Source organism: Pseudomonas sp. zfem005, assembly GCF_032621735.1.
GTDB classification, from domain to species: domain Bacteria; phylum Pseudomonadota; class Gammaproteobacteria; order Pseudomonadales; family Pseudomonadaceae; genus Metapseudomonas; species Metapseudomonas solani.
Window position 1 is genome coordinate 452,154 of the sequence record NZ_JAVYJE010000003.1, and the last position, 55,667, is coordinate 507,820.

At 66.3% G+C, this 55,667-nt stretch carries 54 protein-coding genes and 1 pseudogene (1 of these 55 only partly in view); 22 read left to right on the forward strand and 33 right to left on the reverse strand.

Annotation, left to right across the window (positions count from 1 at the left end):
• Positions 1–11: 11 nt before the first annotated feature.
• The 3 genes from RTW82_RS08840 to RTW82_RS08850 all read right to left on the reverse strand — a co-directional run bounded on the left by RTW82_RS08840 (position 12) and on the right by RTW82_RS08850 (position 2,033).
• Positions 12–641: an OB-fold-containig protein gene (locus RTW82_RS08840; RefSeq protein ID WP_043240232.1), complete on the reverse strand. Its 630-nt coding sequence runs from the start codon at positions 639–641 to the stop codon at positions 12–14.
• 61 nt (positions 642–702) lie between these two features.
• Entirely contained in the window at positions 703–1,398 is a 696-nt protein-coding gene (locus RTW82_RS08845; RefSeq protein ID WP_043240230.1) for a PspA/IM30 family protein, read from the reverse strand.
• A 14-nt stretch (positions 1,399–1,412) separates the two neighbouring features.
• Positions 1,413–2,033 (reverse strand): YjfI family protein, encoded by a 621-nt coding sequence (locus RTW82_RS08850; protein ID WP_184487557.1) that lies wholly within the window; start codon positions 2,031–2,033, stop codon positions 1,413–1,415.
• A 332-nt stretch (positions 2,034–2,365) separates the two neighbouring features.
• On the opposite strand from RTW82_RS08850, the gene RTW82_RS08855 reads away from it, so the two are divergent.
• The 8 genes from RTW82_RS08855 (at position 2,366) to RTW82_RS08890 (ending at position 9,564) form a co-directional block, all read left to right on the forward strand.
• Complete coding sequence (locus tag RTW82_RS08855; protein WP_265169632.1) at positions 2,366–3,565, forward strand: CaiB/BaiF CoA transferase family protein; 1,200 nt, start codon at positions 2,366–2,368, stop codon at positions 3,563–3,565.
• 20 nt (positions 3,566–3,585) lie between these two features.
• Positions 3,586–4,470, forward strand: coding sequence for a TIGR02285 family protein (locus tag RTW82_RS08860; RefSeq protein ID WP_316924860.1), 885 nt, complete (start codon positions 3,586–3,588; stop codon positions 4,468–4,470).
• A 541-nt stretch (positions 4,471–5,011) separates the two neighbouring features.
• Complete coding sequence (gene nirK / locus RTW82_RS08865) at positions 5,012–6,160, forward strand: copper-containing nitrite reductase (protein WP_410478775.1); 1,149 nt, start codon at positions 5,012–5,014, stop codon at positions 6,158–6,160.
• A gap of 58 nt (positions 6,161–6,218) precedes the next feature.
• Positions 6,219–7,031: an SUMF1/EgtB/PvdO family nonheme iron enzyme gene (locus RTW82_RS08870; protein ID WP_316924861.1), complete on the forward strand. Its 813-nt coding sequence runs from the start codon at positions 6,219–6,221 to the stop codon at positions 7,029–7,031.
• A 65-nt stretch (positions 7,032–7,096) separates the two neighbouring features.
• On the forward strand, positions 7,097–7,825 hold the full coding sequence (locus tag RTW82_RS08875) for a Crp/Fnr family transcriptional regulator (protein ID WP_021217071.1): 729 nt from the start codon (positions 7,097–7,099) through the stop codon (positions 7,823–7,825).
• A gap of 93 nt (positions 7,826–7,918) precedes the next feature.
• Positions 7,919–8,590 carry an iron-sulfur cluster repair protein YtfE gene (ytfE, locus tag RTW82_RS08880; protein WP_316924862.1) on the forward strand — a complete coding sequence of 224 codons (672 nt, stop codon included), beginning with the start codon at positions 7,919–7,921 and terminating at the stop codon, positions 8,588–8,590.
• Between the two features lie 101 nt (positions 8,591–8,691).
• Positions 8,692–9,375: a Crp/Fnr family transcriptional regulator gene (locus tag RTW82_RS08885; protein ID WP_184487550.1), complete on the forward strand. Its 684-nt coding sequence runs from the start codon at positions 8,692–8,694 to the stop codon at positions 9,373–9,375.
• Between the two features lie 3 nt (positions 9,376–9,378).
• A complete protein-coding gene (locus RTW82_RS08890) occupies positions 9,379–9,564 on the forward strand; it encodes a protein DnrP (RefSeq protein ID WP_316924863.1) in 186 nt (61 codons plus the stop codon).
• A 276-nt stretch (positions 9,565–9,840) separates the two neighbouring features.
• Here RTW82_RS08890 and RTW82_RS08895 read toward each other — a convergent pair whose 3' ends face one another.
• The 6 genes from RTW82_RS08895 to RTW82_RS08920 form a co-directional block, all read right to left on the reverse strand.
• Positions 9,841–11,688, reverse strand: coding sequence for a nitric oxide reductase activation protein NorD (locus tag RTW82_RS08895; RefSeq protein WP_316924864.1), 1,848 nt, complete (start codon positions 11,686–11,688; stop codon positions 9,841–9,843).
• A gap of 128 nt (positions 11,689–11,816) precedes the next feature.
• The gene (locus tag RTW82_RS08900; protein ID WP_410478776.1) at positions 11,817–13,235 is read right to left on the reverse strand and encodes a cbb3-type cytochrome c oxidase subunit I; all 1,419 of its coding nucleotides are present in this window, start codon (positions 13,233–13,235) and stop codon (positions 11,817–11,819) included.
• Between the two features lie 2 nt (positions 13,236–13,237).
• The gene (locus RTW82_RS08905; RefSeq protein ID WP_263400079.1) at positions 13,238–13,678 is read right to left on the reverse strand and encodes a c-type cytochrome; all 441 of its coding nucleotides are present in this window, start codon (positions 13,676–13,678) and stop codon (positions 13,238–13,240) included.
• Between the two features lie 114 nt (positions 13,679–13,792).
• The gene (locus tag RTW82_RS08910) at positions 13,793–14,041 is read right to left on the reverse strand and encodes a cytochrome C oxidase subunit IV family protein (RefSeq protein ID WP_316924865.1); all 249 of its coding nucleotides are present in this window, start codon (positions 14,039–14,041) and stop codon (positions 13,793–13,795) included.
• The gene (locus RTW82_RS08915) at positions 14,038–14,631 is read right to left on the reverse strand and encodes a cytochrome c oxidase subunit 3 (protein WP_316924866.1); all 594 of its coding nucleotides are present in this window, start codon (positions 14,629–14,631) and stop codon (positions 14,038–14,040) included. Before RTW82_RS08915 ends, RTW82_RS08910 begins: the two co-directional genes overlap by 4 nt.
• On the reverse strand, positions 14,615–15,427 hold the full coding sequence (locus RTW82_RS08920; RefSeq protein ID WP_316924867.1) for a CbbQ/NirQ/NorQ/GpvN family protein: 813 nt from the start codon (positions 15,425–15,427) through the stop codon (positions 14,615–14,617). Before RTW82_RS08920 ends, RTW82_RS08915 begins: the two co-directional genes overlap by 17 nt.
• Positions 15,428–15,621: 194 nt before the next feature.
• Between RTW82_RS08920 and RTW82_RS08925 the strand changes: the two genes are divergently transcribed.
• Together RTW82_RS08925 and RTW82_RS08930 are read left to right on the forward strand one after the other, a co-directional pair.
• Positions 15,622–15,927, forward strand: a complete 306-nt coding sequence (locus tag RTW82_RS08925) for a c-type cytochrome (RefSeq protein ID WP_184487544.1) — start codon at positions 15,622–15,624, stop codon at positions 15,925–15,927.
• 463 nt (positions 15,928–16,390) lie between these two features.
• Positions 16,391–16,972: an RNA polymerase sigma factor gene (locus RTW82_RS08930; RefSeq protein ID WP_021217082.1), complete on the forward strand. Its 582-nt coding sequence runs from the start codon at positions 16,391–16,393 to the stop codon at positions 16,970–16,972.
• Positions 16,973–17,015: 43 nt separating this feature from the next.
• Here RTW82_RS08930 and RTW82_RS08935 read toward each other — a convergent pair whose 3' ends face one another.
• A complete protein-coding gene (locus RTW82_RS08935) occupies positions 17,016–17,675 on the reverse strand; it encodes an EndoU domain-containing protein (protein WP_316924868.1) in 660 nt (219 codons plus the stop codon).
• A gap of 179 nt (positions 17,676–17,854) precedes the next feature.
• On the opposite strand from RTW82_RS08935, the gene RTW82_RS08940 reads away from it, so the two are divergent.
• The 3 genes from RTW82_RS08940 (at position 17,855) to RTW82_RS08950 (ending at position 19,734) form a co-directional block, all read left to right on the forward strand.
• On the forward strand, positions 17,855–18,478 hold the full coding sequence (locus RTW82_RS08940; protein WP_184487542.1) for a hypothetical protein: 624 nt from the start codon (positions 17,855–17,857) through the stop codon (positions 18,476–18,478).
• A gap of 191 nt (positions 18,479–18,669) precedes the next feature.
• A complete protein-coding gene (locus RTW82_RS08945) occupies positions 18,670–19,296 on the forward strand; it encodes a hypothetical protein (RefSeq protein ID WP_271658870.1) in 627 nt (208 codons plus the stop codon).
• Between the two features lie 144 nt (positions 19,297–19,440).
• Positions 19,441–19,734, forward strand: a complete 294-nt coding sequence (locus tag RTW82_RS08950) for a hypothetical protein (protein WP_316924869.1) — start codon at positions 19,441–19,443, stop codon at positions 19,732–19,734.
• A 66-nt stretch (positions 19,735–19,800) separates the two neighbouring features.
• Here RTW82_RS08950 and thrC read toward each other — a convergent pair whose 3' ends face one another.
• The 4 genes from thrC to xerD form a co-directional block, all read right to left on the reverse strand.
• The gene (gene thrC, locus RTW82_RS08955; protein ID WP_184487539.1) at positions 19,801–21,210 is read right to left on the reverse strand and encodes a threonine synthase; all 1,410 of its coding nucleotides are present in this window, start codon (positions 21,208–21,210) and stop codon (positions 19,801–19,803) included.
• Between the two features lie 93 nt (positions 21,211–21,303).
• Entirely contained in the window at positions 21,304–22,608 is a 1,305-nt protein-coding gene (locus RTW82_RS08960; RefSeq protein ID WP_184487538.1) for a homoserine dehydrogenase, read from the reverse strand.
• Positions 22,609–22,728: 120 nt separating this feature from the next.
• The gene (locus RTW82_RS08965) at positions 22,729–23,457 is read right to left on the reverse strand and encodes a disulfide isomerase DsbC N-terminal domain-containing protein (protein WP_021217090.1); all 729 of its coding nucleotides are present in this window, start codon (positions 23,455–23,457) and stop codon (positions 22,729–22,731) included.
• Positions 23,458–23,599: 142 nt separating this feature from the next.
• Positions 23,600–24,496 carry a site-specific tyrosine recombinase XerD gene (xerD, locus tag RTW82_RS08970; RefSeq protein WP_316924870.1) on the reverse strand — a complete coding sequence of 299 codons (897 nt, stop codon included), beginning with the start codon at positions 24,494–24,496 and terminating at the stop codon, positions 23,600–23,602.
• Between the two features lie 76 nt (positions 24,497–24,572).
• Here xerD and RTW82_RS08975 point away from each other — a divergent pair, with 76 nt between their 5' ends.
• Positions 24,573–26,408: a sodium:proton antiporter gene (locus tag RTW82_RS08975; RefSeq protein ID WP_316924871.1), complete on the forward strand. Its 1,836-nt coding sequence runs from the start codon at positions 24,573–24,575 to the stop codon at positions 26,406–26,408.
• A gap of 124 nt (positions 26,409–26,532) precedes the next feature.
• A complete protein-coding gene (locus tag RTW82_RS08980) occupies positions 26,533–27,207 on the forward strand; it encodes a hypothetical protein (protein WP_316924872.1) in 675 nt (224 codons plus the stop codon).
• Positions 27,208–27,226: 19 nt separating this feature from the next.
• Here the strand turns inward: RTW82_RS08980 and RTW82_RS08985 are convergent, their stop codons facing one another.
• Positions 27,227–27,652, reverse strand: a complete 426-nt coding sequence (locus RTW82_RS08985; RefSeq protein ID WP_021217094.1) for an acyl-CoA thioesterase — start codon at positions 27,650–27,652, stop codon at positions 27,227–27,229.
• Positions 27,653–28,094: 442 nt separating this feature from the next.
• Between RTW82_RS08985 and RTW82_RS08990 the strand changes: the two genes are divergently transcribed.
• Positions 28,095–31,724 carry a transporter substrate-binding domain-containing protein gene (locus RTW82_RS08990; protein ID WP_316924873.1) on the forward strand — a complete coding sequence of 1,210 codons (3,630 nt, stop codon included), beginning with the start codon at positions 28,095–28,097 and terminating at the stop codon, positions 31,722–31,724.
• An 88-nt stretch (positions 31,725–31,812) separates the two neighbouring features.
• On the opposite strand, the gene rplS is transcribed toward RTW82_RS08990, so the two are convergent.
• The 5 genes from rplS to ffh form a co-directional block, all read right to left on the reverse strand.
• Positions 31,813–32,163: a 50S ribosomal protein L19 gene (gene rplS / locus RTW82_RS08995; protein WP_043240180.1), complete on the reverse strand. Its 351-nt coding sequence runs from the start codon at positions 32,161–32,163 to the stop codon at positions 31,813–31,815.
• Positions 32,164–32,205: 42 nt separating this feature from the next.
• Positions 32,206–32,958 carry a tRNA (guanosine(37)-N1)-methyltransferase TrmD gene (gene trmD / locus RTW82_RS09000; protein ID WP_043240177.1) on the reverse strand — a complete coding sequence of 251 codons (753 nt, stop codon included), beginning with the start codon at positions 32,956–32,958 and terminating at the stop codon, positions 32,206–32,208.
• A gap of 10 nt (positions 32,959–32,968) precedes the next feature.
• Entirely contained in the window at positions 32,969–33,505 is a 537-nt protein-coding gene (gene rimM, locus RTW82_RS09005) for a ribosome maturation factor RimM (RefSeq protein ID WP_021220790.1), read from the reverse strand.
• A gap of 8 nt (positions 33,506–33,513) precedes the next feature.
• Positions 33,514–33,765, reverse strand: coding sequence for a 30S ribosomal protein S16 (rpsP, locus tag RTW82_RS09010; RefSeq protein ID WP_021220791.1), 252 nt, complete (start codon positions 33,763–33,765; stop codon positions 33,514–33,516).
• 194 nt (positions 33,766–33,959) lie between these two features.
• Complete coding sequence (gene ffh / locus RTW82_RS09015) at positions 33,960–35,336, reverse strand: signal recognition particle protein (protein ID WP_021220792.1); 1,377 nt, start codon at positions 35,334–35,336, stop codon at positions 33,960–33,962.
• A 157-nt stretch (positions 35,337–35,493) separates the two neighbouring features.
• On the opposite strand from ffh, the gene RTW82_RS09020 reads away from it, so the two are divergent.
• From RTW82_RS09020 to RTW82_RS09030, 3 genes and pseudogenes are all read left to right on the forward strand, one after another.
• The gene (locus tag RTW82_RS09020) at positions 35,494–36,294 is read left to right on the forward strand and encodes an inner membrane protein YpjD (protein ID WP_021220793.1); all 801 of its coding nucleotides are present in this window, start codon (positions 35,494–35,496) and stop codon (positions 36,292–36,294) included.
• Between the two features lie 184 nt (positions 36,295–36,478).
• Positions 36,479–37,117 (forward strand): annotated as a pseudogene (locus RTW82_RS09025) (transporter associated domain-containing protein); the annotation flags it as partial.
• Between the two features lie 289 nt (positions 37,118–37,406).
• Positions 37,407–38,720: an MFS transporter gene (locus RTW82_RS09030; protein WP_184487531.1), complete on the forward strand. Its 1,314-nt coding sequence runs from the start codon at positions 37,407–37,409 to the stop codon at positions 38,718–38,720.
• A 17-nt stretch (positions 38,721–38,737) separates the two neighbouring features.
• Here the strand turns inward: RTW82_RS09030 and RTW82_RS09035 are convergent, their stop codons facing one another.
• From RTW82_RS09035 to RTW82_RS09055, 5 genes are all read right to left on the reverse strand, one after another.
• Complete coding sequence (locus tag RTW82_RS09035) at positions 38,738–39,514, reverse strand: SGNH/GDSL hydrolase family protein (protein ID WP_316924874.1); 777 nt, start codon at positions 39,512–39,514, stop codon at positions 38,738–38,740.
• Positions 39,511–40,692, reverse strand: coding sequence for a formate-dependent phosphoribosylglycinamide formyltransferase (gene purT, locus RTW82_RS09040; RefSeq protein ID WP_263400095.1), 1,182 nt, complete (start codon positions 40,690–40,692; stop codon positions 39,511–39,513). The genes RTW82_RS09035 and purT overlap by 4 nt, the downstream gene beginning before the upstream one ends.
• 58 nt (positions 40,693–40,750) lie before the next feature.
• Complete coding sequence (locus tag RTW82_RS09045) at positions 40,751–40,951, reverse strand: DUF1289 domain-containing protein (RefSeq protein WP_271103878.1); 201 nt, start codon at positions 40,949–40,951, stop codon at positions 40,751–40,753.
• Entirely contained in the window at positions 40,951–41,475 is a 525-nt protein-coding gene (locus RTW82_RS09050; RefSeq protein WP_043240160.1) for a gamma carbonic anhydrase family protein, read from the reverse strand. Before RTW82_RS09050 ends, RTW82_RS09045 begins: the two co-directional genes overlap by 1 nt.
• Positions 41,476–41,656: 181 nt before the next feature.
• A complete protein-coding gene (locus tag RTW82_RS09055; RefSeq protein ID WP_043240158.1) occupies positions 41,657–42,259 on the reverse strand; it encodes a CoA pyrophosphatase in 603 nt (200 codons plus the stop codon).
• A gap of 156 nt (positions 42,260–42,415) precedes the next feature.
• On the opposite strand from RTW82_RS09055, the gene RTW82_RS09060 reads away from it, so the two are divergent.
• Positions 42,416–42,970 carry an NUDIX hydrolase gene (locus tag RTW82_RS09060; protein WP_316924875.1) on the forward strand — a complete coding sequence of 185 codons (555 nt, stop codon included), beginning with the start codon at positions 42,416–42,418 and terminating at the stop codon, positions 42,968–42,970.
• Between the two features lie 40 nt (positions 42,971–43,010).
• Entirely contained in the window at positions 43,011–43,514 is a 504-nt protein-coding gene (locus tag RTW82_RS09065; protein WP_021220802.1) for a murein L,D-transpeptidase family protein, read from the forward strand.
• A gap of 152 nt (positions 43,515–43,666) precedes the next feature.
• On the opposite strand, the gene RTW82_RS09070 is transcribed toward RTW82_RS09065, so the two are convergent.
• The 3 genes from RTW82_RS09070 to purL form a co-directional block, all read right to left on the reverse strand.
• On the reverse strand, positions 43,667–43,984 hold the full coding sequence (locus tag RTW82_RS09070) for a YqfO family protein (RefSeq protein WP_316924876.1): 318 nt from the start codon (positions 43,982–43,984) through the stop codon (positions 43,667–43,669).
• 214 nt (positions 43,985–44,198) lie between these two features.
• Complete coding sequence (locus tag RTW82_RS09075; RefSeq protein WP_316924877.1) at positions 44,199–44,513, reverse strand: CDGSH iron-sulfur domain-containing protein; 315 nt, start codon at positions 44,511–44,513, stop codon at positions 44,199–44,201.
• Positions 44,491–48,387, reverse strand: coding sequence for a phosphoribosylformylglycinamidine synthase (purL, locus tag RTW82_RS09080; RefSeq protein WP_316924878.1), 3,897 nt, complete (start codon positions 48,385–48,387; stop codon positions 44,491–44,493). Before purL ends, RTW82_RS09075 begins: the two co-directional genes overlap by 23 nt.
• A 223-nt stretch (positions 48,388–48,610) precedes the next feature.
• Here purL and mltF point away from each other — a divergent pair, with 223 nt between their 5' ends.
• Positions 48,611–50,068, forward strand: coding sequence for a membrane-bound lytic murein transglycosylase MltF (gene mltF, locus RTW82_RS09085; protein WP_316924879.1), 1,458 nt, complete (start codon positions 48,611–48,613; stop codon positions 50,066–50,068).
• A gap of 40 nt (positions 50,069–50,108) precedes the next feature.
• On the opposite strand, the gene tadA is transcribed toward mltF, so the two are convergent.
• The 5 genes from tadA to guaA form a co-directional block, all read right to left on the reverse strand.
• Positions 50,109–50,594: a tRNA adenosine(34) deaminase TadA gene (tadA, locus tag RTW82_RS09090; RefSeq protein ID WP_263400101.1), complete on the reverse strand. Its 486-nt coding sequence runs from the start codon at positions 50,592–50,594 to the stop codon at positions 50,109–50,111.
• Between the two features lie 2 nt (positions 50,595–50,596).
• The gene (locus tag RTW82_RS09095; protein WP_316924880.1) at positions 50,597–51,961 is read right to left on the reverse strand and encodes a multicopper oxidase family protein; all 1,365 of its coding nucleotides are present in this window, start codon (positions 51,959–51,961) and stop codon (positions 50,597–50,599) included.
• Between the two features lie 169 nt (positions 51,962–52,130).
• Positions 52,131–53,711: an iron ABC transporter permease gene (locus RTW82_RS09100; protein ID WP_316924881.1), complete on the reverse strand. Its 1,581-nt coding sequence runs from the start codon at positions 53,709–53,711 to the stop codon at positions 52,131–52,133.
• A complete protein-coding gene (locus tag RTW82_RS09105) occupies positions 53,711–54,730 on the reverse strand; it encodes an extracellular solute-binding protein (RefSeq protein WP_043240143.1) in 1,020 nt (339 codons plus the stop codon). Before RTW82_RS09105 ends, RTW82_RS09100 begins: the two co-directional genes overlap by 1 nt.
• A 179-nt stretch (positions 54,731–54,909) precedes the next feature.
• Positions 54,910–55,667, reverse strand: the final stretch of a protein-coding gene (gene guaA / locus RTW82_RS09110) for a glutamine-hydrolyzing GMP synthase (RefSeq protein WP_316924882.1). The gene runs 823 nt beyond the window's last position; 758 of the gene's 1,581 nt are visible here — the last part of the coding sequence; its start codon lies off the right edge, out of view; its stop codon occupies positions 54,910–54,912.

Consider the following 55,667-nt stretch of genomic DNA (forward strand, 5'->3'; position numbering starts at 1 on the left):
GGCGCACCGGGTCAGATGCCCCGGAATTCGTCCTCGGTGATGACCCGATAGGCGTGCTGCGCCTCCAGGTATTCCAGTAATACGACGCGGTCGCCACGCTTGAAGCCCTTGGCCTCCTCGGCGCGGACCTTGAGGATCAGCCCGGCGCCACCGTCTTCGAGCACCGCCTCGCCATGCTCCAGGGTGACGCGGCCGCTGCGGATCACCGCGGTCTGGCCGAGCACGCTCTTGCTGGTGACGGCCTCCGCCTTGTGGAACAGCGGCCGCAGCGGGCTGCAGATGAGCGCCGCCACGGGCAGCGACAGGCCCAGCGCAACGACGGCCACCACCAGGCCCAGCGGGTAGCGCAGGAGGCCCAGGGGCAGGTGGCTGAGGACCAGGAGTTCGGCGAAATAACTGAGGAACCAGGAGCCGGCGAACAGCAGGCTGAGCACCAGGGTGACCGGTACGCCGTTGAGCTTGAGCTTCGACAGCAGGGCAGCGACGCCATCGCCGGCGAGCAGCGAGTCGGCCTCGACGTCCAGCAGATCGACCTCCACCAGCCCGAGCGCGACGATCGCCCAGTAGATGATGGCCAGGCACAGCAGGAAGCTGAATAGCACGGTGGGGAACGACAGTGCGGTCTGCAGGAAGATGTCCATCGCTTTCCTATCCCTGAAAAGGCTGGACGGAGCCGAGCGGCGCCGCCCGTTCAACGGTGAATCAGGACTTGCCCTTGTCCTTCAGGCGGGCCAGCACGCTGTCGGCGCTGGTGCCGTCGGCGACGATGCCGGCTGCACGCAGCTTGGCATCGAGGTCATCGTCCGGGCTGCTGGTGGCGGCCAGTTCGGCTGCCGCCTCCAGTTTCGCCGCGCGCTCGGCCTGCTGGCGCTTGATGCGCTCCAGCGATTCGACGGCAGTGTGCAACTTGGTCTGCGAGCCGCTGTAGCGCTGGGCCACGGCCATCTGCGCCTTCTGCACGCTCTCGGTGGCCTTGACGGTATCCACCTGTTGTTTCAGATGCTTGATGTTGCCTTCGGCCTGGGTCACCGCCTTGCGCAACTGAGCAACGTTGGCGGCGAAACCGGCGACCTGCTCGCGCTCCACAAGCAGTTCGTTCTCCAGGTTGGCGATCTTCTCCGCCACTTCCTTGGCCAGGGCTTCGTTGCCCGCTTCCAGGGCCTTCAGCGCGTAGGCTTCGTACTCGCCTACCTTGGCGGCGCATTTGCCGGCACGGTCCTCGGCCAGTTTCTGCCGCGCCATGATCTCGGCCAGGGCTTCCTTGGACTTGCGCAGCTCCAGGTCGGCATCGCGAATCTCCTGGTCGAGGATACGCAGGGCCTGGCTGTCGACAATGGCCTCACCGGCTTCGTTGACACCACCACGCAGGGCGGCCAGCAGCTTGCTCCAAACGTTCATGTGCATCCTCCAGGTCAGGCCTGAGCCTTCAGATAGGCTTCGTAGGCTTCGGTGGCCCGAATCACGTTGCTGGCGAGGGTTTCGATCTCGTAGACCACGTTGGACAGGATCGAGGTGGCGCTCAGGGCACCGAACATGGTGTAGCAACGCTCACCGCCGGGCAGCGTCTCCAGGCCGATGCTGGAAAGCGGGAACAGCTGGCGGCTGAGCAGCACTTCTTCGTTGAAGGCCACCAGGTCGGTGACTTCGCTCTGCGGCCAGAGCAGCGCCTCGACGATGATCTGCTCACCGTGCAGGGCGACGAACAGCGGCAGGTCGCCGTATTCATGCATGGTGACGTGCAAGCTCGGTTCGGCGCCTTCGATCAGCTCGATGCCGGCATCGCCACAGGTGAAGAGCTCGGTCGCGGCCAAGGCCTCGCAGAGCGCACGCGCATTCCAGATCTGAGGCATTTCCATGACCCCCTCCTTTTCCAGATTGACCGGCCCTGGCTGGGGCTGGCGCAGCTTGCGTTCAACCGCCAGAAGCGCCTGGGCGTTCTCCGGCAGTATCCAGACTTCCTTTTTCACCAGCCCCTGATCACGCAGGCGCTGGCGGAACAAACGTTGGTAATGGGCGGATGACTTGTTTTGCATGGGCGCAGAATAATTCATCACATGTAAGCTTTCAATAAATCACATGTGATATTTGCGAGCCCCGGTAAAAGGCGCGCAGCACTAAGCCCCGAAGCGGGCCGGGAGGGTTCTGGAAGGTTGTGGGGATGAGCGCCGAGCATGAGGACCTGTCCCTGGTTTCCGATGTGCGCGATGGGTATCGCCAGGGATTAGAACCTCGTGACGGGCCCTTGGAAAGCGGACAGGGACCGAAGACCGACGTGTTTCACGAAAAAGCAGCCGGCGGACGGCTGCACTGCAACGGGGCAATGGTCTAGGCTACGCGGGATTTTTCCCTGCCCCACGGATGTGCCATGGATACCCTCGCCAAGCCCCTCGCCGGATTGAAAGTCATCGAACTCGGCACCCTGATCGCCGGCCCCTTCGCCTCGCGCCTGTGTGCCGAGTTCGGTGCCGAGGTGATCAAGGTCGAATCCCCCGATGGCGGCGACCCGTTGCGCAAGTGGCGCAAGCTGTACGAGGGCACCTCGCTCTGGTGGTTCGTGCAGGCGCGCAACAAGAAGTCGCTGACGCTCAACCTCAAGCACCCCGACGGCATCGCCATCCTCAAGCAGCTGCTGAGCGAGGCGGACATCCTTATCGAGAACTTCCGCCCCGGCGTGCTGGAGAAGCTCGGCCTCGGCTGGGAGGTGATCCACGCACTGAACCCGAAGCTGGTGATGGTGCGTCTCTCCGGCTTCGGCCAGAGCGGGCCGATGAAGGACCAGCCGGGCTTCGGTGCGGTGGGCGAATCCATGGGCGGGCTGCGCTACATCACCGGCTTCGAGGACCGCCCGCCGGTGCGCACCGGCATCTCCATAGGCGACTCCATCGCCGCGCTCTGGGGCGTGATCGGCGCGCTCATGGCGCTGCGCCACCGCGAGGTCAACGGCGGCCAGGGCCAGGTGGTGGACGTGGCGCTGTACGAGGCGGTGTTCGCCATGATGGAAAGCATGGTCCCGGAGTTCGACGTGTTCGGCTTCATCCGCGAGCGCAGCGGCAACATCATGCCCGGCATCACCCCCTCCTCCATCCACACCAGCGCCGACGGCCGCCACGTACAGATCGGCGCCAACGGCGATGCGATCTTCCGCCGCTTCATGCTGGCCATCGACCGCGAGGACCTGGCCACCGACCCGAGCCTGGCCAGCAACGATGGCCGCGATGCGCGCCGCGACGAACTCTACGGGGTAATCGACCGTTGGGTGGGCTCGCTGCCCCTGGACCAGGTGCTGGCGACCCTGACCCGCGCCGAGGTGCCGGCCAGCCGCATCTACTCCGCCGAAGACATGTTCAACGACCCGCAATTCATCGCCCGGGAGATGTTCCTCCAGGCGCGCCTGCCGGACGGCAAGCCCTTCCGCATGCCCGGCATCGTGCCCAAGCTCTCGGCGACGCCGGGCTCGGCCGAATGGGTCGGCCCGGAACTGGGCGAGCACACCGCCGAGCTGCTCGCCGGCCTCGGCTACGACGCGGGACGCATCGACACCCTGCGCAAGGAAGGCGCCATCTGAACCGCAGCACGCCCCCCACCTTGCGGCACGCCCCATCGCTGCGCGCCCGCCTGCGCCGCGCCCTGCTCGGTTGCGCGCTGCTGGGCGCAGCCGGCGCCTGCCTGGCCGAGCCCGCCCCGCTGATCACCTGGACGGTGCGCGACATGGCGCCGTTCAACATCATGGAGGGCCCGCTCAAGGGCCAAGGCATCGCCGACCGCATGCTCGGCCTGTTGCAGCAGCGGCTACCGCAGTACCGCCACCTCAACAGCCGGGTCAACCGCGCCCGGGCCAACCAGATGTTCGCCCGCGACACCCTCACCTGCGACGCAGGGGTGCTGAGGACCCAGGAGCGCGAACAGCTGATGTACTTCTCCATCCCCACGCTGGGCGTGGTCACCAACGGCGTGGTGGTGCGCCAGGAGCGGGAGGCGCAGATGCGGCCCTTCCTGCACGACGGCAAGATCGACCTGGCGGCCTTTCTCGCCGACCCGCACCAGCGCCTCGGCGTGCTGGTGGAGCGCAGCTACGGGCCGGCGATCGATGCCACGCTGCATGCCGCCCCGCCCGAACGCCTGCTGGTGCACCACGGCAACAACGCCCTGGGCAGCCTGTTGCAGATGCAGGAGCACGGTCGCATCAGCGCCCTGCTCGGCTACTGGCCCGAGGTGCGCTACCTGGCCGAGACCGAGGGCATGGAGGTTTCCAACCTGCGCTTCTACCCGGTGCAGGGCATGCCCAGCTACCTGCTGGCCCATGTCGGCTGCTCGAAGACGCCCGAAGGCAAGAAGGCCATCGAGGCGATCAACCAAGTGATCCGCGAGCTGCGCGGCGAGGAGCTGATCCAGCTCTACGCCCGCTGGCTGGACGGTCCCACCCGCGAGGCCTACCTGAAGGACGCCAAGGGCTTCTTCGAGAAGGATTGAGTCCGCCCCACCCAACGAAAGCCATCGCCACGTAGGGTGTGCCGCGCGCACCTGGAGGTGATGCGCACTTCAATGTGAGGCGTTGAGCATCGACGTTGGAGCAGCCGCAATATGCCCCCTTTCAGGAGGCCGAACGCAGTCGTTGCGCAGGGGGACGAGTGGCATGGATGCCACGAGAGGCGCGACTGGCCATGGATGGCCCTTCGCGCCGGCCCCTGGAGCGGCGATGGAGTGAGGGAAGTCTGGCGACAGCCAGACCCGTATGTCGGGGGCGAGTTTTTTGGTTCCTTTTCAACGATTGGAAAAGGGACTCGCCCGGGTGGGCGAAACCAAAAGTCCCAACAGAACTCGGTAATCAGCTGAGCTCAAATCCGCCAATAACACTCAACACAGACCTAACCATCCACAAACGCGACCTGACGCACATCTCCCCCTGCGACAGGTTGTCCAGCTGCAGGCTTGTTTGTCTCAGCTCAAAGAATGTTTCTACCCACGCGGTATCTCTGTAGCCACGACGAATCGTCCTTTACGGAGATGCACCATGCACGATCAGGAAGAGCTGTCCCTTTCCCGCCGTACCCTGCTGGCAGGCGCGGTGGTGCTCGGCGTCACCGGCTCGGTACTTGGCAGCGCCAAAGCGATGGCCGGCGAGCCTGCACCGAAGAACATGGGCAAGGCGCCCGACCTGTCCAAGCTGGAGCGGGTCAAGGTCGAGCTGGTGGCGCCGCCCTTCGTCCATGCCCACGAGGCCCGCGCCAGCGGCAAGCCGAAGGTGGTGGCGTTCACCCTGACCATCGAAGAGAAGACCCTGGTGCTCGACGACGAGGGCACCGAGATCCACGCCATGACCTTCAACGGTTCGGTGCCCGGCCCGCTGATGGTGGTGCACCAGGACGACTACGTGGAACTCACCCTGGTCAACCCGGCCAGCAACAGCATGGCCCACAACATCGACTTCCATGCCGCCACCGGAGCCCTGGGCGGCGGCGCGCTGACCATCGTCAGCCCCGGCGAGCAGGTGAAGCTGCGCTTCAAGGCGACCCGCGCCGGGGTCTTCGTGTACCACTGCGCGCCGGGCGGGGCGATGATCCCCTGGCACGTGGTCTCGGGCATGAACGGCGCGATCATGGTGCTGCCGCGTGACGGCCTGAAGGACCGCGCCGGCAAGGGGCTGAAGTACGACAAGGTGTTCTACGTCGGCGAGCAGGACTTCTACGTCCCCCGTGACAAGGACGGCAAGTTCAAGCGCTACGCCAGCCCGATGGAAAGCTTCGTCGACATGCAGGCGGTGATGAAGGGGCTGATCCCCAGCCATATCGTGTTCAACGGCAAGGTCGGCGCGCTGACCGGCAAGAACGCGCTCAAGGCCAACGTCGGCGAGACGGTGCTGATCGTCCACTCCCAGGCCAACCGTGACACCCGCCCGCACCTGATCGGTGGCCACGGCGACCACGTCTGGGCCAGCGGCAAGTTCAACAACCCGCCGGAGGAAGACCTGGAAACCTGGTTCATCCCGGGCGGCGCGGCCGGAGCGGCGCTCTACACCTTCCGCCAGCCGGGCCTGTACGCCTACCTCAACCACAACCTGATCGAGGGTGTGCTGCTGGGTGCCACCGCGCACTTCCAGGTGGAGGGTGAGTGGAACGCCGACCTGATGAGCCAGATCGAGCCGCCGTCGCCGATCAAGTAAGCCCGCCGGCCGGCCCGGGAGGGCCGGCCATCCACCTTGGCCAACGGACGACACCGCCATGCACAAGGCCACCCTGATCAGCCTGCCCGTCGCCTTCGCGCTCGGTGCAGCCGTGCTGCTCCTCAACCCCCGCCACGAGCCCGAACTGGCACCGGAAACGGTGACAGTGACGGCCCGTGCCTTCACCTTCCGCCCCGCTGGCGACTACTGGCAGGATGCGCGGGCCATCGACGCGCCTGCCCGACGCGAGCAGGTGCAGCCCAGCTTCGAGGTGATGAAGTACCAGGTCAGCCAGGGCGAATACGCCCGCTGCGTGGCCGATGGCGACTGCCTGCCGCTGAGCGAAGGCGACACGCCCCGCGACGACCTGCCCCTCACCGGCGTGAGCCTGCTGGACGCGCAGTTCTATGCCGACTGGCTGACCCGCCGCACCGGGCAGCGCTGGCGCCTGCCCAGCGACGTCGAATGGGCCTTCTTCGCCGGTTCGCGCTGGGCCGACGACGCCCTGCTCATCGACGACGATGGCAGCAACCCGGCTCGGCGCTGGCTGGCGCGTTATAGCTTCGAGGCCGAGACGCGCACTGCCGAGTCGGCCCAGGCACAGGTGCGCGGCAGCCACGGGCTCAACGAATTCGGCATTGCCGACCTCGCCGGCAACGTCTGGGAATGGACCGACAGCTGCCACCACCGGGTCAAGCTGGATGGCCAGGGCGTGCAGCTCAGCCGCATCGAGGCCTGCTCGATCCGCATCGCCGAAGGCCGCCACCGCGCCGCCATCAACGACTTCGTGCGGGACGCCCGCGGCGGTGGCTGCGCCGCCGGCCAGCCACCGGACAACCTGGGTTTCCGCCTGGTCAGGGACATCCCTTGATCCCCCTCAAGTTCTGCCGCCTGCCCTAGGGGTTATGCTGCGGCGGAACCTTGGGAATCATTGCCGTGACTGCCGATCTCGCCCTCAACCGCGCCTGGCTCGCCAGCCTGCCGCCCTTCGCCAACAGCAGCCGCGAAGAGCAGGACGACATCCTCAGCCAGGCCGCCATCCTGCGCCTGCACAACGGCGACACCGTGTTCGAACAGGGAGCGCCGGCGGAGGCGTTCTACCTGCTGGTGCACGGCCGCCTCAAGGCCAGCCAGATCACCGGCGACGGCCAGCGCGTGCTGGTGCGGGTGGTCAACCCGGGCGACCTGTTCGGCTTCGTCCGCGCCCTGGGCCGTGGCGACTACCCGGCCACCGCCTGCGCCACCCAGGACAGCCTCGCCCTGGCCTGGCCGACCCGCCAGTGGGAACCGCTGCTGGCCCGGCACCCCGGCTTCGCCCTGAACACCGTGCAGGCCATCGGCGTGCGCCTGCAGGAAGCCCATGTGCGCTTTTGCGAGCTGGCCACCGAGGAGGTGGAACGCCGCGTCGCCCATACCGTGCTGCGCCTGGTGCAGCAATCCGGGCGCCCGGAGGCGGACGGCATCCGCATCGATTTCCCGGTCAGCCGCCAGGACATCGCCGAGATGACCGGCACCACCCTGCACACCGTCTCGCGCATCCTCAGCGCCTGGGAGGATCGCGGCCTGGTGCGGGGCGGCCGGCAGAAGCTGCTGGTGTGCAACCCGCAGCGGCTGATGCAGATCGCCGGTGGCGACGAGCGGGAGCCCGCCCACGAGGACGCTTGACTGCAATCAAGGCGCCCGGCGCGGGCCGTTCCTAGACTGCCGCCATCACCACGACGCCTGCCCCGCCGTGCCCCACGCCATCGGAGGCCCGCCATGCACGACAACCTCACCGAACGCACCCTGAGCGAGCTGAGCTTCAGCCTGCCCGGCAGCACTGCGCTGTTCCACGACTACAAGCTCGACTTCTGCTGCGCCGGCCAGCGCAGCCTGGGCGATGCGGCCCGCGAACAGGGCCTCGATGCCCAGCGCATCGCCGAGCAGCTGCAGGGCCTGCCGCCCGGCAGCCCCCAGGTCGACTGGCGGCTGACCAGCAACGCCGAGCTGATCGACCACATTCTCGAGCGCTACCACGCCGTCCACCGCGAACAGTTCCCGGCACTGATCCCCCTGGCCGATCGCGTCGAGAAGACCCACGCCGACCACCCGCAATACCCGGCCGGGCTCACCGCGCACCTGAGAAAGATGCAGGAGGAGCTGGAATGGCACATGTGCAAGGAGGAAAGCGTGCTGTTTCCCTGGTTGCGCCAGGGCATTCCGCTGGCCCACGTGCAGGGGCCGATCGGGGTGATGCGCCATGAGCATGACGAGCATGCGCAGTCCCTGGCGGTGCTCGCCGAGCTGACCGACGACCTCACCCCGCCGGCCGATGCCTGCAACAGCTGGCGCCGCCTCTACAGCGGGCTGGAGACGCTACGCCGCGACCTGATGCAACACATCAACCTGGAAAACAACCTGCTGTTCCTCGGCGCCAACCACCCGGCCTGAAGAACGCATCGGAGGTGCGACCCGTGACAGCCTGCCTCATCACCCCCTCGGGAGGCGGCGTGCATACTGGCTGGATTTCCCCTGCCCAGGAACGCCCCGCCATGCACGCGCATCGCGTCCACCACCAGATTCTGTGTGGCCACCACCTGTTCAACGTGCTCAACGAGGAACAGCTGGAGCACCTGCTGGCCAGCAGCGCACTGCTCAACCTGGAGAAGGGCGACAAGCTGTTCCTCCAGGGTGAGCCGGCGCACGCGTTCTACTTCGTGATCTCCGGTGCGGTGAAGATTTTCCGCCTGACCCCGGAAGGCCAGGAGAAGGTGCTGGAAGTGGTCGGCAGCCGCCAGACCTTCGCCGAAGCCATGATGCTGATGGACACCCCCGACTACGTGGCCTCGGCCCAGGCGCTGGAGCCCACCCAGGTCTACCGCTTCGCCAACCGCACCTACATGGAGCTGCTGCACAGCAACCCGCAGCTGCCCTTCTCCCTGCTCGCCACCCTGTGCGTGCGCCTGCATCGGCGGATCAACGAAATCGAGACGCTGTCGCTGAAGAACTCCACCCACCGCGTGGTGCGCTACCTGCTGACCCAGCTGAACCACCTGGGCGACGAGGCCCACCGCTTCGAGCTGCCCATGGCCAAGCAGTTGGTGGCCGGGCATCTGTCGATCCAGCCGGAAACCTTCTCCCGCGTGCTGCGCCGGTTGATCGACGAGCACATCATCGACCTGGACGGGCGCACCGTGCAGGTGCTCGATATCCCCCGCCTGGAACAGTTCGAGTAAGCCATGCGCCAGTGCCTGTACTGCCAGCATGAAAGCGGCGACGACCACGACGACGACTGCCCCCAGTGCGGCATGTCGCTGCCGATCGGCCAGGAACTGGCGCGCCAGCGCCGGCTGCAGCGCTTCCGCTGGTACTGCGTGATGCTCGCGGTGTTCTGCCTGGCGATGATGCTCTGGCTGCCACGCTAAAGCCCCCCCATCGAGCCAATCCCGTAACCCGTAGGATGGGTAGAGCACAGCGAAACCCATCAAGGCCGTGCACCGAAGCAGCATGGGTTTCGTACCTCTACCCATCCTACGGCTGCCATGCTCCCAACCATCAGGCTGCCCTCGCCTTGTAGGATGGGTAGAGCACAGCGAAACCCATCAAGTCCGAGCGCCAAAGCAGCATGGGTTTCGTACCTCGCGGAACGCCGCCCGCCCCATCCCACGAATACCTCTTCGACGCCCCCAACCTTGCGGTGCTCACCCCTGCCGACGGGTGAGCTGGCGGTAGAGCTGGGGCAGGCGCACGGGGAGTTGCGCCGGGTCGTTGATCAGCAGGTGGCCCTGGCTGCCGAACAGGTAGGGCAGGTAGTCCGCCGCTTCGCGGTCGATGGTGATGCAGAACGGCAGCAGCCCGGCGCGGCGTGCTTCAAGCACGGCCTGGCGGGTGTCTTCGACGCCGTAGCGGCCTTCGTAGCGGTCCAGGTCGTTGGGCTTGCCGTCGGTGAGGATCAGCAGCAGGCGCTGGCGTTCCTTGCGCTCCAGCAGCAATTGCGTGGCGCGGCGGATGGCGGCGCCCATGCGCGTGTAGTAGCCGGGGCGCAGCGCGCGGATGCGGCCGCGCACGCGGTCGTCGTGGCGTTCATCGAAGCTTTTCAGCTGGGTCATGCGCACCTGGTGGCGGCGCAACGAGGAGAAGCCGTAGAACGCGAAGCGGTCGCCCACCGCCTGCAGCGCTTCACCGAACAGCAGCAGGCTGTCGCTGATCAGGTCGATGACCCGGTGCTGGTTGTCGATGTGCGCATCGGTGGACATGGACAGGTCCGCCAGCAGCAGGCAGGCAAGGTCACGCCGGGCCTGCCGGCGTTCGCGGAACAGCCCCGGCTCGCTGCAGGCGCCCAGGCGCCGCTCGACGCTGAAGTCCAGCCAGGCGTCGAGGTCGAGCTCCGTGCCCTGGGGTTGGCGATGCAACCACTGCGGCTGCTGGCGCAGGCTTTCGAACTGCCGGCGCAGGCGCCGGGCGATGGGCGCCAGAGCATCCGGCAACGGTGCCGGCTGGGCATCACGCGGCAGCATCGGCTGCAGGCAGACATGGTCGGCGAGTAGTTGCTGGCGGCGATGATCCCACTCCGGCAGGCGGATGCCTTCGCCCAGGGGAATGTCGTCGAACTCGGCGGCGGGCAGGTCGAGGTCGAGCTTCAGCCCGCCGCCCTTCTTCTGCCGCTGCCGCGACAGGCTGAGGTGGTCCAGATCGTCCGCGACCTTGGCCGCATCCAGGTCTTCGCTGTCGTCACCGGCGCGGTCCAGCTCGACGTGCTCGGACCAGCTGAACAGGTTCTCCAGACGGAACAGCAGCAGGCCGCCGCGACCGGGGTCCTGCCCGGTGCGTTCGGCCCGTTTGCGTGCCTGGCCCTTGGCCTCGCTGTGGGCGGAGCGGCCCTGCTCGTCACCGTCCACCAGTTCGGCATGCTGTGGCGCGGCCAGGCGTTGCGGCGGGTAGAGCCACAGTGGCAGCGGCCAGGGGGCCTTCTCGCTGCGCGGCAGGCGCTCGAGGCTGCCCGGCTTGTGCAGGGCCTGTTGCAGCGCGCGCTCCAGGGCCGCTTCGGCTGGGGGCAAGGCGGCGGGGTCGGGACGCAGGCTCAGCAGCGCCTCCACCAGGCGCTGGTAGCGCGGGCGCAGCAGCGGGTAGCGTTCGAGCACGGCGAGGGTCCAGGCCTGGTTGTCCCGCGCCCAGTGGCGCATCGGCTGGCTGTGGGCGGCCAGCAGCGCCAGCCAGCGGTACAGCTCGCGGTTCAGTTCGGCATCGGGGTAGACGGCCAGCTGCGCGGGCAGGCGCAGGGAGTCGGCATCGAACCAGGCCACCGGCAATTGCTGGCAGGTACCGGCCACCTGTTGCAGCAGGCTGCGGCGCACCAGCAGCTCGCGGGCGCTGGCCGCTTCCACACCGACACCGGCCTCGCCGCCGGTGCCGCGGAACAGCAGGAGCAGGCTGCGGCGCATGGCGTCCAGGGGCACGGCCGCCTCGTCGAATTCAGGGCTGGCACGGCGGGTGATGAAGCGGTGCCAGGCGCGGCCGAAGCCTTCTTCGACTTCGAGGTGAAGGGTCATGGGCACCTGCCTCCTGGGAGAGGGTTGAGGGCAAGGAGTGATTCGAGCCACCGGCAGATGCGGCCTGCCGGTGGCTGCGATAACGCGAAAGGCCCGTCGCAGAAGGACGGGCCTGGATCGGTATGCCCTCAGTTCATCTGCACCTCCCCCACGGCAACGCGGCCGCGCTGACGGAAGCTGAACAGGTAGCAGATGAGCCCGATGAGGAAACCCACGCCGGCGTACAGGCGCAGCCAGAAGAAGACCTTCAGCTGGTCGACCGTGGCCATGAACGGCAGCGCGGCGCCATCGGCCGGCATGCGCTGCAGCCAGATCTGCACGATGCCGGCAGCGGTGAGCAGCAGGGTGATCAGCAGCATGGAGATGGTCATCAGCCAGAAGCCCCAGATCTCCAGGCTCTGGGCCCGGGCGTCGGGTGCTTCACCGATGCCCCGCAGGCGCGGCATGGCGTAGCTGATCATGGTCATGACGATCATCGCGTAGGCACCGTAAAAGGCCAGGTGGCCGTGGGCGGCGGTGAGTTGCGAGCCGTGGGTGTAGTAGTTGACCGGCGCGAGGGTGTGCAGGAAGCCCCAGACGCCGGCGCCGAGGAAGGCGGTGACGGTGGTGCCCAGGGCCCAGAGCGAGGCGGCCTTGTTGGGGTGCTCGCGGCGACGACGCCTGACCATGTTGAAGGCGAACAGCACCATGGCGAAGAACGGCAGCGGTTCCAGTGCGGAGAAGATCGAGCCGAGCCACAGCCAGACGGTCGGAGCGCCGATCCAGAAGTAGTGGTGGCCGGTGCCGATGATGCCGGTGATCAGGGCCATGGCGATGATCACGTAGAGCCACTTCTCGACGACTTCGCGGTCGACGCCGGTGATCTTGATCAGCACGAAGGCCAGCATCGAGCCCATGATCAGTTCCCACACGCCTTCCACCCACAGGTGCACGACCCACCACCAGTAGTACTTGTCGCGGGCCAGGTTCTCCGGGTTGTAGAAGGAGAACAGGAAGAACACGGCGAGGCCCACCAGGCCGGTCATCATCACCACGCTGACGGCGGTCTTGCGGCCCTTGAGCAGGGTCATGCCGATGTTGAAGAGGAAGCCCAGCGCGACGACCACGATGCCCATCTTGGTGATGGTGGGCTGTTCGAGGAACTCCCGGCCCATGGTCGGCAGCAGCTCGTTGCCGGTCATCTTCGCCAGGCCCGCATAGGGCACCAGCAGGTAGCCGAGGGTGGTCAGCACGCCGGCGGCGGCGAACACCCAGAACAGCACGATGGCCAGTTTCGGGCTGTACAGCTCGCGGTCGGCCTCTTCGGGAATCAGGTAGTAGGCCGCCCCCATGAAGGCGAACAGCAGCCAGACGATCAGCAGGTTGGTGTGCACCATGCGGGCGACGTTGAAGGGGATGAGCGGGAACAGGAAGTCACCGACGACGTACTGCAGGCCCATGATCAGGCCGAAGAGGATCTGCCCGACGAAGAGCATCAGGGCGAACACGAAGTACGGTTTGGCGACCGCCTGCGAGGCGAATTTCAGGTAGGGATTGCCCGGGGTCATGATCAACCCTCCTTGTTCGGCGGCCAGTTGTTGGTATCGATCTTCGAGGTCCAGCGCAGGAACGCGGCGAGGTCGGACACCTCCTGGTCGCTGAGGTTGAACTGCGGCATCTGCCGGCGGCCGGGCACGCCCAGCGGCTGCATCTTCATCCAGGCCGCGAGGAAGGTGTCGAAGGCTTCGTCACCGCCACGGCGGATCACCACGTTGCCCAGTTCCGGCGCGAAGTAGGCGCCCTCGCCAAGGATGGAATGGCAGCCGACGCAGTTGTTCTGCTCCCACACCAGCTTGCCGCGCACCACCGACTCGGTGAGCGCGCCCTGGTTGGTGCGTTTGGGGAAGGTGGTCTCTGTGTGATAGGTCAGGGCGAGGAATACCAGGAAGAAGAAAACGCCTCCTCCCAGGTAGATGTTCCTCGCCATACCTTTAGTGAATGTCTCTGACATGGGCCCTCCTGGGTCACGGTTGCGTGGCCATTGTAGGAACCGCCCCCAGGCACCTCGCTTGATGGCAATCAAGAAAGACCGATTGTTCCAGTCAGGTATTTTTCCTGAGAAAAATCAGGGTATTGCGTGCAGGGCGAAGATCACCCCGGTGAGCAGCAGCGGCCAGCCGAGCAGCAGCGAACGCCACAGCCGAGGGCCGTGCCCCAGCTCCATGAAGTGCAGGGCGATGAGCCAGGCCTTGCCCAGGCCGAGCAGGAGGATCACTGCCACCGGCAGCAGCGCCGCGGGCTCGCGATGCCCCAGCCAGACCCCGGCGACGGACATGGGCAGCATCGCCAGCCAGGCCAGCAGCAGCGCCTTCATGACCCGGGCGCCAGCACGTAGACCAGCGGGAACAGCACCACCCAGACCAGGTCGACCATGTGCCAATACAGAGCGCCGGATTCCAGCCCGCCGAGTTCGCCGTCACGGTAGGCGCCGCGCAGGCAACGCAGGAGCATCCAGCCGAGGATCACCAGCCCCAGCCACACATGCAGGAAGTGGAAGCCGGTGATCAGCCAGAACAGGGTGAAGAAGGTGCTGTATTCCAGGCCCAGCCCGAGCGTGGCGAGGTGGTGGTACTCGGAGGCTTTCAATGCCACATGGACCAGCCCCAGCAGCACGGCGACACCCAGCAGGATGGCCGCCTGGCCCTGCCGCTGGCGACGCACCCGCAGCACCGCCAGGGCCGCGCAGAAACCGGCGCTGAGCAGCGTCAGGGTCAGCGCCAGGGCGATGGACAGGTCCAACTGCGTACGGCCGGCGCGGAAGCCTTCCACGTCCAGGCGCTGGGCCACGGCGAAGGCGACGATGAGGATGGCGAAGACGGTCAGCTCGGCGAGGATGAAGAACCACATCGCCAGGTCGCCCGGCAGGCGCCGGGCGCTGGCAGCGGCATCAGGCGAAGTGGACATCGACCAGGTCCATCAACGCGGCGACCGTGGCTTTGTCATCCGACAATGGTTCGGCCAGAGCGGCCCGGCAGGCGTCACGGGGAGCCACGCCAGCGTTGAGCAGGCGTGCGGCGAGCACCAGCAGGCGCGTGGAGCAGACCTCCTCCAGCTCCTGGCGGCCGAGCCGGCGCAGGGCAGTACCCAGTTGCACCAGGCGCTGCGCCAGCTCCGGCGCGACACCGGCTTCGCGGACGATGATGCCGGCTTCCGCGTCGGGCGTCGGGTAGTCGAAGCGCAGGGCGACGAAGCGCTGGCGGGTGCTGGGCTTCATGCCCTTGAGCAGGTTCTGGTAGCCGGGGTTGTACGACACCACCAGCATGAAGCCGGGCGGTGCCACCAGGGATTCGCCGGTGCGCTCGATGAACAGTTCGCGGCGATCGTCCGCCAGGGGGTGCAGCACCACCACGGTGTCCTGGCGCGCTTCTACCACTTCGTCGAGGTAGCAGATGCCGCCCTCGCGCACCGCGCGGGTCAGCGGGCCGTCCTGCCACCAGGTGCCGTCGCTGCCGATCAGGTGGCGGCCGACCAGGTCCGCCGCCGACAGGTCGTCGTGGCAGGCCACGGTGTACAGCGGTCGGTTCAGGCGCTGGGCCATGTGCTGGACGAAGCGGGTCTTGCCGCAACCGGTGGGGCCCTTGATCAGCACCGGCATGCCCTGGGCGGCGGCCTCGGTGAAGAGCGCCACCTCGTTGCCGGTCGGCTGGTAGAAGAGCGGCGGGATGTTCTGGGCAGGGGCGTTCTGGACAGGGGCGTTCATGGCGGGGCGACTCTCCGTTCGGGTTACGGCTGGGCACGCTAGCCAGCCCGGCCGAGGGGCTCAAGCGCGATGCGCGAAGTTCTTGATCGCCATCAAGCGGTGCCCCAGCGGAGCGCTCCTAGAATCGCCGCAGACGCCGGGAAAAACCGGCGCAACCGACCGGCGCACAGGCGCCCAGCCCTGAGGAGACGTTCATGAACAAAGCACTGGTTGCCCTGCTGCTCGGCGGGCTGCTGGCCCAGGCCAACGCCATGGCCAGCCCCGGTGAAGAGCTGTTCAAGGCCAAGTCGTGCGTGGCCTGCCATGCCATCGACAAGCAGGTGCTGGGCCCACCCTTCCAGAAGGTGGCGGCCAAGTACGGCGCCGACGGCGCAGCGCATATCAGCCACAGCATCCTCACCGGCAGCAAGGGCGTGTGGGGCCCCATCCCGATGCCGGCCAACGCCGTCAGCGAGGCAGAGGCCAAGGCCCTCGCCGAGTGGATCGTCACCCTCCAGTAACCCCGCTGCATGCGGTCGACGCATCCGCCGTCGGCCGCTTCCCCTCAATGGCCGGCTGAGCCTCCTGGTTCAGTGGTGGGCGCTGCTCGCCCACCATGGCCACCCTCGCCTTCTCCCGTTCTCATCGTTCGATAGCATCACCCCGGGCATTGCTGGAGTTCTGCCTGCCGCTCCCCGCCCCATGGGTTTCGCTTCGCTCGCGGAACGCCGCCCGACGCATCCTACGAAAGCCGCTACGCCCTGGGCTGTGCTGCGCGCACCTGGCCGGCAAACGCCCTGACCGCCCTGCCCCGGCCCCTGCGCCTGAAATCACCTCACGCCATCCCCGCAGCGCTCGCCTCGCCTGTTAGAAACCCCTTCACAAACCCGGGCACGCCTTCGTCCTGCTTGCTCCGGCCGGTCTGGCAAGGACTGCCAGTGCAGCACCGTCGCCACCGGCATTTAGAAGGATCAAGGAATGGTTATGGCGAGCAACCTGGACGCGAGCCTGGAGCAGGGCACGCAGCGGAGACTGCTATGGAAATTTCTCATCGACCACGAACCCCTGATGCGCAAGCGCTGCCAGCAACTGACGCGCAACCCCCACGATGCGGAGGACGCCCTCAGCGAGCTGCGCCTGCGCCTGTTCACCCTGCTGCTGCGCGAACCCGGGCGGCTGGAGGCTGTGGATAACGTGCCGGCCTGGCTGCGTCGGGTGGCCAGCAACCACTGCATCGACCGGCTGCGCAGCACACCCTCGACCTGCAACCTCGACTGGCTCGACCAGCAGTTGCACGACAACGCCGCCTGGCAGCCGCAGCAGCTCGGCCCCGAGCGCCAGGCCTGCCTGCAGGAGGCGGTGGAGGTGCTGGACAAGGCGCTGCACCGGCTGCCGCCCAAGCTCGGCCAGGCCCTGGAGCAGCACTGCATCTGCGGTGTGGAGTACGTGGACCTGGCCGGCCTGCTGCACGTCAGCGAGCCCAACCTGCGCAAGCGCGTGCAGCTGGCGCGCCGGCAGTTGCGGGACTGGCTGGGCACCCTGTGCGAGGCGGGTAACGAGGGCTGAGAGGTGAAGCGGAAAGCCCGCCCCATAGGGGCGGGCCGACCGATCAGAAGTTGCCGATGGGGTAGGCGGTGTTGATGGTCCAGAGCCCCCCGATGTTGTTGAGGTAGCCGCCGATGGTGAAGGGGTTGCCGTCCTCGCCGACGCAGTAGTTCACCGCCCCCACCGAAGGCGCTGAAGGCCCGGTGAAGAAGTTGGCGCCGCCAACGGGGCCCACAGCCTGGATGGGGTGGGTGTAGGCGTAGCGGATCGATTCGACGACCTGCACCTGGGTGCAACTGTCAGGGTAGAAGGTCGAGACCCCGGGTGCGGCCTTGGCCACCCAGACCCCAGCATTGGCTACCTGGATGCCACGACCGAGGTAACGATATGGCGCGGGGTGGTTGATGCCCGGCTGCACGAAGAAATCTCGCCCCGCAGTAATGCGTGCAGCGAAAGGTGCTGCGGGACCTCCCAGGACCGGATCATGGTTACCGGGGCGGGAGTGAAAGCCCACCGCTGCGCCTGCCCCGTTGATCTCACCGCAGAAGATGTGGCGCTGGTTGATCTGCGGGTTTATCCGGCTATTGGGCAGTCCACCGCCTATCTGCACCGGCAGCGGGTTGACCCCGGGCGCATTGGCTGTGCAGTTGATCTGGGCAAGGGCCGGCAGGCTGCAGCAGGCAGCCAGCAGCCCCAGGGGCAGGGTTTTCTTGAAGCATTCCATGGCGGATCTCCTTTACTTGGCTGGGCGGTAGGTGCCCAGCAGCAATGACGGGAGGCCGCCGCATCCGTGACGCCGCCCCGGCATGCCGTGAAAGGACTTCACAGGTCGGCGGGGCGACCGTCATGGAAGCAGGCCCGGACAGGTGTCGGGGCCGTAACGGAACCAAGGAGAAGGGAACCATGACTACTTTCAACGTGAACTTCGCTGTCGACGACATGGAGGGCAAGACCGTGCTGGTCTTCCTCAAGCCGCAGAACCCGCAGCGCGACTACCGCATCCACGCCTGGCAGGTGCTCACCGGCTCGGCCGGGGCGACCGAGTCGTTCGACTACGAGGCGGTGATCGAGACCGACGTCTCCAGCAATGGCGAGAAGGCCGGCAACCTGATCGTCTCCGGGCGCAAGGCCACCCTGCCCGGCGGCCTGTTGCAGGCCGTCAGCCCCGGCGGCCTGTCGCCGCAGCTGGAACCGGCGGCCACCTCGCTGGCCCAGGAAAAACTCACCCCGCAGCAGTGCGGCGTGATCAACAAGACCAACCCCTACATCCAGTTCGACAGCAACTGGTACGTCAACGGCCGCCCGGTGGTGACCATGCCCAAGGTGGACTCGCGCATGACCGTGAGCTTCGAGTACGAGCCCAATTTCTACTTCATGGTGGCCACGCCGCCCATGATCGGGCAGACCTACATCGTGCAGAACTTCTCGGACATGACCCAGTACGTGGCGCCCATCACCGCCACCGAAGTGGACGTGACCCTGAGCCGCCCGAATGGCCTGTGGACCTTCGACTTCCTGTCGCGTTGAAGCCCGCTCGACCCTGCATGAAAAAGCCCCCGGCGAGCGATCGCCGGGGGCTTTTCCTTCAGCGGGCTACCGGGCCGAAGCCCGGGCTACGACGCTCACAATTAATCGGCAAAGTGACCGCTCCTGATCCATCATCAACGCCTGCCCAGGCAGGTGCCGGGGCTATGACGGAACCAAGGAGACAGGGACCCATGATGGTTTTCAACGTGCATTTCGATGTGGAGGACATGGAGGGGAAAACCGTTCTGGTCTTCCTCAAGCCGCAGAATCCGCAGCGCGACTACGACATCCATGCCTGGCGGGTACTGACGGGTTCGGCGGGGGCTACGGAGCGGTTCAGCTACGAGGACCGGATCGAGACCGATCTCTCCAGCACGGGCAATGCCCCGGATGAACAGATCATCTCCGCACGCGTGGCCGTCCAGCCCGGCCAGCTGCTGCAGGCGGTCAGCCCGGCGGGGCTGTCTCCGCGCCTGCAACCGGCCCCCACATCGCTGGCACAGGAAAAGCTCACCCCGCAGCAGTGCGGCGTGATCAACCAGACCAACCCCTTCATCCAGTTCACGTGCAACTGGTATGTCGGCGGCCACCCGGTGGTGAGCATGCCCAAGGTGGACCTGAACATGACGGTGAGCTTCGAGATGATGCCGGGGCACTTCTACTTCATGGTGGCCTCCCCACCGCTGGCGGGGCAGACCTACATCGTGCAGAACTTCTCGGACATGACCCAGTACGTGGCGCCCATCACCGCCACCGAGGTGGACGTGAACCTGAGCCGCCCGGGCGGTTTGTGGAGCTTCGACTTCAGCGCCAGCTGAAGCCGTCTGGCGAGGAGCCCGGCGAGCGATCGCGGGGCTTCCCGCCTTCCGGTTGCATCTATGAACGGCCATCAACCGGCAACACGGCCGCTCCTGGCACATGATCAGCGTTCACCCGGTTCGCGGGCCCGATGGAGAAGGGATATGAACGACAAAGTCACGATCACTATCGATGACCAGGACCTCAAGGCGTTGAAGAGCACGGAATACACACTCGTCACATTCAAAAAAATCACCGGTGCCCCCCTCCTGAACCCGGTCTGGTGCTCACCGCCCTTCTCGGAGCCGCCCACATTCATCGACTTCAACGCCAACAGTCCCTACCTCGACTACGAGCCCGGCAAAGACTCCACGCCTTTCAAGCTGGACGGTTGGGCGCGAAGTTTTCCGCTCTACGAGGCAACGCCGCTGACGAAGCGGGACAAGTCGGAGGACTGACCCGGGCGGGAGAAACGAAAAAGCCCCTGGCGATCACTCGCCAGGGGCTTTTCATTGCCGTTCAGCTTAGAGCGGCTTGCCGCGGTTGCCGTGGGCGGCGACGAAGGCCTGGATGGTCTTCAGGTCGTTGGCCAGGACGGTGCAGCGTTCTTCGCGCTGGAACAGGTCGGCGAGGTGCGGCGGCAGCGCCGGGACCGCGTCGATGCCGGCCTTCTCCACCGCTTCCGGGAATTTGACCGGGTGCGCGGTGCCGAGGGTGACCATGGGGGTGGACAGGCTGCGACGGCATTCGCGGGCGGCGCGTACGCCGATGGCGGTGTGCGGGTCCAGCAGCTCGCCGCATTCCTTGTAGACCTCGGTGATGGTCTCGCAGGTCTGCTCGTCGTTGACGGCCAGGGAGTCGAACAGCTTGCGCGCTTCGGTCCAGCGGTCGTCCTCGACGCTGAAGCCGCCGCCCTGCTTGAAGGTGTCCATCAGCCCGGCGATGGCGGCGCCGTTGCGGCCGTGCAGGTCGAACAGCAGGCGCTCGAAGTTGGACGAGACCATGATGTCCATGGACGGCGATAGGGTCGGGTGCAGGGTGTCCTTGACGTAGCGGTTGCCGCTCATGAAGCGGTGCAGGATGTCGTTGCGGTTGGTGGCGACGATCAGTTGGCTGATCGGCAGGCCCATGTTGCGCGCCAGGTAGCCGGCGAAGATGTCGCCGAAGTTGCCGGTGGGCACCGAGAAGGCCACGGAACGGGCCGGGCCACCGAGCTGCAGGGCGGCGTGGAAGTAGTAGACGATCTGGGCCATGATCCGCGCCCAGTTGATCGAGTTGACCGCGACCAGGCGGGTGCCCTTGAGGAAGCCCTGGTCGGCGAAGCTGGCCTTGACCATCTCCTGGCAGTCGTCGAAGTTGCCTTCCACGGCGATGTTGTGGATGTTCTCGCCGAGGATGGTGGTCATCTGCCGGCGCTGCACCTCGGACACACGGTTGTGCGGGTGCATGATGAAGATGTCGACGTGCTCGCAGGCCTTGCAGCCTTCGATGGCGGCAGAACCGGTGTCACCGGAGGTGGCGCCCATGATCACCACGCGCTCGCCGCGCTTGGACAGCACGTGGTCGAGCAGACGGCCCAGCAGCTGCAGGGCGAAGTCCTTGAAGGCCAGGGTCGGGCCGTGGAACAGCTCCAGCACCCACTCGTTGCCGTTCAGCTGGCGCAGCGGCGCCACGGCGTTGTGGGCGAAGACACCGTAGGTCTCCTCGAGGATCTTCTTGAAATCGGCATCGGCGATGCTGCCGGCAACGAACGGGCGCATCACGCGGAAGGCCAGCTCGTGGTACGGCAGGCCGGCCCAGGAGGCGATCTCTTCCTGGGTGAAGCGCGGCAGGTTTTCCGGTACGTAGAGGCCGCCGTCGCTGGCCAGGCCAGCCAGCAGCACGTCTTCGAAGTTCAGGGCCGGGGCCTGGCCGCGGGTACTGATATAGCGCATTTCTTCAAACCTTCGGTTCGAGCTTGAAGCTTGAAGCTTGAAGCTTGAAGCAGTGCGGCTTCCAGCTTCCGGCTTCCGGCTTCCGGCTCCTGATTAATTGAGCTGTTCGACGCGGATGCGGACTACGCTGCCGACCACGTCGTCGAGGGCTTCCAGTGCGGCGATGGCGTCGTTAACGCGCGCTTCGACGACCCGGTGGGTAACCAGGATCATCGGCACCAGTCCGTCCTGCTCTTCGACTTCCTTCTGCATGATGGATTCGATGTTGATGCCGCGCTCGGACAGGATGGTGGCCACCTGGGCCAGTACGCCCGGGTGGTCCTTGGCCTGGATGCGCAGGTAGTACGCGCTCTCGCAGGCGTCGATCGGGAGGATCGGGTGGTCGGACAGCGAATCCGGCTGGAAGGCCAGGTGCGGTACGTGGTTCTCCGGGTCGGCGGTCAGCGCGCGGACCACGTCCACCACGTCGGCGACCACGGCGGAAGCGGTGGGCTCCATGCCGGCGCCGGGGCCGTAGTAGAGGGTGCTGCCGGCGGCGTCGCCATTGACCATCACGGCGTTCATCACGCCGTTGACGTTGGCGATCAGGCGGTCGGCCGGGATCAGGGTCGGGTGCACGCGCAGCTCGATGCCCTTGTCGGTGCGGCGGGCCACGCCCAGGTGCTTGATGCGGTAGCCCAGGGCCTCGGCGTAGTTGACGTCGGCGCTGGTGAGTTTCGAGATGCCTTCGGTGTAGGCCTTGTCGAACTGCAGCGGGATGCCGAAGGCGATGGAAGCGAGGATGGTCAGCTTGTGCGCGGCATCGATGCCTTCGACGTCGAAGGTCGGGTCGGCTTCGGCGTAGCCCAGGGCTTGCGCTTCCTTGAGCACGTCATCGAAGGCACGGCCTTTTTCGCGCATCTCGGTGAGGATGAAGTTGCCGGTGCCGTTGATGATGCCGGCCAGCCAGTTGATGCGGTTGGCGGACAGGCCTTCGCGGATCGCCTTGATCACCGGGATGCCACCGGCGACGGCAGCTTCGAAGGCGACGATGACGCCCTTCTCGCGGGCCTTGGCGAAGATTTCGTTGCCGTGCACGGCGATCAGCGCCTTGTTGGCGGTGACCACGTGCTTGCCGTTGTCGATGGCCTTGAGCACCAGGTCGCGGGCCAGGGTGTAGCCCCCGATCAGCTCGATGACGATGTCGATTTCCGGGTTGTCGGCCAGGGCGAAGATGTCGGCGGTAATGGGGGTGGTACCGGTTTCACACTTCGGGTTGGGGCGACGAGCAGCGATCTGGGCAACTTCGATTCCACGCCCGGCGCGGCGGGCAATCTCCTCGGCGTTGCGTTTGAGTACGTTGAAGGTGCCGCCACCGACGGTCCCCAGGCCACAGATGCCTACTTTTACCGGCTTCACGCTGAACTCCCCATCTTCACTGCGAAAAACGGCCGGGCATGGTCCCGGCCGTGGAAAAGAGCCGCACTTTACGAAGCGGCTGATTTTTGGTCAATCGATGCGCTGCGCGCAGAGCCCGTGTTACTTGGCTTCCAGGGCGATCTTGGCCAGTTGCGGGGCCGGCTGGTAGCCCGGGATCATCTGGCCGTTGCCGAGGACGATGGCCGGCGTGCCGTTGACGCCGATCAGCTGGCCCAGCTCGAACTGCTTGGCCACCGGGTTATCGCAGGTGGCCGAGGGGAGCTCTTCGCGGGACTTGGCCTTGTTCATCGCCGCCTGGCGGTCCTTGCTGCACCAGACGCTGACCAGGCTGTTGTAGCCGTGGCTGCCGAGGCCCTGGCGCGGGAAGGCGACGTAGCGCACTTCGATGCCGCGACGGTTGAGCTCGGGCACTTCGCTGTGCAGTTTCTGGCAGTAGCCGCAATCGGTGTCGGTGAACACGGTGATGTGCGCCTTGGCCGGCTCCTTGGGTGCGAAGACCACCATCTCGCTTTCGGGGATGGCGTTGATCTCCTTGGCGATGGAGCGGCTCTCGGACTGCTCGGTGAGGTTCACCGGCTTGCCGTCCTTCACGTGGTACAGGTAGCCCTGCATCAGGTACTGGCCGTCGGCGCTGGTGTAGAGCATGCGACCGCCCTTGAGCTGCACCTGGTAGATGCCGCTCATGGGGCTTTCGCCGATGGACTCGATGGGCAGGCCCAGCTCAAGGCCGCTGAGGGTCTTGCGGATGGCCTGGTCCGGATCGTCGGCAAGGCTGAATGTGCTGACCAGGCCAAGGGCCATGGCTGCGAAAAGACGGGTCACACGCATGGTTACTCCTGTGGAGCGGGGACATTCGGGCGGATGCCGAAGATTATCACAGAAGCCCCGAAGCACCGCGCCATGGAGCCGAACGGAGGTGCAGCGGGGATATCCGGTGCATGCAGGGCACGAACGGCGGCCCTTTTCCGGCTCAGCCGCGCGGGTGGTGGCGGGCGTGCAGGTCCTTGAGGCGGGCCTGGGCGATGTGGGTGTAGATCTGCGTGGTGGAGAGGTCGGCATGCCCCAACAGCATCTGCACCACACGCAGGTCGGCGCCGTGGTTGAGCAGGTGGGTGGCGAAGGCGTGGCGCAGGGTGTGGGGCGACAGCGACTTGACGATGCCGGCGACCTTGGCCTGGTGCTTGATGCGGTACCAGAAGGTCTGCCGGGTCATCTGTTCGCCGCGCTGGCTGGGGAACAGCACGTCGCTGGGCTTGCCGTCGAGCAGGAAGGGCCGCGACTCGCGGACGTAGCGCTCGACCCAGGCGATGGCTTCTTCGCCGAGCGGCACCAGGCGCTCCTTGCTGCCCTTGCCGAAGACCTTGACCACGCCCTGGCGCAGGTTGACCTGTTCCAGGGTCAGGCCCACCAGCTCGCTGACCCGCAGGCCGCAGGCGTAGAGCACTTCGAGCATGGCGCGGTCACGCAGGCCGATGGGGTCGTCCAGTTCGGGGGCGTCGAGCAGGGCTTCGACGTCCGCCTCGGACAGCGACTTGGGCAGCGGGCGCCCGAGCAGCGGCAGGTCCACCTGCAGGGTGGGGTCTTCGATGATCAGCCCCTCGCCCAGCAGGAAGCGGTAGAAGCCCCGCGCCCCGGAGAGGAAGCGCGCGGTGGAGCGGGCCTTGTAGCCCCGCTCCAGGCGCCAGGCGAGGTGGTCGAGGATCAGGTCGCGGCCGGCGTGCTGCAGGCTCGCGCCGCGCTCCACCGCCCAGGCGTTGAAATGCGCCAGGTCGCTGCGGTAGGCGGAGCGGGTGTGGGGCGAAAGCCCCTTCTCCAGCCACAGGGCGTCGAGGTAACGGTCGATCAGGGGGTGGTCGAGGGCAGGCATGACGGAACGCTGGCGGGATGAACGGCGTCTAGTCTTCCACAAGCGTCCCGACCTTCACCAGCGACAAGGAGTCCTGATGGACGAAACCGCAATCCTCCTCGCCCTCGGCGGCATCGGCCTGGCCGCCCTCGGCAGCCAATGGCTGGCCTGGCGCCTGCGCCTGCCAGCCATTCTCTTCCTGCTGCTCTCGGGCATTCTCGCCGGGCCGGTGCTGGGGGTGCTGGACCCGCAGGCGCTGTTCGGCCCGCTGCTGTTCCCCCTCACCTCCCTGGCGGTGGCGCTGATCCTCTTCGAAGGCAGCCTGACGCTGCACCTTTCCGAGTGGAAGGAAATCGGCACCGTGGTGCGCCGCATGGTGACCCTGGGCGCGCTGGTGACCTGGGCGGTGATCGCGCTGGCAACGCACCTGCTGCTGGGTTTCGCCTGGGACCTGGCGCTGCTGTTCGGCTCTCTGACCCTGGTCACCGGCCCCACGGTGATCGTGCCGATGCTCCGCGTGGTGCGCCCGCGCAGCTCCATCGCCAACATCCTGCGCTGGGAAGGCATCGTCATCGACCCCATCGGCGCGCTGCTGGCGGTGGTGGTGTTCAGCTTCATCGTCAGCCGCGACCAGGGCGGCTGGAGCCAGAGCCTGGCGACCTTCGCCAGTGTGATCGCCTGCGGCTGCCTGCTCGGCGCCTTCGGCGGCTGGGCCTTCGGCACGGTGCTGCGGCGCCACTGGCTGCCCGAGTACCTGCAGAACCTGGCGGCCCTGGCCGCGGTGCTGGGCGTGTTCATCGGCGCCAACCTGCTGGTGCACGAATCCGGCCTGCTGGCGGTGACTGTGATGGGCATGGGCCTGGCCAATATGCGCGGGGTGGATATCAAGCCGATCCTGCACTTCAAGGAAAACCTCAGCGTGCTGCTGATTTCCGGGCTGTTCATCCTGCTCGCGGCGCGCCTCGACCTGGCCGCGCTGGTCGCCCTGGGGCCGGCGACGCTGGCGCTGCTGGCGGTGATCCAGTTCATCGCCCGGCCATTGAATGTCGGTCTCTGCACCCTCGGCTCGCCGCTGGGCTGGCGCGAGCGCGCGCTGCTGGCCTGGATCGCACCACGGGGAATAGTCGCCGCAGCGGTATCGGCGATCTTCGCCCTGCGCCTGCAGCAACATGGCAATGACCAGGCGCACCTGCTGGTGCCGCTGACCTTCCTGGTGATCATCGGCACCGTGGTGCTGCAGAGCGCCACCGCGCGCCCGCTGGCGCGCCTGCTGAAGGTGGCCGAGCCGGCCCCGGCGGGCTTCCTGATCATCGGTGCCAACCCGGTGGCGCGAGAGATCGGCAAGGCCCTTCAGCACCTGGGCAGCCGCGTGCTGCTCACCGATTCGAGCTGGGAGAACATCCGCGCCGCACGTATGGACAACCTGCCCACCTACTTCGGCAACCCCACCTCGCAGCACGCCGATGCGCACCTCGACCTGGTGGGGCTGGGCCACCTGCTGGCGCTCTCCCCTTCCAGTGAGATGAACGCCCTGGCCTGCATGCGCTTCCGCCACGACTTCCCGGCGCTGCGCCGCTTCACCCTGCCCAGCGGTGCGGAAAGCCGGCGCACCGACAAGCACCGCGCCAGCGACCAGGTACGTGGGCGGCCCCTGGGCCGCCCGGCGCTCAGTTATCCACAGTTCGCCAGCAAGCTCGCCCGGGGTGCGGAGGTGCGCACCACCACCCTCACCGCCACTTTCGATTGGGCGGCGTACCAGGCGTTGCATGGCGAACGCGCCATCCTGCTGCTGGCCCGGGACCCTCGCGGCTGGGTGCACCTGGCGAGTACGGAAGCGCCTCTTGAACCGGATGCCGGCTGGAGCCTGGTGGCATTGATCGAGGAGGACGCCGGAGCCTCCGGGCCTGTGGATATAAAGACGTCCCAGGGTTAGTACGAAAAATCGTCGAGCCAGCACACGGACCAGCGGTCATGTAAGCCTATCCTTTGTTGGGTGACAGCCTCTTCCTACGAGAGGATGATTTCACCTTGCCACCACTCCAATCCGGTCGAGCACCATGTCGAATCAGCAGAAATCACGCCTTGGCCAGATTCTGGTCAACAAGGGATTGATCACCAGCCAGCAGCTGGACGCGGCCATCAAACTCCAGTTGACCTGCGACAAGCGCCTCGGCGAGGTGCTGATCGAACAAGGATTGCTGAGCCGCCGGCAACTCGACCGCGCCCTGAAGAAGCAGAACAACCTGCGCCTGGCCGCCACCCTGATCGCGGCCCTGATGAGCCCCTTCCAGATGGCCAGCGCGGACATCCAGCAGACCCCCAGCGCGATGTCCCAGCAGCACACCCCCAAGGGCCTGCGCCCGTTGAGCGATGCGGAAATGAGCGACGTCAGCGCCCAGGGGCTGGACGAAGTGCTGCAAGGCCTGTTCGTCCAGGCCGAAGCCGGCGATGGCATCGGCACCGTCAAGGCACTGAGCCGCCTGGTGATGCCGGTGCTGGACAGCCTGGAGGCCGAGACCTCGATGAAGGACGTGGTCTACGACACCAGCCACATGCGCTCGACCATCAATCCCGATGGTTCGATCAACGTGCGCCTGCCCAGCTCCATCGGCGAGCTGCGCTTCGACAATGTCCGCGTCGCCGGCGCGCCACAGAACCAGAGCTTCGGCAGCCTGACCCTGAGCAACATCGACCTGTCCCAGGCCTCGCTGAAGATCGCCCTGCGCCCCTGACCCATTCCTGCGAGCCGGATCAGGCCGCCTGTTCGATGGCCGATTCCGGCAACACCGGCACCGGGCGCTTCTCCTCGTCGATAGCGACGAAGCTGAACACCCCGGTGATGGCCTTCTCGCGGCCGTTCTCGTACATGCTTTCGACGAACACCTCCACCTCGACCTTGAGGCTGGTGTTGCCCACCTTCACCACGCGACCGACCAGCTCGACGATGGAGCCGGCGGGAATGGGGTGTTTGAAGTCGATGCGGTCGGTGGAAACGGTCACCAGCGGCAGTCGGCAGAAGCGCGTGGCGCAGATGAAGGACACCTCGTCCATCCAGGCCAGCGCAGTGCCGCCGAACAGGGTGTTGTGATGGTTGGTGGTCGGCGGGAATACCGCCTTGGTCACGCGGCTTTCGGACAAGGCGGTGCGCCGGGCGATCTCTTGCTCTCTCGGGGTCATGCCACTACTACCTGAATACAACCCAATGTGGCTGCCACTCGTGCGACGTCTGTTGTCGTTGTTGTGCGCTTGCGAACGGGCAGAACGGCTCCCGCTGGCCGCCGATCGCAGCACCTTCACGGGAGTTGCCCAGGGACCTGGCCCTGCGGCGGCGCGATTATTCCACAGCCCGGTGCACCCGGCAGCACCCTTGGCCAGCAGGCCCGACGCAACGCCATCCGGCTGCCACCCCCCGGATCGCCGCACGGGACGACTCCGGCCCGCCGGGCGTGTTCCTCGGCGCCAGGAGAACTCGGTGTAAGCCCTCGCCACCATCACACGACAGACACTTCCTAAGCCCTCCTGAGGGTGATTTTGTGCGATTCGGAATGAGCTATTTTCCGCTACCGCCGCTGCCGTTCGCCCTCGGCGGCCCTCGTGGATCCGGCAAAAGGAAAGCCCCATGCACAGATCGCCACTCGCCCGCCCCTTGCTGGGCGCCCTGGCCGGCTTCCTCCTGACCCTGCTCGCGCCTCCCCTATCCGCTGACGAGCAGTTGCCACTGCTCAGCCGCCCATTGCCCACCGATGCCAAGGCCACCCTGGAGCTGCAGGACTGGCGCTGGCTGCGGGACAAGCGCGAGCTGCGCCTGGGCATAGGCGCGGACCTGCCGCCCTTCGACATCACCAGCAGCGGTCGCGACTTCGAAGGCCTCACCGCCGACGTCGCCGGCGTGATAGCCGACAAGCTGGGCATCGACATCAAGGTGCTGCGCTTCCGCAACCGGGAAGAGGCCCTGCTGGCGCTGGTGGATGGCCGCATCGACCTGCTCAGCGCCTCCAACACCTACGAGACGGCCAATCGCCAACTGCTGCTCAGCGACACCTACGCGCCGGACCAGCCGGTGCTGGTCAGTCGCGATGACGAGCGCCGCCCGCTGTCGCCCGGCCTCAACGGCATGCACCTGGTGATGCCGGCCGACTACCAGCCCCTGGAGAAGATCCGCGCGCACTATCCCCTGGCACGGGTCAGCACCGAACCCGACCCGCGTTCGGCCCTGCGCGCCGTGGCCCTGGGCCGCGCCGACCTCTACCTGGGTGACCTGGTGATGGCCAACTACCTGCTCAACCAGAGCCAGGCCGGCCGCCTGCGCCTGGCCGGCTACAGCAAGATGCCCAGCAGCGGCTTCGGCTTCGCCATGCGTAACGACCAGCCCGAGCTGCTTAAGGTGATCAACGCCGCACTGGCCAGCATCCCGCCGGAGCGCCAGGGGCAGCTGCTCAAGCGCTGGAGCGGCGGCAACGGCCCGCTGCTGTCCGAGTCCAACCTGGTGTTCACCCAGCAGGAGCAGCGCTGGCTGCTGTTGCATCCGGTGCTGCGCATCGCGACCTTCGGCAACCTGTCGCCGGTGAGCTTCTTCGACAGCGACGGCAACTACCACGGCATCACTGCCGACGTCCTCGATCAGGTGCGCATGCGCACGGGGCTGCGCTTCGAGATCATCCGCACCTCCAGCCAGGAGGAGATGGTGGAGAAGCTGAAGGCCGGTGAGGCCGACCTGATCGGGGCGTTCAATCCGGCGGCCAGCACCACCGATGACCTGGCCTACACCCGCCCCTATATGAACGCCGGGCTGGTGATCGTCACCCGCCGCAGCGATACCCGCTCGGTGGACCTGGAGTCCCTGAATGGCAAACGCGTCGCGCTACCCCGCACCCCGCAACTGGTGAAATGGTTGCTGGCCAGCTATCCCCGCCTCGTACCCCTGGAGTACGACTCGATGCACGAGGCACTGACCATCACGGCGGATGGGGGCGCCGATGCGGCGATCCTCCCCGGCACGGTCGCCGAGCACCTGGTCCAGCGCTTCTTCGACGAGCGCCTGTGGATATCCGATGTGGTGCCCCAGCAACTGGAGTCCACGGTATTCGCCCTGCGCCGTGGCGACCTGGAGCTGCTGTCGGTGCTCGACAAAACCCTGGTCAACATTCCGCCGGACGAGCTGGCGGTGCTGGTCAACCAGCGTTGGCGTTCCACGGTGGAGGTGGCCAAGCCCGCCTGGCGCGATTATGAAAGGCTCATCTACCAGGTGAGTGGCGTGGTGGGCCTGCTGCTCAGCGTGTCGCTGATCTGGAACGCCTACCTGCGACGCCAGATGAAACTGCGCGCCAGCGCCGAGCGGGCATTGAACGATCAGTTGCAGTTGATGGAGACGCTGATCAACGGCACGCCCCACCCCATCTATGTGCGCGACCGGGACAACCATCTGCTGCTGTGCAACGACAATTACCTGGAGGCGCTCTCCATCGAACGGGAGCAAGCCATCGGCGCACCGCCTCTGGACGGGCTCTTCGGTGACGACAGCTGTTCACCGCAGATGCTGGAGGACTACCACGCGGTGATGGAAAGCGGCCAGGGCATGCAGGCCGACCACCACCTGAGCCAAAAGGGCGAGCCCTTCAGCATCTATCACTGGATCGAGCCGTTCCGTGATTCCCGGGGGATCATCAGGGGCGTGGTCGGTGGCTGGATCGATATCACCGAACGCCTGCGCCTGGTGGCCGACCTGCAGGAAGCCAAGGAGCGCGCCGATGAGGCCAGCCGCGCCAAAAGCACCTTCCTCGCCACCATGAGCCATGAGATCCGCACGCCGATGAACGCGGTGATCGGCATGCTCGAACTGGCCCTGCAGCGCGCCGACCAGGACCACTTCGACCGCCAGGCCATCGAAATCGCCCACGACTCGGCGAACAACCTGCTGGAGCTGATCGGCAACATCCTCGACATCGCCCGCATCGAGTCCGGGCGCATCAACCTGAGCCCCGTGCGCTGCAACCTCCGCGAAGAGGTCGAGGCGGTGGTGCGGGTATTCGACGGGCTGGCGCGGCAGAAGAGCCTGGCCCTGAGGCTGGAGTTCGACCCCAAGGCAGGCGTCGACGTACTACTGGACCCATTGCGCTTCAAGCAGGTGCTGTCCAACCTCGTCAGCAATGCCATCAAGTTCACCGAACGCGGCCGGGTGACTCTCAAGGTTGCCGCCCAGGCAATCGCGAACAAGCGCCTGGAGCTGACGCTGCTCGTGGAGGACAGCGGCCAGGGCATCGAGCCCGAGGATCTGGAGCGACTGTTCCAGCCCTTCAGCCAGGGCCAGCAGCAGCCCAACAACACCATCGGCGGCACCGGCCTGGGCCTGGTCATCAGCCGAACCCTGTGCGAAATGATGGGTGGCAGCATCGAGATGACCAGCCGGCCCGGCCACGGCACCTGCGTGACCGTGGAACTGGCGCTGCAGATACTCGACCCGCTGCCACGCAAGGAAGCGAGCCCGGTTGCGCAGATCGCCGCGCCCCAGCAGAGCCTCGACGTACTGGTGGTGGACGACCACCCGGCCAACCGCGAACTGCTCAAGCAGCAGCTGATCTTCCTCGGTCATCGGGTCAACGAGGCCCATAACGGCGCCAGCGGCCTGGAGCTATGGCAACGGCAGCAATTCGACCTGGTGATCAGTGACTGCAACATGCCGATCATGAATGGCTACGACCTCGCCCGGGCCGTTCGCAATCTCGAGCGCCGCGACGCACTGACACCCTGTCGCTTCATCGGCTACACCGCCAACGCACAGAACGAGGAGCACGAACGCTGCCGCCAGGCGGGCATGGACGCCTGCCTGTTCAAGCCGATCAGCCTCGGGGAACTGGCGGCCCAGTTGGTCGGCATCGCGCCACGGGCCGCCTTGACCGCGCACATGCCCGCCGCCTGCAACCTGAAGGAATTCGAGCGGTTGGCTGGACGCGACCCGGCGCTGCGCATGCGCCTGCTGGATACCCTGCTGGACAGCAACCGTAACGACATGGCGTTGATGCAGGGCTTTCTCGACGACGGCGACAGGCAGGCAATCGCCGAGGTGGCGCACAAGATCAAGGGCGCCGCGAAGATCGTCCATGCCGGCCCGCTCATCGCCTGCTGCGAATCCCTTGAAGCACTCTGCGAGGCAGAAGGCAGCGAAGACGAACTGCTCGCCAAAGTCGCCGCGCTGCGGGCGGAACTGGAGCGCCTGGAACACAGCCTGCTGGGCGAGATGAGCACGGCCTGATTTCGCCGGCGCAACCGGCAGCGCTTTCTTCGGCCCAACAAAAAGCCCGCCGCGGTTTCCCGGGGCGGGCTTTTGAGGGAAGCAGTCCTTAGACCAGCTTCTCCTTGATGCGAGCTGCCTTGCCGGACAGGTCGCGGAGGTAGTACAGCTTGGCCTTGCGCACGTCACCGCGGCGCTTGACGCTCAGGCTGTCAACCAGCGGGGAGTAGGTCTGGAAAGTACGCTCTACGCCTACGCCGTTGGAGATCTTGCGAACGGTGAAAGCGCTGTTCAGGCCGCGGTTACGCTTGGCGATGACAACACCTTCGAAGGCCTGCAGACGCTGACGGTCGCCTTCCTTTACTTTCACTTGCACGATCACGGTGTCGCCGGGGGCGAAAGCCGGGATCTCTTTGTTCATTTGTTCAGCTTCGATTTGCTGAATGATCTTGTTGGTCATCGCTGCGCTCCTAAGACAAGCCACCGGCCTGCCATCGATACGTTAACTATCGTCCCGCTGACGGATGTATTCCGCCAACAGCTTCTTCTCTTCTCCAGAAAGCGAGCGGCTATCCAGAAGATCGGCACGACGTTCCCAGGTCCGACCAAGGGACTGCTGCAAACGCCAACGCCGGATGTGTTCGTGGTTGCCACTAAGCAACACATCAGGAACACGCTTGTCCGCGTACACCTCAGGCCGGGTGTAGTGCGGGCAATCGAGGAGGCCGTCCGTGAACGAGTCTTCCTCTGCGGAGTCCGCATGGCCCAGTGCACCGGGCAACAACCGCGTCACCGCGTCGATCAGCACCATTGCCGGCAGCTCACCGCCGGACAATACGTAGTCGCCAATCGACCATTCTTCGTCGACGTGCTCTTCGATGAAGCGCTCGTCGATACCTTCGTAGCGACCGGCGATCAGAATCATGGATTCCGATTGCACCAGTTCGCGCACGGCCTCCTGCTTGAGCTGGCGGCCCTGCGGCGAAAGGTAGATCACCTTCGCCTGCTCCCCGGCCGACGCCTTGGCTGCTGCCAGGGCCCGCTCCAGGGGCTGTATCTTCATCACCATGCCTGGGCCGCCGCCGAAGGGCCGATCGTCCACCGTCTGGTGGCGGTCCTCGGTGAAGGTCCGCGGGTTCCAGCAGGTCAGCTTGAGCAGACCCTGCTTTACCGCTCGGCTGGTAATGCCGTATTCGCTGATGGCGGCGAACATCTCCGGAAAGATGCTGATGACCTCGACCTGCATGCTTTTCATGTCATGCAACTCAGAAGTCAGCGTCCCAATCCACCCGCATCTCGCCTGTTTCCAGGTCGATCGTCAGCACGCATTGCGCCGTATAGGGCAATAGGCGCTCACGGTCATCGAGGCTGCCGGGGCAGGGCTTGACCACCATCACGTCGTTGGCGCCGGTCTCCAGCAGATGATCGACGACGCCGAGCAATTGCTCCTGCTGGTCGATGACCTTGAGACCTTCCAACTGATGCCAGTAGTACTCGTCACCTTCGAGTTCCGGCAGCTCGCTGCGGGGCACGCAAATGTCGAAGCCCGCGAAAGTACGAGCGACTTCGCGATCATCGAGACCCTTCAGCTTTGCTACCAGGACCTTGCCGTGCAAGCGTCCACTGGCCACTTCGACCTGCTTTACCTCGTTGTCGCGCTTAAGCGTCCAACGGCGGTAATCGAGCACGTTATCCAGCGGATCGGTAAAGGAATACACCTTCACCTCGCCCCGTACGCCATGCACCGAAAAGATCTTGCCAAGAACGATGAGGTCCTCGGCCTGTGCCGGCGTCGTGCTCATAAAGTTGCTTAGGCAGCAGCCTTGGCAGCTTCCTTCAGCAGCTGAGCAACGCGCTCAGACGGCTGGGCGCCCTGGCTCAGCCAGTAGGTGGCGCGCTCTTGATTCACGGAGAGCTTCACTTCGGCACCCGAGGCGACCGGGTTGAAGAAACCGATACGCTCAACAAAGCGACCGTCGCGCGCATTGCGGCTGTTGGTCACGGTCAGGTGGTAGAAGGGGCGCTTCTTGGAGCCGCCACGAGCAAGACGGATGGTTACCATTGAACTTCGTTCCTATAGGTCGGTGCTTTTCAAGCTGTGCACACACATGGGCCATGGGCCCGAAAGGCCGCATATTCTAAAGATTATGCGGCCGATTGCAAATCTCTTTTACCAGCCACCTGTCGGTGGTCGCTGCAAGCCGCAGATTTCAAGCTGCCGGAGGCCCGGCAACTGATCGCTTGCAGCGCTTTCACTTACATCTTCGGCATGCCGCCGCCGGGGAACATGCCGCCCATGCCGCGCATCATCTTGGCCATGCCACCCTTGGCGGTGACCTTCTTCATCATCTTCTGCATCTGCTTGTGCTGTTTGATCAGCCGGCCGACGTCCTGCACCTGGGTGCCGGAGCCGAGGGCGATACGGCGCTTGCGCGACCCACTGATGACTTCAGGGTCGCGGCGCTCCAGCGGCGTCATCGAGTTGATGATCGCTTCCATCTGCTTGAACTGCTTCTCCGCCGCGCCCTGGGCATTGCCCATCTGCGCGAGGTTGACGCCACCGAGCATGGGCAGCTTGTCCATGAGGCCGCCGAGGCCGCCCATGTTCTTCATCTGCTGCAATTGGTCGCGGAAATCTTCGAGGTCGAAGCCCTTGCCCTTCTTGATCTTCTTCGCGAGCTTCTCGGCCTTCTCGCGGTCCATGCCCTGCTCGGCCTGCTCGATCAGGCTGAGCACGTCACCCATGCCGAGGATGCGCGAGGCGATGCGGTCCGGGTGGAAGGGATCGAGCGCTTCGCTCTTCTCGCCCATGCCGAGGAACTTGATCGGCTTGCCGGTGATGGCACGCACGGAGAGCGCGGCACCGCCACGGGCGTCACCGTCGACCTTGGTCAGCACCACACCGGTGAGCGGCAGCGCTTCACCGAAGGCCTTGGCGGTGTTGGCTGCGTCCTGGCCGGTCATGGCGTCGACCACGAACAGGGTTTCCACCGGCTTGATCGCCGCGTGCAGCGCCTGGATCTCGGCCATCATCTCGCCGTCGATGTGCAGGCGGCCGGCGGTGTCCACCAGCACCACGTCGATGAACTTCAGCTTGGCTTCGCGGATCGCGGCCTCGGCGATGTCCACCGGCTTCTGGCTGATGTCGGAGGGGAAGAAGGTCACGCCGATATCGGCGGCCAGGGTTTCCAGCTGCTTGATCGCCGCCGGGCGGTAGACGTCGGCCGACACCACCAGCACGGACTTCTTCTTGCGCTCCTTGAGGAAGCGCGCGAGCTTGCCGACGGTGGTGGTCTTGCCCGCACCCTGCAGGCCGGCCATCAGCACCACGGCGGGCGGGGCGGCAGCCAGGGACAGGTCTTCGTTGGCCACGCCCATCAGCTCGATCAGCTCGGCCTGGACGATCTTCACGAACGCCTGGCCCGGCGTCAGGCTCTTCGATACCTCGGTACCGACGGCGCGTTCCTTGACCTTGTTGACGAAGTCCTTGACCACGGGCAAGGCCACGTCGGCCTCGAGCAGGGCCATGCGCACTTCACGCAGGGTGTCCTTGATGTTGTCCTCGGTCAGCTTGGCCTTGCCGGTGACATGGCGCAGCGTCTGCGAGAGGCGGTCTGTAAGATTTTCGAACATGCACGTTCCTTTCAGGTTCGTCCGAACCGAGGGTGAGCTTGCGGCAAGCGGCGGATTATAGCGAAGTGTCGCCAGCGCCGACACCGCCTGCGGTCTTTCGTGAGCCCCCTCATCTGTGCCAAACTCAGCGCCTTTCGGGCTTGCCTTACAAGGACTTATGCACCCTCTGCTGCCCAGCCTCCTGGCTGCCTTCCTTTATGCCGGCGCCACCACCTACCAGGGCCTGCGCCTTCGCCAGCGCACCACGCCGGACAAGCGCCTGCTGGTTCTGGTCGGCTCCCTGGCACTCGTCGCCCATGCGCTCAGCCTTTATATCCAGCTGATCACCCCGGTGGGCCTGACCCTCGACTTCTTCAACGCCGCCAGCCTGATTGCCGCAGCCGTGATCTTCCTCACACTGCTGGCCATTGCCCGGATACCGGTGGAGAACCTGCTCCTGCTGCTGTTGCCACTGGGAATGCTGACCGTCCTGCTGGCCGCCTTCGCCCCCTCCGGGACGGTGCAGGCGATCGACGAGGAGCCAGGCATCCTGGCGCATATCCTGCTGTCGATCCTGGCCTACGGCATGCTCACCATCGCCGTGTTCCAGTCGCTGCTGCTGCTGCTCCAGGACCACCAGCTCAAGCACAAGCACCCCTCGGGACTGATCCGCAACTTCCCGGCACTGCAAACCATGGAGAGCCTGCTGTTCGGCTTCCTCTGGGCCGGCTGGTCCCTGCTGTCGCTGTCGTTGCTCTCCGGCTGGCTGTTCGTCGACAACCTGTTCGCCCAGCACCTGGCGCACAAGACCATCCTGTCGTGCATCGCCTGGGTGGTGTTCGCCGTACTGCTGTGGGGCCGCCACCAGCTCGGCTGGCGCGGGCACAAGGCCATCCGCTGGACCCTGGCGGGCTTCTGCCTGCTGATGCTTGCCTACTTCGGTAGCAAGCTGGTCCGCGAATTCATCCTGCATATCTGAGATGCCCATCGACGGCTTGATCGCCGGGCTGCTGCTCGGCCTGCTGCTCGCATCCCTCGCCGGCGCCGTGCTGGCCTGGAGCCTCTCCCGTCGACGTCGTGCCCCGGTGCAGGTCGAGCCCGAAGCGACGCCGCGCCTGCCCTCCTCGCTCACCGAAGCCCTGCAGCGCGTGTCCATCGCCGCGATCATGATTCCGCGCAGCGAGATCCAGGGCATCGACGTCAGCCAGTCGCCAGAACGCATCCTCGAACAGCTGCGCACCGCCACCCATACGCGCCTGCCGGTGTACCGCGAAGACATCAACCAGATCGAAGGCATCCTGCACATCCGTCAGGTCGCCCGCCTGCTGCCCCAGGACGGCGTCAGCGCCGAAGACCTGCTGGCGGCCTGCCGCGAAACCTACTTCGTGCCGGAAAGCACCCCGCTGCTCACCCAGCTGGTGAACTTCCAGAAGGAACAGCGCCGGGTCGGCATCGTCGTCGACGAGTACGGCGATGTGATCGGCCTGGTCAGCCTGGAGGACATCTTCCAGGAGCTGATCGGCGAATTCGGCAGCCTCGACGACCTCGCCCCCAACCCGGCGATCCAGCCCCAGGAAGACGGCCGCTTCGAGCTGGACGGCTCCCTGCACCTGCGCGAACTCAACCGAGTGCTCGGCTGGCACCTGCCCTGCGAAGGGCCGAAGACCCTCAACGGCCTGATCACCGAGGCCCTGGAGCAGATTCCCGACACCAGCGTGTGCCTGAAGATCGGCCCCTACCGCCTGGAGATCCTCCAGTCCGGCGAGAACCGCGTACAGCGCGTGCTGGCCTGGCGCGCCTGACACCCCTGCGACCTTGGTCGAGGTCCCTTGCCGTGGTTTTCCGCCGCTTCCTATAATCCCCGCGGGCTTACCCAGCCCCCTCGGCCGCCGCGGCTATCCGCCCACGCGCCATCGGCCAGCCCCGCTGACCGCCTGAGAACCACCTGCCACGGCCCCACAGGCCCGTCCGCAGCCAGCAAGGCCCCTGGTCCGGCGACCCGCCGCATCATCCCCTTCCCTCAGCACAACACGACAGCCATGAGACTCCGTCGGGCCGTGATGGCCGCGACAACTGACAGGGGACCCACTGATGACCACCGCCACCCTGAGCGACACCGCAAGCGCGACACCGGCCAACTCGCCGGCCCGCGTCGCCACCGCCAGCTTCATCGGCACCGCCATCGAGTTCTACGACTTCTACATCTACGCCACGGCCGCCGCCCTGGTGATAGGCCCGGTGTTCTTCCCGCAGACATCCGGCACCGCGCAGATGCTCTCGGCCTTCCTCACCTTCGGCATCGCCTTCCTCGCCCGGCCGCTGGGTTCGGCACTGTTCGGCCACTTCGGCGACCGCATCGGGCGCAAGTCGACCCTGGTCGCCTCGCTGCTGCTGATGGGCGCCTCCACCACCCTGATCGGCGTGCTGCCCGGCTACGACACCATTGGTGCCTGGGCGCCGATCCTGCTCTGCCTGCTGCGCTTCGGCCAGGGCCTGGGCCTCGGCGGCGAGTGGGGTGGCGCGGCATTGCTGGCCACCGAGAACGCCCCACCCGGCAAGCGCGCCTGGTTCGGCATGTTCCCCCAGCTCGGCCCCTCCATCGGCTTTCTCGCCGCCAACGGCCTGTTCCTCACCCTGGCCCTGTGCCTGAGCGACGAGCAGTTCCGCGCCTGGGGCTGGCGCATCCCCTTCCTGCTCAGCGCTGCGCTGGTGATGGTCGGCCTCTACGTGCGCCTGAAGCTGGAGGAGACGCCGGTCTTCGCCAAGGCCATGGCCCAGCACGAGCGGGTGAAGATGCCGGTGCTCGAAGCCTTCGGCAGCCACTGGCGCCCCATTCTCCTCGGTGCCCTGGCGATGGTGGTGTGCTACGCGCTGTTCTACATCTCCACTGTGTTCTCCCTCAGCCACGGCGTGGGCAGCCTCGGCTACAGCCGCGAAAGCTTCCTCGGCATGCTGTGCTTCGCCGTGCTGTTCATGGCGGCGGCGACGCCATTGTCGGCCTGGCTCAGCGACCGCTACGGGCGCAAACCGGTGCTGATCGTGGGCTGTACGCTGGCGATCCTCTCCGGCTTCGCCATGCAGCCGCTGCTGACCCAGGGCTCGACCCTCTCGGTCACCCTGTTCCTCAGCATCGAACTGTTCCTCATGGGCGTGACCTTCGCCCCCATGGGCGCACTGCTGCCAGAGCTGTTCCCCACCCACGTGCGCTACACCGGCGCCTCGGCGGCCTATAACCTCGGTGGCATAGTCGGCGCCTCGGTGGCGCCCTTCTTCGCCCAGAAGCTGGTGGCCATGGGCGGCCTGTCCTGGGTCGGTGGCTACGTATCGGTGGCGGCGGCACTCAGCCTGCTGGCGGTGCTCTGCCTCAAGGAAACCCGCGACGACGACCTGGGCGCGGTGCGCTAAGACCTCGCCCCTGGGCGTCAGGCTCCAGCCGTCTCTTCGACGAGGCGGCTGGCAGCCGGCGCCACCCTCCCCGCCCGCACGATCCACTCCGCCAGCAAGCCGCACCAGACCGAACACCCCAGCTGTGACGGGTGATAGCCGTCCAGCGCCAGGTAGTCGGCCTGCATGGTGATGCTCGCCGCGCAGTGCTCGGCTCCCAGCTCGTCGGCCAATGCCCGCACCTGTGTGTCGAGCAGGCGCGCACGCCAGCCCAGCAGGCGGCGCAGCAACCAGGGCAAGGCACTGAAGTGCTGCAAGGGAGGAACGGCGGCGAACACCACCTCGACGCCCCGCGCCATGAAGGGGGCAGCCAGCCGTCGCAGGGATTCGCGCCAGGTAGCGGTGGAACTGAAATGGGTGGTGTCGTTGACACCGAAGACCAGCAGCACCAGGTCCACCGGCTCGTCTTGCACCTGCGGCAACAGGCGCTCACAAGCCTCGCTCGCGGTGATGCCGTTCTCGCCACAGGCGCGCCAGGCCACCGGGCGCTGCAACTGCCGGGAAAGCGCCGCCGCCAGTTGCCCCGGCAAGGCCAGTTGCAGGCAGGAGACACCGACACCAGCGACCGTGGATTCGCCTATCAGAAGGATGCGCAGGGGCTCGCCCGCAAATTCCACTCCCGCCAGCCCATGATCGGGGCCAGCGGCAGGGGCCAGGCGCAGGGCGGTGCGCTTGGTGTACAGGGCCTGGGGCAGCACCAGGGGCATCAGCGCCAGCGCCGATGCCCACCAGAGCAGCCCGGCCCCTCGGCTCACAGCTTGACGTCGACGGCCTGGGCCGCGCGGGTCGCCTTGGCACGGGCCAGGTCGGTGGACTCGTCGCGGGCCAGGGCCACGCCGAGGCGACGCTGACCGTCCACTGCCGGCTTGCCGAACAGGCGCAGCGCGGTGTCCGGCTCGGCCAGGGCCGCAGAGAGGTTGCCGAAGCTCATCTCGGTGGATTTGCCTTCCACCAGGATCACCGCCGAGGCCGACGGGCCGGACTGGCGGATCACCGGGATCGGCAGGCCGAGGATGGCGCGGGCATGCAGGGCGAACTCGGACAGCTCCTGGGAGATCAGGGTGACCAGGCCGGTGTCATGGGGGCGCGGCGACACTTCGCTGAACCACACCTCGTCGCCTTTGACGAACAGCTCGACGCCGAACAGGCCACGGCCGCCCAGGGCCTCGGTCACGGCCTTGGCCACGCGCTCGGACTCGGCCAGGGCCTTGGGGCTCATCACCTGGGGCTGCCAGGATTCGTGGTAGTCGCCCTTCACCTGGCGGTGACCGATGGGCGCGCAGAAGGTGGTGCCACCTACATGGCGCACGGTGAGCAGGGTGATTTCGTATTCGAAGTCGATGAAGCCTTCGACGATCACGCGGCCCTTGCCGGCGCGGCCGCCTTCCTGGGCGTAATCCCAGGCGTATTGCAGGTCGTCGTCGCTCTTGAGCACCGACTGGCCCTTGCCGGAGGAGCTCATGATCGGCTTCACCACGCAGGGGTAGCCGACGCTGGCGACGCCGGCGCAGTAATCCTCGAAGGTGTCGGCGAAGTGGTACGGCGAGGTGGGCAGGCCCAGCTCCTCGGCCGCCAGGCGACGGATGCCTTCGCGGTTCATGGTCAGCTGCGCAGCGCGCGCGGTGGGGATCACGGTGTAGCCTTCGGCCTCCAGCTCCACCAGGGTGGCGGTGGCGATGGCTTCGATCTCCGGCACGATGTAGTGCGGCTTCTCCAGCTCGATGACGCGGCGCAGGGCCTCGCCGTCGAGCATGCTGATGACGTGGCTGCGATGGGCGACCTGCATGGCCGGCGCGTTCTCGTAGCGGTCGACGGCGATCACTTCGACGCCCAGGCGCTGCAGCTCGATCACCACTTCCTTGCCCAGCTCGCCAGAGCCGCAGAGCAGTACACGGGTCGCGCTCGGCGACAGCGGGGTTCCAATACGGGGCATCGGTGTTTCCTCGAAAGATGAAAGGTATTCGCTCGGGCGGCGGGCAGGTGCCGCCGCTTCAGTGGGGCTGGATCAGGAACTGGCCACCGGCCCGCGCACGCTCCATGCAGCGCACCAGCACCTCGCGGCGCTCGGTGTTGTCCATGCGTCCCCAGCGGGTGATCTCGTCGACGCTGCGCTGGCAGCCGGTGCAGATATCGTCATCGTCCAGCGCGCAGACATGCACGCAGGGCGAAGCGACGGGGCGTTCACGTTCCATCAATCTTCCTGTTCGACCAGTTCCCGTGCATAACGCTGGGCGTTGTGCACGTAGTGCGCGGCGCTGCCTTCGAGCATCTTCTTCTGCTGCTCGGTCAGCTCGCGGACTATTTTACCGGGCGAACCCATGACCAGCGAGCCATCGGGAATTTCCTTGCCTTCGGGGATCAGGGCATTGGCGCCGATGATGCAGTACTTGCCGATCTTGGCGCCGTTGAGGATCACGGCGTTGATGCCGATGAGGCTGTAGTCGCCGACGGTGCAGCCATGGAGCATGGCGTTGTGGCCGATGGTCACGCCCTTGCCGATGTTCAGCGGGAAGCCCATGTCGGTGTGCATGACGGTGCCGTCCTGCACATTGCTGTTCTCGCCGATATGGATGAGTTCGTTATCGCCGCGCAGTACGGCGCCGAACCAGACGCTGGCGCCAGCGTCGAGACGGACCTTGCCGATCACCGCCGCGTCGGGGGCGATCCAGCTGTCGGGATGGGTTTCGACACGGGCGTTGCCCAAGCGGTATTTCATCAGACGCTCCTCTATCAGGCGGTTGAAAAACTAACTGCGTTGCCGCTGCCGCGTTGAAAACACGCTCATGCGCGAGTCCGATCAATTGCTCATTTACACCGCGTAAACTGCGCTTTCTCGGCCGCTTTCGCCTTGCATCGGCGGCCTCGTCCACGCTTTTCAACGGCCTGACATACGGGGTTTAGCTGAGTTTGACGAAGGTGGCCGGCGGCTCGCGCAGCTCGATGCCGGCATCGAAGACCAGGTTGACCAGCTCCACCACCATGATCGCGGTAAGGCCCCAGATCTTGTACTGGCCGAACTGGTAGCTCGGCACGTACCAGCTCTGGCCGAGGTAGTCGATGCGGTGGGTCATCTCGCGGGGGTCGCTGCGGAAGAACTCCAGGGGCACGCTGAAGACCGAATCGATCTCGCCGTCGTTGGCCTTGTACTCCACGTAGTCGGGCACGAAGCCGACATAGGGCGTGACCTGGATGCCATGGCGCGAGACCAGGGTACTGAGCGGGCCGATCACCTCGACCAGGCCAGGCGGCAGGCCGATCTCCTCCTCCGCCTCGCGCAGGGCGGTGTGGATCAGGTCGCGGTCCTCGGGGTCACGTCGGCCACCAGGGAAGGCCACTTCGCCACCGTGGGTGGACAGGCCGCTGGCGCGCAGGGTGAGCACCAGCTCGGGTTCGGCGCTGCGGGTGATGGGCACCAGTACCGCCGCCTCGGGGAACGTGCGGTCGGTCACCAGCGTCTTCGGGGAGTAGCTCCGCACACGGCGGTGCAGGTCATCCAACATGGACAGTCTCGGCTTTTATTCTGCCGGGCATCATGGCACGAACCCGCAGGCCACCCAACCCCCGAACCGACGTTCGAGGCAAGCGCAGCCCCCGTCCCGCTTGCCGTCGAGGCACGAGCCGCGCCAAGATTGCGCCCTCGACCCCGAGGATTCCCGATGAAATTCTGCAGCCAGTGCGGCGGCCCCGTGATCCAGCGCATTCCCGAAGGCGACAACCGCCTGCGCCATGTCTGCGGGCTATGCCACACCATTCACTACCTGAACCCGCGCATCGTCGCCGGCTGCGTACCGGTTTGGGGCAAGCAGGTGCTGCTGTGCCGCCGCGCCATCGAACCGCGCAAGGGCTACTGGACCCTGCCCGCCGGCTTCATGGAGAACGGCGAGACCATGGAACAGGCCGCCGCCCGCGAGACCGCCGAGGAGGCCCGCGCGCGGGTGCGCAACCTGCAGCTCTATACCCTGTTCGACCTGCCGCACATCAGCCAGGTGTACACCTTCTTCCTGGCTGAACTGGAGGACCTGGACTTCTCGGCCGGCGAGGAAAGCCTGGAAGTGAAACTCTTCGACGAAGCCGACATCCCTTGGTCCGAGCTGGCTTTTCCGACTGTCGGGCGTACCTTAGAATGCTACTTCGCCGACCGTGTCGAGCAGGTCTATCCGGTCCGCAACGAGCCATTGGCGCCCTTACTGGCCTACTACAAGAAAGCCTGACCGTACTGCCGAATTCGAACACTCTGGGGATGCTGTAGAAATGCGCTGGTTGCTCGTTGCCTTGATCCTTTGCTTTACCTCCCTGTCCCACGCCAGCGCCGCCCCCAGCCTCGAAGGCAAGGGCATCGACAAGGTGCTGGTGGTCAAGTCCGAGCGCAAGCTGCTGCTCATGAACCGCGGCAACATCCTCAAGAGCTACCGCATCTCCCTGGGCAAGCAGCCCAAGGGGCCGAAGCTGCGCGAGGGCGACCAGCGCACGCCGGAAGGCTTCTACTGGATCGACTGGCGCAAGACCAGCGACAAGTACAACCTGGCCATGCACATCTCCTACCCCAACGCCCGCGACTCCCTGCAGGCCCGTGACAAGGGCGTGCCCGCCGGCGGCATGATCATGATCCACGGCACCCCGCTGGACGAGGAGTACCCTGAGTGGTACTTCCACACCCTGGACTGGACCGAGGGCTGCATCGCCATGAAGAACGCCGACATGCGCGAGATCTGGAGCCTGGTGAAGGACGGCACGCTGATCGAGATCCGCCCCTGATGTGAGGGGAGCGGCAGACATGAAAAGGCGCCCTGAGGCGCCTTTTTTATTGGCAATGCCCCGCACACGCCGGGCGAGCCACAGCGCTAAGACGGTGGGTTTCGCTGCGCTCTACCCACCCTACAAAGGCCGGGCGGCAACCCAGTACGGAGTCAGAACACCAGGTCGGACAGGCGCCAGACCTCATAGGCCGGCGTCTCATAGGGGTGGACCTGCTTGAGGGCGCGCACGGCATCGTGGATCAGCTCGTCGGCCACCACCATCTCCACCTTCCACTCGGATACATGCTCCACCCGGCCGGCCTGGCCGATAAAGGGATCGGCTTCGGCCAGCGGGCGGAACTGGCCCTGCCCCAGGCTTTGCCAGCAGCAACTGTCATAGGCGCCGATGCGGCCGCCCCCCGCCGAGAAGACCGCTTTCTTGACCGGCTCCAGATGGGATTCCGGAACGTAGAAGCACAGCTTGTACATCAATTACTCCGTAGGCAATTACAGGCTGGACGCTAGTGGCCAGATGATGCCATCGGACGATGGCCATTCGCCAATACTTTGTCGCGACCAGCGTCACGATACCGGCATTCGACTGACCGCCGGTCAAAGTGTTCAGCGCAGGGATAGAGCCGTTGGCCATAAGGCCGCTGTCGTGCGGAGTGCTTTGCGGTGGGGTTGCGAGCCGTGTGGGCGATCAGTCGCCCTGCCAGAACCGCCGCCACTTGTCCTTCAGCGAAGGCGCAGCAGGGGCGTGGCTGCCATCGCAGTACGGCAGGCGTCGGGAGAGGCCACAGCGGCAGAGGATGAGTAATTGCTGGCGTTCGATGTAAAGCGAGAGGCCCTGTCGGCAGTCGGAAGGGCAATCGGGAAGCCGGGGCGAATGCCCGCAGCGGCACAGCAGCAGAGTGGCGCCGGGCTCGACCCGGCGCACCTCCGGTAGCGACGCGCCCTCCCCCGTTGCGGAGAGAGGGCGCTCGCCGGCGTCGTCAGTCGACCCAGACGCGGGCATTGCGGAACATGCGCAGCCAGCCGCCGTCTTCCTGCCACTCGTCGGGGCGCCAGGAGTTCTGTACGGCACGGAACACGCGCTCCGGGTGCGGCATCATGATGGTCACGCGACCATCGCGGCTGGTGAGGCCGGTGATGCCACGGGGCGAGCCGTTCGGGTTGGCCGGGTAGCCTTCGGTGACCTTGCCGTGGTTGTCGACGAAGCGCATGGCCACGCAACCGGAAAGATCGGCTTCCAGCAGGGCTTCCTCGCTTTCGAACTCGGCATGGCCTTCACCGTGGGCGATGGCGATGGGCATGCGCGAACCGACCATGCCACGCAGGAAGATCGACGCCGACTCCTGCACCTGGACCATGGCCACGCGGGCCTCGAACTGCTCGGAGCGGTTGCGCACGAAGTGCGGCCAGAACTCGCTGCCGGGGATCAGCTCGTGCAGGTTGGACATCATCTGGCAACCGTTGCACACGCCGAGGGCGAAGCTGTCCTTGCGCTCGAAGAAGGCCTGGAAGCCATCACGGGCACGGGCGTTGAACAGCACCGACTTGGCCCAGCCCTCACCGGCGCCGAGCACGTCACCGTAGGAGAAGCCACCGCAGGCCACCAGGCCCTTGAACTCTTCCAGGCTGACGCGGCCGGCGAGGATGTCGCTCATGTGCACGTCGATGGCGGCGAAGCCGGCACGGTCGAAGGCCGCGGCCATCTCCACCTGGCCGTTGACGCCCTGCTCGCGCAGTACGGCGACCTGGGGACGCGCGCCCTTCTTTATATAAGGAGCGGCGATGTCCTGGTTGACGTCGAAGCTGAGCTTCACCGACAGGCCGGGGTTGTCTTCGTCCAGCAGGACGTCGAACTCCTGGTCGGCGCAGGCGGCATTGTCACGCAGGCGCTGGACCTGGTAGCTGGTCTCGGCCCACTGGCGCTGCAGCAGGCGGCGCTCGCCAGCGAACACCGGCTCGCCGTTGAAGGAAATAGCGACATCGGCACCGTTGACCGGCTGGCCGATCACGGCCACGCAGTCGCCCAGGCCAGCGGCACTGAACTGGGCCAGCACTTCCGGCGTGGCGCCCTGCTGGACCTGGATGACCGCACCCAGCTCTTCGTTGAACAGCACGGCCGGCAGCTCGTCGGCGGCATCGGCCAGGGCGTCCAGTTGCAGGTCCAGGCCGCAATGACCGGCGAAGGCCATCTCCAGCACAGTGGTCAGCAGGCCGCCGTCGGAACGGTCGTGGTAGGCCAGCAGCAGGCCGTCCTGGTTCAGGCCCTGGATCACGGCGAAGAAGGCCTTGAGGTCCTCGGCGTCGTCGACGTCCGGCACGGCCTGGCCGAGCTTGGCGAAGGTCTGCGCGAGGATGGAGCCGCCCATGCGGTTCTGGCCGCGGCCGAGGTCGACCAGGATCAGGTCGGTCTCGCCCTTGTCCAGACGCAGTTGCGGGTTGAGGGTGCGGCGGATGTCCTGCACCGGGGCGAAGCCGGTGATCACCAGGGACAGCGGCGAGGTGACGGACTTGTCCACACCCTCGTCCTGCCAGCGGGTTTTCATGGACATGGAGTCCTTGCCCACCGGAATGGTGATGCCCAGCGCCGGGCACAGCTCCATGCCCACGGCCTTGACCGTGTCGTACAGGCGCGCGTCCTCGCCCGGGTGGCCGGCAGCGGCCATCCAGTTGGCGGACAGGCGGATATCGGAAATCTTCTCGATGCTGGCACAGGCCAGGTTGGTGACGGTCTCGCCGACCGCCATGCGGCCCGAGGCCGGGGCGTCCAGCAGGGCCAGCGGAGTGCGCTCGCCCATGGCCATCGCCTCGCCGGTGTAGACGTCGAAGCTGGTGGCGGTGACGGCGCAGTCGGCCACCGGAACCTGCCACGGGCCGACCATCTGGTCGCGGGCGACCAGGCCGGTGATGGTGCGGTCGCCAATCGTGATCAGGAAGCTCTTGCTGGCCACGGCCGGGTGACGCAGCACACGGCTCACCGCATCGGCGATGTCGACGCTGGCGGCGTTGAAGTCATCGCCCTGCTCGGCTTCGCGGCTGACGCTGCGGTGCATGCGCGGCGGCTTGCCGAGCAGGACGTTGAGCGGCATGTCCACCGGCTTGTTGCCGAAGTGGCTGTCGGCGACGGTCAGGTGCGGCTCCTCGATGGCCTCGCCGACCACCGCGAAGGGGCAGCGCTCGCGTTCGCAGATGGCCTTGAAGCGCTCGAAGTCGGCGGCGTCCACCGACATCACGTAGCGCTCCTGGGACTCGTTACACCAGATTTCCAGCGGGCTCATGCCCGGCTCGTCGTTGGGCACGGCACGCAGTTCGAAACGGCCGCCGCGGCCACCGTCGTTGATCAGTTCCGGCAGGGCGTTGGAGATGCCGCCGGCACCGACGTCGTGGATGAACTTGATGGGGTTCTCGGCGCCCAGCTGCCAGCAGCGGTCGATCACTTCCTGGCAGCGACGCTCCATCTCGGGGTTGTCGCGCTGGACGGACGCGAAGTCCAGGTCGGCGGAGCTGGAGCCGGTGGCCATGGAGGAAGCAGCACCGCCGCCCAGGCCGATGAGCATGGCCGGGCCGCCGAGGACGATCAGCTTGGCGCCAACGGAAATCTCGCCCTTCTGCACGTGCTCGGCGCGGATGTTACCCATGCCGCCGGCGAGCATGATCGGCTTGTGGTAGCCGCGTACTTCTTCGCCGTGGGGGGTGTCGATGGCCTGCTCGAAGGTACGGAAGTAGCCGTTCAGCGCGGGGCGGCCGAATTCGTTGTTGAACGCGGCGCCGCCCAGCGGGCCTTCGATCATGATGTCCAGCGCGGTGACGATGCGCTCGGGCTTGCCGTAGGGCTTCTCCCAGGGCTGCTCGAAACCGGGGATCTGCAGGTTGGAAACGGTGAAGCCGGTCAGGCCGGCCTTGGGCTTGGCGCCACGACCGGTAGCGCCTTCGTCGCGGATCTCGCCACCGGAGCCGGTGGAGGCACCGGGGAAGGGCGCGATGGCGGTCGGGTGGTTGTGGGTTTCCACCTTCATCAGGATGTGCACCGCTTCCTCGGTCGCGCCGTACTGGCGGGTACCCGGGTTGGGGAAGAAGCGTCCGGCGGTGAAGCCCTCGATGACCGACGCGTTGTCCTTGTAGGCGGACAGAACGCCTTCGCTGTTCATCTCGTAGGTGTTCTTGATCATGCCGAACAGGCTCTTCTCTTGCGCCTGGCCGTCGATATCCCAGCTGGCGTTGAAGATCTTGTGGCGGCAATGCTCGGAGTTGGCCTGGGCGAACATCATCAGCTCGACGTCGTGGGGGTTGCGCCCCATCTCGTTGAAGCTCTTTACCAGGTAGTCGATCTCGTCTTCGGCCAGGGCCAGGCCCAGCTCGACGTTGGCGCGGGCCAGTGCGTCGCGGCCACCGCCGAGGATGTCGACCACGGTCAGCGCCTTGGGCTGCGCGTGGCTGAACAGGCTGGAAGCTTCTTCCAGGGCGCCCAGCACCAGCTGGGTCATGCGGTCGTGCAGGGCGCTGGCGATCAGCTGCGCTTCGGCATCGGAGAACTGGCCAGCCACGTAGTAGGCGATGCCGCGCTCGATGCGCTCGATCTTGGCCAGGCCGCAGTTACGGGCGATGTCGGTGGCCTTGCTCGACCAGGGCGAGATGGTGCCGAAGCGCGGCAGGACCAGGAACAGGCGGCCCGCAGGCTCCTGCACCGGGACGCTGGGCCCATACTTGAGCAGACGCGCCAGGACCTTTTCCTCGTCGGCGGTGAGCACGCCGGTGACTTCGGCAAAGTGGGTGAACTCGGCATACAGACCGGTGACGGCGGGAACCTTCTGGGTCAGTTGCTCGAGCAGTTTGCCGTGGCGAAAAGCGGAAAGGGCGGGGGCACCGCGCAGGATCAACATCTTCTGGACAGCCTCTGGGAAGGGGTGTGCTTAGAGGCCGTGCATTCTAGCGCAAAGCGCCTGATTCCGGCACCCGTGCCGTCGCGCTCGAAGCGGCCATCCGAGGAGCGGCAGGGCAAGCGCCCGCCGGCCGCAAACGCCCTCCCCCGGGGGCCTGCGGCTAGCAGAGAAGATTTCCACTGTCGAGATATGGCAAGGATCGGGGTTTGCGTATACTGCGCCGATGTTCACCCCACCCGTGTTCCGCAAGCGTCGTGCCGTCTGGCTATTGGCGACCGGAATCCTCCTGCTGCTCGGAGGCTGTAAACAGCCGTCCACCCTCGAGCGCATTCAGGAGGAGGGTGTTCTACGCGTGGTCACCCGTAACAGTCCGGCCACCTATTTCCAGGACCGCAATGGCGAAACCGGCTTCGAGTACGAGCTGGTGAAACGCTTCGCCGACGACCTGGGCGTCGAACTGCAGATCGAGACCGCCGACAACCTCGACGACCTCTTCGCCCGCCTCGGCCAGGCCAACGGCCCGGTGCTCGCCGCCGCCGGCCTGGTGGCCAGCGACGCACGCCAGCACGAATCGCGCTTCTCCCATCCGTACCTGGAAGTCACGCCGCAGGTCATCTACCGCAATGGCGAGCGACGCCCCACTCGCCCGGAAGACCTGGTCGGCCAGCGCATCCTGGTGCTCAAGGGCAGCAGCCACGCCGAGCAGTTGGCCGCGCTCAAGGTGCAGTACCCGGAGCTGAAGTACGAGGAATCCGACGAAGTGGAGATCGTCGACCTGCTGCGCATGGTCGATGAAGGGCAGATCGACCTGACCCTGGTGGACTCCAACGAACTGGCGATGAACCAGGTGTACTTCCCCAACGTGCGCGTCGCCTTCGACCTGGGCGATGCCAGCAACCTGGCCTGGGCGGTCGCCCCCGGCGAGGACGACAGCCTGCTCAACGAGGTCAACGGCTTCCTCGACAAGGCCAAGAAAAACGGCACCCTGCAGCGCCTCAAGGATCGCTACTACGGCCATGTCGACGTACTCGGCTATGTCGGCGCCTACACCTTCGCCAAGCACCTGCAGCAGCGCCTGCCCAAATACGAACAGCACTTCCGCCAGGCCTCCCAGGACAATCAGGTGGACTGGCGCCTGCTGGCCGCCATCGGCTACCAGGAATCCCTCTGGCAGCCCACCGCCACCTCCAAGACCGGCGTGCGCGGCCTGATGATGCTGACCCAGGACACCGCCAAGGCCATGGGCGTGGCCAACCGCCTGGACCCCAAGCAGAGCATCGTCGGCGGCAGCAAGTACTTCGGCATGATCAAGCAGGGGCTGGCCGATGAGCTGGTGGAACCGGACCGCACCTGGTTCGCCCTGGCCGCCTACAACATCGGCATCGCCCACCTGGGGGATGCGCGCAAGCTGGCCGAGGCCGAAGGCCTGAACCCGAACAAGTGGCTGGACGTGAAGCAGATGCTGCCGCGCCTGTCGCAGAAGCAGTGGTACCGCAAGACCCGCTACGGCTATGCCCGCGGTGGCGAGACCGTGCACTTCGTGCAGAACATCCGCCGCTACTACGACATCCTCACCTGGGTGACCCAGCCGCAGATGGAAGGCTCGCAGGTGGCCGAAAGCAACCTGCACGTTCCCGGCATCGACAAGCGCAAGCCCAGCGAAGACACCCCGCCGCTCTGAGTCTCTAAGCGCCTGAAAGCAGCTAGCGGATACCGCCCCCTCAGCCCTTCAGCGAACGCCGCATCTTGAAGAACTCGCTGAGGATCGCCCCGCACTCCGTCGCCAATACCCCCCCCTCCACCAGCACCCGGTGGTTGAGGAAGTCCTGGGTGAAGAACTGCCCACGGCTGATCGCCACCCCCGCCTTGGGCTCGGTGGCGCCGTAGACCACCCGCGCCACCCGCGAATGGACGATGAGCCCGGCGCACATGCTGCAGGGCTCCAGGGTCACGTAGAGGGTGCTGCCCACCAGCCGATAGTTTTCCACCGCCAGCGCCGCATCGCGGATGGCGACCATCTCGGCGTGGGCGCTGGGGTCGTGACGGGAGATCGGGCAATTGAAGCCGCGCCCGATCACCTGGCCGTCCTGCACCAGCACCGCGCCGACCGGCACCTCGCCCAGGGCCGCGCCCTCGGCGGCGAGCGCCAGGGCTTCACGCATGAAGTCCTCGTCACGGCTGCGGTCGACGATCATCGGCTGGCGCATCCTCAGGCCACCTCGATCGCGGCCATCAGGCCGGTCTCCATGTGGTCGATGACGTGGCAGTGGAACATCCACACGCCGGGGTTATCGGCCACCAGGGCGATGCGCGCGGTCTCGTTCTTGCCCAGCAGGTAGGTGTCGGTGAAGTAGGGAATGATGGCCTTGCGGTCCGAGCCGATCACCTTGAAAGCCATGCCGTGCAGGTGGATCGGGTGCAGGTACTGGGCCATGTTGCGCAGCTCGAAGATGTAGTGGCCGCCCTTCTTCAATGTGGCGATGGGGCGGTCGGCGCAGGTCTTATCCTGGATGTCCCAGGCCTTGCCGTTGATCTGCCAGTAGTTACTCGGCCGGCCGGCGGCGCTGGTCAGGGTCGCCGCCCACTCGAACTTGAAGCTGAGGGTCTCGGCCTTCTCCAGGTCCGGCTCCGGCACCGGGTTGGCCGGCAGCGCGGGCGGCCAGTCGCCGGCAGCCTCCTCGGTGGCGACGCTCTTCAGGGTCGCCAGGCGCAGCGGCCCGTTGCGCAGCGGCAGTTCCTGGCCGGCGGCGGGCACCTTGAGCGCCAGCTCGATGCGCATGCCCGGGCCGAGCCAGTACTCCTTGCCCAGGTCGCGCGGCGCCACCGGGTGGCCGTCCAGCGAATAGATGCGCACCTCCGCACCCGGCATGTTCAGCCGGTAGGTGATGGTGCTGTCGAGGTTGAGCAGGCGCAGGCGCACCACCTGCCCGGCGGGCAGTTCGAGGGTCGGCGCCGGCGTGCCGTTGATGGTGGTCAGGCGACCCCGGGTGCCTTCGCGGGCCGCCTCGCGGGGCACGCTGAACTGGGTGAAGGCGCCCTCCTCGTCCACGTGCCAGGTCTTCAGGCTGAGTACGCGCTCGTGGCGGAAGCCGCTGGGCTCGCGCTCCTCGACGATCAGCGGGCCGACCAGGCCGCGCCCCAGCTGCTCGGCGCTGGACAGGTGCGGGTGGTACCAGAAGCTGCCGGCGTCATCGGTGCGGAAGCGGTAGTCGAAATACTCGCCCGGCAGCACCGGCAGCTGCGAGACATAGGGCACGCCGTCCATCTCCAGGGGCAGGCGGATGCCGTGCCAGTGGATGGTGGTGGGCTCGTCGAGCTTGTTGATGAAGCGCACGCGCAGCCAGTCGCCCTGGCGCGAGCGCAGCTCCAGGCCGGGTGCCTGGCCGCCATAGGCCCAGGCCGGGGTGACGTGACCGGAGACCAGCTCCAGGTCCAGCGGGGCGGCGATCAGTTCGTAGTCGTGGGTCTTGGCGTCGAGGCTGCGCCCCAGCCAGTAGCGGGCGCCGCCGGCGCCCAAGCCGACCACGCCGAGGCCGACCAGGCCACCGAGAATCTGTCTGCGGGTGAATGACACGGAATCCAGGCTCCTGTGAGTAATGCTTCGCGGGGCCATCAGGCGGTGCGTTGTCGCTCTGCGGCGACAGGAAGGGCCGGCCTGCATGGGCCGGCTCACGGGTGGCACATTCTGGCACAGCCCCTGTGCATCAGGGCAGCGCCGGGCCGTGGCCAGATGCCACAGCCGCCTAGCGGTTGCGGCCCAGGTAGGCGCGGGTGGTGAGCAGGTACACCGGCAGCCCGGACACCAGCACGATCAACGCGGCATAGGGCGCAGCAGCGGCGTACTCCAGGTTGGCGGTGTGCGACCAGACGGCGGTGGCCAGCGTATCCAGCCCGGTGGGGCCGAGGATCAGGGTGGCCGTCAGCTCCTTCATGCAGTCGAGGAACACCAGCACGAAACCGGCACCGATGGCCGGGAAGATGATCGGCAGGGTCACCCGCAGGAAGGCCTTGAACGACGTCTGCCCGAGGGTGCGCGCGGCCTCCTCCAGCTGCGGCGAAGCCTTCTCCAGCGCCACGCGGATCGGCGACTGGGCCATGGGCATGAACAGCAGCGCGTAGGCCACCAGCAACAGCAACGTGGTCTGGTACAGCGCCGGTGCATAACCCAGGGCGAAGAACACCAGGGACAACGCGATCACCAGCCCCGGCAACGCGTGCAACAGGTAGGGCAGGCGTTCGGCCAGACGCGCCAGGCGCCCGTGGTAGCGCACCACCACCAGCCCCACCGGCAACGCCAGCAGGCAGCTGATCAGCGCACCACCGAAGGACAGGTAGAGCGACGAACCCAGGGTGCGCAGGATGTCCATCAGCGGGAAGGCCGCCGAACTGCCTTCATGGATCCAGAAGCCGAGCATGGCCAGCGGCGTGCCCGAGCCGATCACCACCAGCGCCACCAGCAGCACCTGGATCGGCCAGTTCCACAGGCCCAGGCTCACGGGCGCGGTGCGCCGTGCCACGCCTTGCCCGGTGCGGGCGAAGCCGCGCCCGCGCAGGCGCAGCTCCATGCCCATCATCAGCATGCACAGGGCCAGCAGCAGCGCCGAAAGCATCGCCGCGTTGGCGTTGCTGAACTCCAGCTCGAACTGCTGGTAGATGGCGGTGGTGAAGGTCTGGTAACGCATGATCGACGGCGCGCCGAACTCCACCAGCATGTGCAGCGCCACCAGCAGCCCGGTGCCCATCAGGGTCGGCCGCAGCAGCGGCAGGGTCACCCGCCAGAACACCTGGCGCCGGGTGTAGCCGAGCATGCGTGCGGACTCCTCCAGCGCCGGGTCGAGGTTGCGCAGCGTGGCCACCACCGGCAGGTAGATCAGCGGGTATTTGGACAGGATCATCACCAGCGCCGTGCCGCCGAGGCCTTCGAACACCGGGCTGATGGAGATCCACGAGAAACCGGCCACGAAGGCCGGGATCGCAAAGGGCAGGCACAGCAGCACGTTCCACTGGCGGCGCCAGCGCAGGTCGCTGCGCTCCACGCACCAGGCCAGGGCCAGGCCGAGCAGTACGCAACCGGCGGTCACCAGCACCATCAGCTTCATGGTGTTGGCCAGCAGGTGGAACACGAAGGGGCGCCACAGCAGCTGCCAGGCGGTGTGCCAGCCGGATTCCCAGCTGCGCACGGCGACGTAGAACAGGGGCAGTGCAGCGACCAGCAACAATGCCAGGACCGGCACCTGCAGCCAGATGGGCGGGGAGCGGCGACGACGGCCGAGGGGTTTCGATGCCGAGGCCGCCAGGGCCGGGTCCAGGACTTCGGCTTGCATCAGTTCAGCCCGACCTCACGCTCCAGCTCCAGGGCGTCCTCCGCCAGGCCGATGTCGGCGGCGGTGAGCTTGGGCGGGCGCAGTTGGTCATAGGGTTTGAGCAGCGGGTCGGCCGACACCTTCTGGTTCACCGGGTATTCGGCGGACTGGCTGAGGATGGCCTTCTGGCCTTCTTCGCTAAGCATGAAGGCGACGAACTGCTGGGCCTCCTTCGGGTGCTTGCTGGCTTTCACCACCGCCACGCCGGAGACGCTGGCCAGACCGCCGGCATCGCCGTCGGCGAAGTAGTGCAGCTTGCTCTTCAGCTCGCCCTTCTCTTTCTTCAGCGCCATCCAGTAGTAGCTGTTGATCAGCGCGGCGGCGACTTCACCGTTCTCCACTGCCTTCATGGCGATGACGTTGTTGGTGTAGGTGGAGCCGAAGGCCTTGAGGCCGGTCAGCCATTCCTCGGCCTTCTCGCGGCCTTCCAGCTTGATGATGGCGGCCACCTGGCCAAGGAACTCACCACTGCTGGGCACGAAGGCGATCTTGCCGCTCCATTCCGGGTCGGCCACATCGAGCACGCTTTGCGGCAGGGCCTGGTCGCCCAGCTCCTCGGGGTTGTAGGCGAGCACGCGCACACGCGAGGTGACGCCGATCCAGTTGCCGGCGGGGTCGGCGAACTGCGGCTCGACCTGCTTGAGGGAGCTGTCATCCACCTTGGCCAACATGCCCTGGCCGGCCAGCTTGATCAGCGGCGGCGCTTCTTCGGTGTAGATGATGTCGGCGGGCGAGCGCTCGCCTTCCTCGGCGATCTGGTTGGCCAACTGGCCACCACCACCCTTGCGGATGCGCACCTGGATGCCGGTCGCTTTGGTGAAGGCCTCGGCGACGGCCTTGCCGGTCGCTTCGTGCTGCCCGTTGTACAGAGTCAGGGTCACCGCGTCGTCGGCCCGGGCCGCCATGGGCAGCAGCAGGCCGAGGGACAGAACACCGGCGCCGCAGACGCGGGCCAACGCAGTTACGAGACGTGCCGACATAAGCCACTCCTATCAACTCAGCAATAATCGGAAACGATTATACGGATCAACTGCGCTTCGTTCTCAAGAAATGGCTGCGACAGGTTGCTGCGGCAGATGAGAGGAAGCGATGGCGGATATGAAAAAGGCGCGGACCGCATGCGGTCCGCGCCTTCGACGCTGCCTTCAGGCGTGCGCCGTCATTCCCACTCGATGGTCGCCGGCGGTTTGCTCGACACGTCGTAGGTGACGCGGGAGATGCCTTCGATCTCGTTGATGATGCGGTTGGAGACCTTCTCCAGCAGCTCGTAGGGCAGGTGCGCCCAGCGGGCGGTCATGAAGTCGATGGTTTCCACCGCACGCAGGGCGACGACCCAGGCGTAGCGACGGCCGTCACCGACCACGCCGACGGATTTCACCGGCTGGAACACCACGAAGGCCTGGCTGGTCTTGTGGTACCAGTCGAAGGCACGCAGCTCTTCGATGAAGATGTGGTCGGCGCGACGCAGCAGGTCGGCGTACTCCTTCTTCACCTCGCCGAGGATGCGCACACCCAGGCCCGGGCCCGGGAAGGGGTGGCGGTAGACCATGTCGTAGGGCAGGCCCAGTTCGAGGCCGAGCTTGCGCACTTCGTCCTTGAACAGTTCGCGCAGCGGCTCCACCAGGGAGAACTGCATGTCTTCCGGCAGGCCGCCGACGTTGTGGTGGGACTTGATCACGTGGGCCTTGCCGGTCTTGGCGCCGGCCGACTCGATCACGTCGGGGTAGATGGTGCCCTGGGCGAGGAACTTCACGTCCTTCAGCTTGGTGGCTTCCTCATCGAACACCTGGATGAAGGTGCGGCCGATGATCTTGCGCTTCTCTTCCGGGTCGGAGACACCGGCCAGGCGACCGAGGAACAGCTCTTCGGCGTTGGCGCGGATCACCTTGACGCCCATGTTCTCGGCGAACATGGCCA

Excerpts from the sequence above, each read along its gene's own strand:
- RTW82_RS08840 (WP_043240232.1), bottom strand. The coding sequence starts at position 641 with ATGGACATCTTCCTGCAGACCGCACTGTCGTTCCCCACCGTGCTATTC.
- RTW82_RS08845 (WP_043240230.1), bottom strand. The coding sequence starts at position 1,398 with ATGAACGTTTGGAGCAAGCTGCTGGCCGCCCTGCGTGGTGGTGTCAAC.
- RTW82_RS08850 (WP_184487557.1), bottom strand. The coding sequence starts at position 2,033 with ATGCAAAACAAGTCATCCGCCCATTACCAACGTTTGTTCCGCCAGCGC.
- RTW82_RS08855 (WP_265169632.1), top strand. The coding sequence starts at position 2,366 with ATGGATACCCTCGCCAAGCCCCTCGCCGGATTGAAAGTCATCGAACTC.
- nirK (WP_410478775.1), top strand. The coding sequence starts at position 5,012 with ATGCACGATCAGGAAGAGCTGTCCCTTTCCCGCCGTACCCTGCTGGCA.
- RTW82_RS08870 (WP_316924861.1), top strand. The coding sequence starts at position 6,219 with ATGCACAAGGCCACCCTGATCAGCCTGCCCGTCGCCTTCGCGCTCGGT.
- ytfE (WP_316924862.1), top strand. The coding sequence starts at position 7,919 with ATGCACGACAACCTCACCGAACGCACCCTGAGCGAGCTGAGCTTCAGC.
- RTW82_RS08885 (WP_184487550.1), top strand. The coding sequence starts at position 8,692 with ATGCACGCGCATCGCGTCCACCACCAGATTCTGTGTGGCCACCACCTG.
- RTW82_RS08890 (WP_316924863.1), top strand. The coding sequence starts at position 9,379 with ATGCGCCAGTGCCTGTACTGCCAGCATGAAAGCGGCGACGACCACGAC.
- RTW82_RS08895 (WP_316924864.1), bottom strand. The coding sequence starts at position 11,688 with ATGACCCTTCACCTCGAAGTCGAAGAAGGCTTCGGCCGCGCCTGGCAC.
- RTW82_RS08900 (WP_410478776.1), bottom strand. The coding sequence starts at position 13,235 with ATGACCCCGGGCAATCCCTACCTGAAATTCGCCTCGCAGGCGGTCGCC.
- RTW82_RS08905 (WP_263400079.1), bottom strand. The coding sequence starts at position 13,678 with ATGTCAGAGACATTCACTAAAGGTATGGCGAGGAACATCTACCTGGGA.
- RTW82_RS08910 (WP_316924865.1), bottom strand. The coding sequence starts at position 14,041 with ATGAAGGCGCTGCTGCTGGCCTGGCTGGCGATGCTGCCCATGTCCGTC.
- RTW82_RS08915 (WP_316924866.1), bottom strand. The coding sequence starts at position 14,631 with ATGTCCACTTCGCCTGATGCCGCTGCCAGCGCCCGGCGCCTGCCGGGC.
- RTW82_RS08920 (WP_316924867.1), bottom strand. The coding sequence starts at position 15,427 with ATGAACGCCCCTGTCCAGAACGCCCCTGCCCAGAACATCCCGCCGCTC.
- RTW82_RS08925 (WP_184487544.1), top strand. The coding sequence starts at position 15,622 with ATGAACAAAGCACTGGTTGCCCTGCTGCTCGGCGGGCTGCTGGCCCAG.
- RTW82_RS08930 (WP_021217082.1), top strand. The coding sequence starts at position 16,391 with ATGGCGAGCAACCTGGACGCGAGCCTGGAGCAGGGCACGCAGCGGAGA.
- RTW82_RS08935 (WP_316924868.1), bottom strand. The coding sequence starts at position 17,675 with ATGGAATGCTTCAAGAAAACCCTGCCCCTGGGGCTGCTGGCTGCCTGC.
- RTW82_RS08940 (WP_184487542.1), top strand. The coding sequence starts at position 17,855 with ATGACTACTTTCAACGTGAACTTCGCTGTCGACGACATGGAGGGCAAG.
- RTW82_RS08945 (WP_271658870.1), top strand. The coding sequence starts at position 18,670 with ATGATGGTTTTCAACGTGCATTTCGATGTGGAGGACATGGAGGGGAAA.
- RTW82_RS08950 (WP_316924869.1), top strand. The coding sequence starts at position 19,441 with ATGAACGACAAAGTCACGATCACTATCGATGACCAGGACCTCAAGGCG.
- thrC (WP_184487539.1), bottom strand. The coding sequence starts at position 21,210 with ATGCGCTATATCAGTACCCGCGGCCAGGCCCCGGCCCTGAACTTCGAA.
- RTW82_RS08965 (WP_021217090.1), bottom strand. The coding sequence starts at position 23,457 with ATGCGTGTGACCCGTCTTTTCGCAGCCATGGCCCTTGGCCTGGTCAGC.
- xerD (WP_316924870.1), bottom strand. The coding sequence starts at position 24,496 with ATGCCTGCCCTCGACCACCCCCTGATCGACCGTTACCTCGACGCCCTG.
- RTW82_RS08975 (WP_316924871.1), top strand. The coding sequence starts at position 24,573 with ATGGACGAAACCGCAATCCTCCTCGCCCTCGGCGGCATCGGCCTGGCC.
- RTW82_RS08980 (WP_316924872.1), top strand. The coding sequence starts at position 26,533 with ATGTCGAATCAGCAGAAATCACGCCTTGGCCAGATTCTGGTCAACAAG.
- RTW82_RS08985 (WP_021217094.1), bottom strand. The coding sequence starts at position 27,652 with ATGACCCCGAGAGAGCAAGAGATCGCCCGGCGCACCGCCTTGTCCGAA.
- RTW82_RS08990 (WP_316924873.1), top strand. The coding sequence starts at position 28,095 with ATGCACAGATCGCCACTCGCCCGCCCCTTGCTGGGCGCCCTGGCCGGC.
- rplS (WP_043240180.1), bottom strand. The coding sequence starts at position 32,163 with ATGACCAACAAGATCATTCAGCAAATCGAAGCTGAACAAATGAACAAA.
- trmD (WP_043240177.1), bottom strand. The coding sequence starts at position 32,958 with ATGAAAAGCATGCAGGTCGAGGTCATCAGCATCTTTCCGGAGATGTTC.
- rimM (WP_021220790.1), bottom strand. The coding sequence starts at position 33,505 with ATGAGCACGACGCCGGCACAGGCCGAGGACCTCATCGTTCTTGGCAAG.
- rpsP (WP_021220791.1), bottom strand. The coding sequence starts at position 33,765 with ATGGTAACCATCCGTCTTGCTCGTGGCGGCTCCAAGAAGCGCCCCTTC.
- ffh (WP_021220792.1), bottom strand. The coding sequence starts at position 35,336 with ATGTTCGAAAATCTTACAGACCGCCTCTCGCAGACGCTGCGCCATGTC.
- RTW82_RS09020 (WP_021220793.1), top strand. The coding sequence starts at position 35,494 with ATGCACCCTCTGCTGCCCAGCCTCCTGGCTGCCTTCCTTTATGCCGGC.
- RTW82_RS09030 (WP_184487531.1), top strand. The coding sequence starts at position 37,407 with ATGACCACCGCCACCCTGAGCGACACCGCAAGCGCGACACCGGCCAAC.
- purT (WP_263400095.1), bottom strand. The coding sequence starts at position 40,692 with ATGCCCCGTATTGGAACCCCGCTGTCGCCGAGCGCGACCCGTGTACTG.
- RTW82_RS09045 (WP_271103878.1), bottom strand. The coding sequence starts at position 40,951 with ATGGAACGTGAACGCCCCGTCGCTTCGCCCTGCGTGCATGTCTGCGCG.
- RTW82_RS09050 (WP_043240160.1), bottom strand. The coding sequence starts at position 41,475 with ATGAAATACCGCTTGGGCAACGCCCGTGTCGAAACCCATCCCGACAGC.
- RTW82_RS09055 (WP_043240158.1), bottom strand. The coding sequence starts at position 42,259 with ATGTTGGATGACCTGCACCGCCGTGTGCGGAGCTACTCCCCGAAGACG.
- RTW82_RS09060 (WP_316924875.1), top strand. The coding sequence starts at position 42,416 with ATGAAATTCTGCAGCCAGTGCGGCGGCCCCGTGATCCAGCGCATTCCC.
- RTW82_RS09065 (WP_021220802.1), top strand. The coding sequence starts at position 43,011 with ATGCGCTGGTTGCTCGTTGCCTTGATCCTTTGCTTTACCTCCCTGTCC.
- RTW82_RS09070 (WP_316924876.1), bottom strand. The coding sequence starts at position 43,984 with ATGTACAAGCTGTGCTTCTACGTTCCGGAATCCCATCTGGAGCCGGTC.
- RTW82_RS09075 (WP_316924877.1), bottom strand. The coding sequence starts at position 44,513 with ATGCCCGCGTCTGGGTCGACTGACGACGCCGGCGAGCGCCCTCTCTCC.
- purL (WP_316924878.1), bottom strand. The coding sequence starts at position 48,387 with ATGTTGATCCTGCGCGGTGCCCCCGCCCTTTCCGCTTTTCGCCACGGC.
- mltF (WP_316924879.1), top strand. The coding sequence starts at position 48,611 with ATGTTCACCCCACCCGTGTTCCGCAAGCGTCGTGCCGTCTGGCTATTG.
- tadA (WP_263400101.1), bottom strand. The coding sequence starts at position 50,594 with ATGCGCCAGCCGATGATCGTCGACCGCAGCCGTGACGAGGACTTCATG.
- RTW82_RS09100 (WP_316924881.1), bottom strand. The coding sequence starts at position 53,711 with ATGCAAGCCGAAGTCCTGGACCCGGCCCTGGCGGCCTCGGCATCGAAA.
- RTW82_RS09105 (WP_043240143.1), bottom strand. The coding sequence starts at position 54,730 with ATGTCGGCACGTCTCGTAACTGCGTTGGCCCGCGTCTGCGGCGCCGGT.